The organism is Methylobacter svalbardensis (assembly GCF_037671525.1).
Taxonomy (GTDB): Bacteria; Pseudomonadota; Gammaproteobacteria; order Methylococcales; family Methylomonadaceae; genus Methylobacter_A; species Methylobacter_A svalbardensis.
This window is the reverse complement of the sequence record NZ_JAWPOH010000027.1, coordinates 1-48,551: the sequence shown is the minus strand read 5'-3', so window position 1 is coordinate 48,551 and position 48,551 is coordinate 1. Positions and strand designations below refer to the sequence as shown.

The window sequence follows — 48,551 nt, the reverse complement described above, 5'->3', positions numbered from 1 at the left end:
AATCGGATGGAGAGCCCGGCGCTAAAAGCATATGGAAAGGGTTCCAGAGAATACAAGACTGCGTGTATGGAATACAGATAGCCCGCAAGCTAGATGGACTGGTTTAGTATTTGTGTGTAAGGAGATGCCGTTAACCGCTAAACAAATCAAAAATCTTAACGCTTATTTCTATAGTCTGTCGAAGAACTAAACCGGCGCTGATCCCTAAGTATTTACACTAATTGTCCTGATGGGGGCTAATAATTTATAAAAACTAACGAGATGATGTATTGGTTCGCGCACGCCCTTGTGATGACGTTTTTTACTTGTGCATAAGTCTTTAAAAATTATTGCAATTGAGTTAAACCTTGAATGCTGACAGTTAATTTGATTGCTCTTAATCTACTACTGAAAAAGGGAAACAATAATATGAAGATGTATTTTGGGCGAGAGCATTTTTTTTATTCGGCGCTATTAGCGCTATTAAAGGGTTCATTTTTATCTGCTGTGTTTTTTTTGTAAATTGGAGTTATGCAGCGGAAACCGGCAAGCAAAATAATTCTGTGGCGCAATATAAGAAACTGCTTGCCGAACAGCAAAAAGAATTTCAACTACAACGGCAGATTATTGCTGAGCAAGGCAAAGCGCTGGAACAACTAAAATTGCGCCTTGATGCTTTAACAAATCAAGGCGTGGAGAAACAGGTGCCGGTCAAACAGGCGTCAAATAAACCTCAAATTGTCGCAGCGAATAATAAGCCGCCGTCAACATCGCCTAATCAGCTTCCATCCAAGCCTGTTGGTCAGGCGCCTCCCGAAGCAACAAAGAAACCACGGCCACCGGAAATACCCAGATTAAGCGAGACCGTGGGCGGCGTGTTAACCCGAAAAGGGAACATCGTTTTTGAACCATCCATACAATACGCCTACACCAGTAACAACCGGGTATTCCTCGATGCCTTTACCTTTCTCCCTGCCATTGCGATCGGTCTGATTGATCTTCGCGAAGTCAAGCGGCACAGTTTTATCGGCACCCTGGGAACTCGTTATGGGGTGACGGATCGTCTGGAAGTAGAGTTCAGGGTTCCTTATGTATACCGTGATGATACCCAGCGCTCAAGGCCGGTAAGTATTGGCGCGGGCGTTGATGAAACTTTCAATGCCACCGGAAATGACATCGGCGATCTTGAATTTGCCGGACGCTACCAACTTACCAACGGATCTAATGGCTGGCCGATTCTTGTTGGCAATATAGTGGCAACGGCGCCCACAGGAAAAAGCCCTTTTGATGTTGAATATGTACAAGCTCAAGGGGTTCCCGGCGCAACATTTCCGACCGAATTACCGACGGGTGCCGGATACTTCAGTTTTCAGCCCAGTCTTACCGCGCTTTACCCAACGGATCCGGCGGTTTTTTTCGGCAATCTCAGCTATAGCTACAATGCCGAAACCAGTACGAATTTCGGCAAGGTTAATCCCGGGGATACACTAGGATTAAGTTTTGGCATGGGCTTCGGCATTAATGAGCGCTCATCATACAGCTTGGGGTACTCGCACAAACATGTTTTAGAATCTGAAATTGATGGCCATGCAATTGAGGGAAGTACATTGGATATAGGGCAGCTCCTGGTGGGCTATTCATTCAAATACACACCAAGAACCACCTTCAATTTATCTTTAGGTATTGGCACGACTACCGATGCACAAGACGTTACACTTAATTTCAGGGTGCCAATGACTTTCGATTTTCTATAGCCTGAAAGACCCGCTAAGGAATGAAAATCAAATAACTCAACCCTTTGCACAACGGGCAAAGGGCGACCAACCGGTCGCCCTACGATTTATCGCGTATTCACGTTATGTAGATTTCATTCCTCAGCCGGAATAGTCATCACCCCTTCCGCCACCATCACCGCCGCGCCACCGACCCGAATGGTCAGCGTGTATTCGCCTTTATGATCCATTTCCAGGTTCAGCATACTGCGGCGGCTGTTTTGATCGCCGCGATCCACAGCAAAGGTGTACGTGCCTTTTTTCATAAAATCAAATGAACACAGATACGAGGCAAAGGCGGGCATCGCATTGCCGACCGGCGGATCTTCGTGCATGCCGATACGGGGACCGAGCAATCGGGCATTAAAATCCGAATCCGCAAACGGAGTTTTCGGGGAAAACAGCAGGATTTCCTGGGCGGCAGTTTGCGGGGCGCTCGACTGACTCCAGGCCGCGTAATTGAATTTTGCGGCTCTGACGCTTTCATATCGCCAAACGGGAACGATCAGATATGGAACACCGCAAGACACCAGGCGCGTGGCATATTTTTTATGGTCGAGTTCCGACGGCTGTATCGACAGAAAACTCGCCAACTCCTCATCGCTGGGGGTGAATCGGTCGATGATAGACGTCACTTTGCGGGTGAACTGCACAAAGCTGGGTTGACCGTTTTCAGCGGAAATATTGACCTTAACCGGGCCGGTATTTTGCTCAAACACCATCGGCGTAATCGCAGCGGTCAATTGAATATCACCGCAACTCGCCAACACGAAGGCGGCGGCAATAATGGGGTGTCCGGCAAAATCGATTTCGGTCTGCGGCGAAAAAACTCGCATCACGCGTGTGGTGATTGGTTTATCGGAATGAAATACAAATACCGTTTCCGACAGATTTAACTCCCTGGCCACCAGCTGCATTTGCTGTTGGCTTAAACCATCAGCATTAGGGAAAACAGCGATTTGCGCGCCGTTGAAAATCTGCTTGGTAAAAACATCGGCGATGTAATAATTGTATTTCATAACGCGGCTCCGCCATGCTGTGATGATGAAAGATTGACTTGAACGCTGCCGTTTTCAATGCGGATGGCATATATAGGTATTTTCACGGTTTCATCTTCCAGGCAAACGCCGGTTTGCAGGTTAAAATGTTGTTTGTATAGGGGCGATGCGACCACCGGCTGGCCGTTAATGTCACCGATTAAACCGCGCGATAACACATTGGCCTTACCGAACGGATCGTAATTGCCGACAGCATAAACCTTCGTATCGGGTTCCGGCATCCAAAAAATCGCCACCTGCTCTCCTTCAACCAGCGCGCACACACCCGAATCTGGCTGTAAGTCATCAACACTGCAAACATCTATCCACTGAAGCATTAGGCTACCTCCACCAATTTAAAATGTTTGCGTTCTTCCTCATTAGCGGGGCGGAGCTGGCCGCGTTCTTCCACAAACACCACGTTATCATCGGGTTGATCGCTGTTGACAAAATGACGGAATCGCTTTAGTTTTGACTCATTTTCAATAGTGGTTGTCCATTCACAGTGATAGGTATCAATGACGTATTGCATTTGCTGCTCCAGCTGATCACACAACCCCAGCTTGTCTTCTATCACTACCGACTTCAGGTAATCCAGTCCGCCTTCCATATTTTCCATCCATACTGCCGTGCGTTGCAGACGGTCGGCAGTACGCACATAAAAACTCAGAAAACGGTCGATATATTTAATCAGGGTTTCTTTATCCAGGCTGGTGGCGAATAAATCCGCATGACGTGGTTTCATGCCGCCGTTACCGCACACATAAAGATTCCAGCCGGTTTCTGTCGCAATAACACCGACATCTTTGCCCTGCGCTTCGGCGCATTCCCTTGTGCAACCGGACACCGCAAGTTTTAGTTTGTGCGGTGAACGCAAACCCTTGTAGCGGTTTTCCAGCTCTATCGCCAAACTCACGCTATCATCGACGCCGTAACGACACCAGGTGCTGCCGACGCAGGATTTAACGGTACGCAGGGATTTGCCGTAAGCATGGCCCGATTCAAAACCGGCGTCGATCAATTCTTTCCAGATATGCGGCAATTGATCGACCCGAGCGCCGAATAAATCGACACGCTGGCCGCCGGTGATTTTGGTGTAAAGCTGGTATTTTTTGCCAACCTGTCCCAAGGCAATCAACATGTCGGGACTGATTTCGCCGCCGGTAATGCGCGGCACAACGGAATAAGTGCCGTCTTTTTGCATGTTGGCTAAAAAAGTATCGTTGGTGTCTTGTAGCCCTAAATGATCTTTTTCCAGAATATGCTCATTCCACTGTGAAGCCAAAATATTGCCGACGGTAGGCCTGCAAATTTCACAGCCTTTACCTTTGCCGTGTTTGTGCAGCAAATCGGCAAAGGTTTTGATTTGTTCTACCCGAATCAGGTTGTGAAGATCCTGCCGGGTATAGGCAAAATGCTCGCAAAGATCGGTATTGACTTCAAAACCCTGTTTCGACAGCTCCGAATCCAAAACCGACTTAAGCAATGCCGAACAGCCCCCGCAACCGGTTGCGGCTTTGGTTTCGGCTTTTAAGGCACCCATGGTCATACAGCCGCCCTCAATCGCCGAGCAAATCGTGCCCTTGCTCACGTCATAACAGGAACAAATTTGCGCCGAAGTGGGCAACGCATCGGGCCCCAAGCCGACCGACTCGTCGGAGCGGTGCGGTAATATCAGCGCATCGGGATAAGCCGGCAGTTCAATTCCGTTCAGGCAATATTGCAATAAGGTGCCATAACCCGACGCATCGCCGACCAGCACTGCGCCGAGCAGTTGCTTTTTATCCTGACTGACCACCAGTCGTTTATAAACTTCGCTTGCACCATTTTGGTACGTGTAAACCATCGCACCCTGGGTTTTAGCATGCGCGTCACCGATACTGGCGACATCGACGCCCATCAGCTTCAGCTTGGTGCTCATGTCCGCACCGGTAAAGCTTGCTACATCGCCCGTCAAATCGGCCACCACGGTGCGCGCCATCGCATAACCCGGAGCTACCAGCCCATAAATCATGCCATTCCACAACGCACACTCGCCGATCGCATAAATGCTGTCATCGGAGGTGCGACATTGGTTATCGATGACGATGCCGCCGCGCTGACCGACTTCCAGCCCGGAAGCCCTGGCAAGATCATCACGCGGACGAATACCTGCCGAAAACAGCACGATGTCGGTTTCCAGCTCTTCGCCGTCGGCAAAACACATTTTGTTGACGCACTGCTCGCCGTCGGTAATGACGCTGGTGTTTTTTCCGGTATGCACAGTGACGCCGAGATTCTCGATCTTGTGCCGCAACATCGCACCGCCCGCATCATCAAGTTGCACTGCCATCAAGCGCGGCGCGAATTCGACCACATGGGTTTCCAAGCCTAAATCCATTAATGCCTTGGCCGCTTCAAGACCCAACAAACCGCCGCCGACCACGGTGCCGACCTTGCCGGTTTCGGCCGCAAAGGCAATCGCCTCAAGATCCTCAATGGTGCGATAAACCAGACATTGAGGCCGATCATGCCCGGGAACGGGCGGTACGAACGGATAAGAACCGGTCGCCAGCACCAGCTTGTCGTAAGCAATGCTTACACCTTTTGCCGAGGTGACGGTTTTAGCAGTCCGGTCGATGCTTGCGGCCTTGTCGCCCAAATGAAGAATGATACCATGCCGCTCAAAAAAACCGTCTTCGACTAAAGACAACTCCTGTGCCGTGGTGCCGGTGAAAAAAGACGACAAATGCACCCGGTCATAGGCCGCTCTGGGTTCTTCGCAAAAAGTGATGATTTCGTACTGTTCTTTGATGGGGCTTTCGGCCAGACTGGCCAGAAAATGCTGCCCGACCATGCCGTTGCCAATAACGACCAATGTTTGTTTTACGCTCATACTACAACTCCGATAACGATGTTTGCTATTTAGGGGTTATAGAGCAATGGCTATGCCAAAATGAACAAGTTATTGATTTTAAAGTAGCGGCAACTTGTTAAAATGAAAATCAAGCTTGTTGATGAACTAGATTGGTGCACAAAGAAAATTAATGCGAGGTAACGGTGCACCGCCATTAAGTGAAGCTGAAAATAGTTAGGGTTGAATATCGTGGGCGCGAATAAATTCGCGCCCACGATAGATTACGAAACGGAACGCTGGAGCGTCCCGAACTGCATTCCCACGCCGGAGAGATTGTGAAAGTTTTATCTAATTCAAGCTGAAAAAATGTTTTACCACAGAGAACACGGAGGACACGGAGAAAATAACAGCATTAATTCAAGGCATTAAAAACTTCGTGCTCTCCGTGTTCTTCGTGGTTATTTTCTAAATACGAATAGTTTCGCAGTCTCCGGAGCATGGGAACGATAATTGCCGTAGTGCGATACCATTATTTGCGATATTTTTTCAACCAGCCTTTCACAACAGGCAAGCCGCGTGTTAGCCACTGTTCTGTGACAAAAGCCGCTGCCGGTTTAATCTGCTTTGCCAGCAGCTTAAGATAAAACCATGTCCGATCCACAAATGATGCCTCAGTACTATCGCGCCGTTGTAAATAACGCGCACCCAAGCCATTAATAAATACCGGCTTAAACAGCCACATTTCCAGAATAGACGTGACCCACATAAACATGAATGAAACGCCCATGCCCATACCGGCAAAAATAACCAACCAGGCAAACATCGGATTAATCTTGGTCAACCACCACGACAATATATCGGCCACCAGAAACGCATAGGGCATGCCGATAGCAATACATTTATATTGAGTGGTGGTGGTCTCCGAAAAACTAAAAATCAGTCCCACAAACATAAAAATAAAACTGATACCGAACATATGCACATGGGAAACACGGGTTAGCGAGGCGAAGGTAGCGCCGGTATCCTGTTCGGATAAGGCTTTTAACGCGGCAAAGTCGGTAAAATCCGGTATCCCGGAGGCTTCCTTGTTATGACACATCACACAACGGCTCTCAATGATTTTGTCGACACCTTCATCTTTATAGGCATCAATATCCGCTCCCTCTCTAACCCATTCCATGATTTTAAAACGCTCCAGTTCCGGCGCTTTATCTTTCATCGAACCATTCAGTTTCTGCTCCAAAACCGTGCCGGAACGGTTGCCGTAATAACTGTAAACGATATCGTCAACAGACAAACCGAATTTGCCGTCCGCCATCCCATGAGTAAACAAAATCTGGATTAAGGCGAAAAAATAGCCTATGGCCACTGTACACAAATAACCGGTAAACAATACCTTGATAGGGGTATCGTGATCTTTTAGGGGAGTATATTTTGTTGTCATAATATCGATTGATAATTTGCTGTATTAAGGGTTCAAGCTAAGAACCTGATTATACGTTACCTTGATTACGTTATTGTTGTCGTTCAACAAACCATTTCCTTTTTGTCGCATTATTCAGCGGCATCCCCTCTGCCTTGCTGCCCAAGTAAACTTAAACACCCAAGGATTCAGGCAGATTTTATGCCAAAGTATCAAGTTGAGCGTAAACCGATCCACGCGACCCAAGACGCCCAGTATCGCAGAATAAAATAACTTAATTGGTGCAACGCTCTGGGAAACCGCACAGAATTGAGGCGCTACCACATCAAGTCCAGCAAACATGCCGCACCGGATAACCACTATAACCGTTTAATCTGAACAAACAAAACCGGCATCATGACAGTTTGCTAATATTGGCACATTTTTTGCTTTAGGCGTATCAAGGACTCGAGAGCGTGAAAGTATTCGATATAGAAGAAATAACCATAAAGCACATGAAGAGCATGAAGATTTAATGCATTGATTGACTTAGTCTTTTCTTCATGAACTTCATGGTTAATAGTGCTTTTATGCCGTACTCATTCATTCTTTTACAGTCTCACTCCAGTACCGCTTTCTTAAAAAAACCTATTGACATGAATCCAGAAAAAAAACTATTCCCTTATTTCCAGCCCATTGTCGGTGCCGCCAGCGGCACGATTATCGGTTATGAAGCATTAGCCCGGCAACACGATGCAAATGGCCGGGTTATTTCTGCAGGCGAATTGTTTTCTTCTCCAGATATTGCCGCCGATCAACTGATAGCATGGGACCGCATGGTTCGTCGGCTAGCGCTGGAGCAATTCAGCCAAGCGAATTTCAACGGTTATTTAACCCTCAATATCTCGGCCGCCTGGATCGACCGAATCACCGACTTTAACTCATTACCGACCCTGCTGATGCTGGACGAGTTTACTATTGACAGAAGCCGCATCATTATTGAAATAACCGAATCGAAAGGCGATCTGGACAATCTCGTTGAAATTGCCGCCATATATCGCAGGCACGGCTTGAAAATAGCAATTGATGATTTCGGTGCAGGCTTTTCCCAGCTGGAAAGAGTCATGGCCATACAACCCGACATCATCAAACTGGATATGCAGTTATTCCAGAATGCAACCCGAGGCGGCATTGCCAGCGATGTCGTGCATTTGATATCCCGTCTGGCGAAACGCACCGGTTGCCGTATCGTTTGCGAGGGCGTGGAAACTGCAGACGACTTCCATTTCGGTTTGAACTGCGGCGCCCAATATATGCAAGGCTACCTGTTTTCGCCCGCCACCGCCCAATTCAAACAACCGCTGCATTATCAACAACAAATCAGCTCACTCAGAAAAACCTTCCTGAAAAAAACCTTGGTCAAAGAAGAACGCAAGATACAGTTTATCGCCCATATTAAGGACTTGGTCGAAGTCCTGAGAAAAGCACTGGAAACCGACTTCAACCTCAATCAATTAGCAGCGCATCCATTCGAAAAAAGCGGCGTACTACGGTTCTATTTATGCGATAACGAAGGCGACCAAATCTCATCCAATTTTAATTTTGCCGATAGCAAATGGTTTGATGACGATACGCAGCTTGGCTTTAACTGGGCGTGGCGACCTTATTTTTACCAATTGCTGGCGTTGGAGTCGGCAAAGGACTGCTACCGCATTGTAACGTCGGAACGTTATCGGGATGTGAATACCGATATACTTTGCAAAACCCTGTCACTCAGACTGGACGATGAGCGTATTTTATTAATTGATATTGCTGCCGAATGGCTATGATTTTCAAATTTCCATCAACTTCGGGTATTCAATGCATGCCGAGATCGACATAGTCAACGCCTAACAACCGTAATGACTAACGAAGCAAACCCTGCGTTAAATACGCACCCCGCAGAGGTAGAGGGATTAATGGTTTTTGAAACCGGGAAACTTCAGTTAAATCTTATTCTGCCAAATATTAACCAAATCACCCTTTTAAATAGCCATGGACATCACCATCACCACCCCTGCCTTATTATTTCCGGCCATTTCAGTTTTGTTTTTGGCCTATTCCAACCGTTTCCTGGCGATTGCCAACCGGATCAGGGAACAGCATAACCTGTTTAATAAAACCCAAAGCCCGGTTGCCAAAAAACAGATCGACAGCTTAAGACTGCGCATCCGCTTTATTGTGGCGATGCAGTTGTTGGCGGTCATCGGCATTATCTGCTGCATAATCGCGATGGGGCTGATCTTTTACGGACTGCAATATTACGGCAACCTCACTTTCGGCTTCAGCATGGTTTTTATCGTGTTGTCATTGCTGGCTTCAATCAGTGAATTGCTGATTTCAACCAAAGCGCTCAATATCGAGCTGGAAGATATGGAAGCGCATTAGTTATCGATGCTTCATTAATGGTGCAAATAGGCAAAGGAATGCACAAAATTGATGCATTACGATCATGTCGGCATCCTCCCCTGCCTTTAGATAAGGGAAGAATGTCAAAGGGTTAACTGCTTTGGCGACTAATTCAAACATCCTCGATAAATGGCGTAGTTTGTGCTGGCTATTTGAAAATGAACGCCTTAAATATATTACTTATTGAAGATGAAACTGCCGATCAGTTATTGGAAAAAATACTGGTCGCCAAGGGCTATGCAGTCATAAACGCAGCAAAGCCTGAAGCAAACATACCATCCTTAGTGGCGAACAACGACACCGATGTTGTTATTTTTAATATTGACAGCCCTAAAAAATATTTTCAGGACATCCATTACCTTAACCAGAATCGTCCGCTGCCCATGATTATTTTTGCAACTGACGACACGCCCGACACCATCGATCAAATCATTAAGGCCGGAGTCAGCGCTTATGTCGTCAACGGCCTGGAAATCGGTCGTATTGACTGCATCATCAACATCGCCGTGGCGAGGTTTAAAGAACGACAACGGCTTAAAGTTGAATTGGAAAAAACAAAATCCAAGCTGGAAGAAAGAAAGCTGATAGACAGGGCAAAAGGCATTTTGATCAAAACCCGTGGTTTTACCGAAGACGACGCCTACCACACCCTAAGAAAACTGGCGATGGATCGCAATATCGCCATCGGAGAAATGGCGAAAAACGTTATTGCTATGGCTGAACTTCTCAAATAACCATCATCAGACACGGCAAATCCTGTAGAACCGGATGGTAGCATGCTGCATTGATTTAGGTAATTTCCAATAATGAATTTACCCAAACAATTGTCCACGAAAGGCACGAAAAACACAAAAACCTGCAACACGTTTATTTTGACTGCTTTTTTCGTGATTTTCGTGGAACCTTTTCCTACCGATCAGGTTCTTAAAAAGATGTTCTTTCTCGCCACAGCTGTCATGCTTATCAAGGATATTTGTTTAGCCGACCGCTAGCGCTGGCAGCGTTCAAGGAGTTTGTGACGCGAATTTGACAGCTATCAGAAACAGGGTGAATTTGGCATGCTAAATCCGGTAGAACGGGCTTCGATGTGTCGGGTTACGCTGTCGCTAATCCGACCCTGGCTTTCCAGGCATTATAATCCAACCCTAGTTTAGCCTAACCCGAAATCTATCCATGTATTGAAACATAGGGTTGCAAACCCCGTCCCGCTTGAGAACGGCATAACCGCACTCGATAAACAGCGGTCGAATCAGGCGAGGACGAGTGATTGTAGGCTTTCGTGAGAATCCTCACTGACTGACTTTAAGCACTGACGGGCGCAACTTACACAACGGCCGCAATCAACGCCCACCCCCAAATCACGGCGTAAGTCCTTGAGTGTTTTTGCTCCGTTTCTGGCGGCTTGATGAATCTCACGATCTGTCACTGCCTGACAAACACATATATACATGAAACAGCTCTCCTATAAATGCAATAGCACATAATTACTGAGAACCATTCTCATTTAGTTTTTAGTATCTGTCAAGCCCCATTAAGCACTAAAAACGCGACCTGGGCCGAAACTGTTCGACGGTGTCAATCGTGCATATGCGCTTGTAAATAATTAGGCAAACTGACATCCTTTATTAAAGTTTGCTGGGTTTCCAGCCAATCGATGGCTAGTTCGCAGTGCTCCAGCAACTCTTCCAGTAGATCGCGACTGACGTAATCCTGCATTCCCTCACATAAAGCCACGGCTTTTATCAACAGTGGCCGCTGAATATTTTTTTCGTATTCCAGATCGCCGTTTAAGCATTCAATGACATTTTCGCCGATCAACAGCTTTCCAAGGTTCTGCAGATTGGGGAGACCTTCCAGAAATAGGATGCGCTCGATTATCTCATCGGCTTCCTTCATGACGCGGATCGATTGTTTGTACTGGTAATCGTTAAGTTTTTCCAGTCCCCAGTGACGAAACATGCGGGCATGAAGGAAATACTGGTTGATCGAAGTTAATTCGTTTTTGAGTATTTTGTTGAGAATTTCAATGATTTTCTTGTCGCCTTTCATGTCGGTATCCTTTTTAGCTTAAATGCCCGGTTTCATTTGACTTTGCTGGTAGTTTTCCAGACCCACAAGGTTGATCAGCTTTAATTGCTGCTCCAGCCAGTAGGCATGGTCCATTTCCGTATCTTCCAGTTGCGCGGTCAACATGTCGCGTGTCACATAATCCTGGGCTTTTTCACAGGCGGCAATGCCTTTTTTCAGCTCTCCGACCACATGATATTCGACTTCCAGATCGGCTTTCAGCATCTCCGGCACCGCGCGGCCTACCGTTAAGGCCTCGCGTTTGGACAAGTTGGGCGTGCCTTCCAGAAACAGAATACGCTGAATCAAGGCTCGGGCATGCAGTCGCTCATGCTCGGATTCGTGCAGACTTTTTTCTGCGAGATGGTTCAAGCCGAAATCGGCGTACATCTCGCCATGGATTAGGTACTGATCGGATGCACTCAGTTCTCCGGCAAGCAAACCGTTAAGAATTTCCAGAATCTTCTTGTCGTCTTTCATAATGACCTCTTTAAAGTGAGTCGAACGTGGGCTTATCGATAGTCTGCGGCGAGTTGGCAAGCATTCCCGATGATTTTATACCGCCTGCTCCAATCGTCAAATTAATCTCGCCAAATTTGTTTAAAAACATGGCCGCCATAAAATAGGCTTATATGAGCGGCTAATGAATTTATTGCACCCATTTGAGAGAAATGTAAGAGCCGGCTAGAATAAAAAAGTAACCACCGCTTTCAGCTTTCCACCGTCTATAACCGGCATTGCCAGCATCGAATTCAAACGTCCTTCTACAACAGCGCCATCTGAATTATTTCGGATAGCAGGGACCCCGGTCAACCATACCCTGCCCAAGAGTCCCTCGCCTTTGCGCACTGAGATGGTTTCAAATATTTCGGCCAGCTCGTCATTTTGCTTGCTGTATCCCGACTGGCAGACCAAACGCCGCCCCTTTTCATCCGGCACCCATATCTGTAACCGTTGGGCAATTGGCGTCGCTTTGGCCGACAGAAAGGTCATGATATAAATCCGATTGGCAACCACCGAAACCGGGATACCCAGCGCCGTGGTTATCCCGGCTTCTCCGGCATCCGCACTTCGGATAAAAGCAGACGCAAGTCCCATGTCTTCAATAAGCACAGGCATGCCTGTTGCCCATACCTGTCCAGGCAAACCGGAACCTCTGGTGAATTTGATGTTTCTGGATATACGTCCAAAATCATCCAGCGTACCGTAATAGCCGTCAATAACAGCCAGCTCGGCATTTCTTTCCAGACTGTTACTCCACACTTCTATGGCGCCGGCATGGTGCTGATCGTCCCCACACAAAAAAACCACCACGGCCATTAGAAACTCGCCTGAGAAAACAGGCAGGGCAATACCGCAGGTTAAACCAGCTTTTTTAGCCGATTGTGTCCGCTTGAAATAAGAATGATCGAATTCGGTTAACACCAAAGGATGACCGGCGGCCCACGCTTTGCCGGGCAAACCTTCGTCATAAGCGAAGGATTCCTTTTCGCTGGCGACGCGAAACTCATTCAAGGAGCCATACAGTCCGGCACTAAATTCCAAGCGGGTACGGTCTTTTGTCGGTATCCAGATTTCCGTTACCTTAATAAATGTTTTCATATCGAACCGTTTTCTTTACAGCGGCGGATTATCCATAGCTGATCGATATTCCTCGTATTTCTCAATACTATTGGGATGGGGCATTTAGACATAATCAAGACACCTGAGAGTTAATAGCAATTATCCAAGTAGTAGCAGATTTCATGCCGAAGCCTATAGACAACTACGGCGACTGAAACTACCGTCCCATGCAGAGCATAAATAAGGATTCACCCCTTTGAGCTTACTCGTTCCCACACGCCGCGCTCATCGTTATACACAAGTATCTGCAGGGCCTATCTGACTCGTCATTCCGACAGATGTCGGAATGACGAGTCAGATAGATGCAAAAGCGTGGAGATATCCGGTGCCTCTAAATAACGGGCGAATGAATTGGTGCAAGTTAACCAGCGAACGCACAAAATTAATGCGTCTTTTCAGAAATCCGAACAATTTTATTTCAAAAATACACCTGATGATTATCCTTAACTTCTCAACCAAGCTGATAAAAAACCCACCTGACAACTTTAGCAGCTCAAGTACATCAAAATAATAAATCATTTAAGATCATCCAGATAGAACATCTAGCAAGCCAAATTAATTCACACATAAATTATAAGCTATTGATTTTAATATAAATGAAACTCAACAACCCTGCAAACCTTGGCACAACGCTTGCTGTTAATACCATGAAAGCTCCAATGGCGGGGCGTTAACAGTTTTGGTTCAACGGCGAACCCTATCGACAAAGGCGTCTAACAGACTGAATGTATCGAACATTCATGCTGAAGACGTCTTTTTTTTGCCTGGCTTAAGGAATTGAAAAACCTAACAATGAATCATCCGATCTTAACTAGGCTAACGCGCTGTAGAGGTGATATTGCCTATTCGAAGCAATTTTCTTTGCCCCGCCGAGCCCTATATTGAGTCGGAGTATTTTTTACTTAACAATTCCAATCATAAAATAAAAATAGGTGTGCATCATGCTAAATAAGATGAAAAATTCTGGTCTGTTAACCATCAAAATGCGTTTTTCGATGATTCTGGGTATTTTAGTCATCGGTTTTTTGATGTTCGGTATCGCAACATTCAAGGCCATGAATACCGTTACTATTAACGGTCCGATTTATCAACGTATTGTTCAGGGCAAAGATATTATTGCCGATGTCTTGCCGCCACCTGAATATATCATCGAATCCTATCTGGTGGCGCTACAATTGACCCAAACCACCGACCCCGCTGAAATCGGCGCTTTGGTGACGCGTTTTCAAACGCTGAAAACGGAACACGAATCCCGTCATCAATATTGGTTAGATCAGTCGTTGAACCGGGAACTCCAGGTTTCCTTGCTGGATCGCTCTTACCAGATGGCGCAAGCCTTTTACAATGAAGCCATCCAACGGTTTCTACCGAGTATCCAGGTCGGCGACCGCAACGGTTCAATGACCAGTCTTGTGCAAATGCGCCACGCTTACGAACAGCATCGCGCTGCCATTAATGAAGTCGTGAGGCTTGCAACCGCCCGCAATGCGGAAGATGAGTCACAGGCACAAAGTACCATACACGAGTACAAAATCGTCTTGGCCGGCATTTTCATCTTCAGCATTGCCATGGCAATAGGATTGACCGTACTGTTCAGTCGCGGTATTTTACGCTCACTCAAAACCGTCCAACAGATAGCGGCAGCCATTGCCGCCGGTAACCTGTATTCCAGCATCGACATTCATCAACAAGATGAGATCGGGGTGCTATTACGCTCCATGAAAGCCATACAGGACCCCATCAACACCTTCGTTACCGATCTGGACGTTATGGCACAACAGCATGCACAAGGCTGGGTCAAAGAGCAGCTCGACGTCTCAAAATTTTCCGGCATCTACGGCAAGATGGCGCATGAAGTTAATGAGTTGATTCAATCGCGCATTGCTATCAATAGGAGGCTAATCGGTATCGTCAGTCAGTATGCCAAAGGTGACTTTTCTATAGACATGAATGTGCTGCCGGGCGAGACCATTGTCATTACTGACATTATGAACCATGCCAAAAAGACTTTTCTTGACGTTAACAATGAAATCAAAATGCTCGCAGAAGCCGGTGCGAAAGGCGATTTTTCAAGGCGTAGCGATGCGGATAGATTTGAGTTCATGTTCAAGGGGATTTTGACTAATCTCAATAACCTGATGGAAACCTGCGATGTCGGCTTCAACGATGTATTACGTGTTGCTAACGCACTGGCTCAAGGTGATCTGACCCGAACCATCGACAAGGACTATCCCGGCACTTTTGGTGAAGCGATTGTCGGCATGAATAGTATTGTTGAAAACCTCAAAAGCCTGGTAGGAGACATCAAAAGCTCCACCGACAGCATTGATACTGCGTCTAAAGAAATCGCCGCCGGTAACAACAATTTGTCTTATCGCACCGAAGAGCAAGCCGCCAGCCTGGAACAGACCGCCGCCAGTATGGAAGAGCTGACCTCCGCCGTACGGCATAATGCCCAAAATGCCCGACATGCCAACCGGCTCGCCGTTGACACATCCGACATCGCGGGCAAAGGTGTTGAAGTGGTCGGTCAAGTCATCATGACGATGGATAAGATAAACGAATCTTCACGCAAAATCGGGGACATTATCTCTGTGATCGACGACATCGCTTTCCAGACCAACATACTTGCGCTCAATGCCGCGGTGGAAGCCGCCCGTGCCGGTGAACAAGGTCGGGGCTTTGCCGTGGTCGCCGTGGAAGTGCGCAATCTTGCGCAACGCGCCGCGGCGGCGGCCGGAGAAATTAAAAATCTGATTAATGATTCTGTCGACAAAGTCTCGGGAGGCAGTAAGCTGGTTGCCCAGGCAGGACTGACCATGGAAGAAATCGTCGCCTCCGTTCGTGGCGTTACCGACATGATGGCCGAAATCACCGCCGCCTCCGCAGAACAAAGTTCCGGCATCGAACAGGTCAATCAAGCTATCGCCCAGATGGACGATGTCACTCAACAAAATGCCGCCTTGGTAGAACAAGCCGCAGCGGCAGCGGAATCTCTGGAAGAACAGACGCAAAATCTGGTGGTCAGAGTAAACAGCTTTAAAATGGACGGCAACTCACGTAATACGGACAATTCTCCCGTACGAATGAAAACAACACCGGCAAGCACCGGTGCCGGTACAAACTTACCGTTCAGTCAAAAATTACAGTTGCAACTTGCCGGTAATGATCAATGGGAAGAGTTTTAATCTTTACTCGGGCATACCGAGCGTGCCTTAGCTCCCAAGGCGCGCTCGGCATGCCCTACAGCAAATATTCTTGGGCCGGAAACAACAAAACAGAACGACTCGGCAGTTAAACCGGCCTTTTTAACCGACTTTGTCCGCTTAAAATAATCCTGGCAAAGCAGGTTTTATGCAGGATTGCAGAAAGAAGGCAAAACCGCTGCACTGTATCTGTATTCAACGGCAATCACACGACATGACCCATCAAAAGAACTCAAATTGGTGCATCACACGAGGAAATTGCACGGATTCGATGCGTTGCCTGCACAAGCCCGACTATCAATACCATTCTAATATAAACCATAACAAACTGTATTTATTGAATAATATCTACAAGAATAACTGAATGGCAATTTTGGCATAACGTTTGCTTTTAACAGGATAAGGACTCCAATGGCGGAGTACTAAAAAAATCTTGGTTCAACGGCGAACCATATTGACAAAGGCGTCTAACCGGACTGAATGCATCGGACATTCTGTTTGGCGACGTTTTTTTTTGCCCGATTTTTTTCAGCTTAATGAGGTCATCATGAAACAAACCCGGATAATTACTATTAAGAAACTGGCTGCGGCATTAACCGCCGCATCCCTATTAACCTTTACCTTAAGTGCCGATGCGGCTGAAAAACTGGAAAAAGACAGCTTAAAGCTCGGCTTCATCAAACTGACCGATATGGCGCCTTTAGCGGTTGCTTTGGAAAAAGGCTATTTCGAAGATGAAGGTCTTTCCGTACAAGTGGAAGCGCAGGCCAACTGGAAAGTGTTGCTGGATCGGGTGATAGGCGGCGAACTGGATGGCGCGCATATGCTGGCAGGTCAGCCCATTGGTGCAACCATCGGCTTTGGTACCAAAGCCGATATTATTACTGCGTTTAGCATGGATTTAAACGGTAATGCGATTACCGTATCCAACGATGTCTGGCAGCAAATGAAGCCGCATATTCCGATCAAAGACGGCAAACCGGTACATCCTATTAAAGCCGACGCCCTGAAACCTGTCGTTGAAAAATATAAAAGCGCAGGCAAGCCTTTCAATATGGGCATGGTATTTCCGGTCTCAACACATAATTATGAATTGCGTTACTGGCTGGCGGCCGGCGGTATTAAACCCGGTTTTTATGCTCCCCCTCAAGATACATCCGGCCAGCTTGATGCTGACGCGCTGTTGTCGGTAACGCCTCCTCCGCAAATGCCTTCCACTATGGACTCGGGCACGATTGTCGGCTACTGCGTCGGCGAACCGTGGAATCAGCAAGCGGTATTCAAAGGCATCGGCGTGCCGGTCATCAGCGATTACGAAATCTGGAAAAACAACCCTGAAAAGGTTTTTGGCGTCAGCAAAGAGTGGGCCGACAAAAACCCCAATACCCATAAAGCGGTCATCAAAGCCCTGATTCGCGCCGCGATGTGGCTGGATGCGGATAACAACAAAAATCGTCCTGAAGCGGTCGAAATGTTGTCGCAATCACAGTATGTCGGCGCTGATTACGAGGTGATTGCCAACAGCATGACCGGCACCTTTGAATATGAAAAAGGCGACAAGCGCGATTTGCCCGATTTCAACGTGTTCTTCCGGCATAACGCGACTTATCCCTACTACAGCGATGCGATTTGGTATTTGACCCAAATGCGCCGCTGGGGGCAAATCAACGAACAAAAATCGGATGCCTGGTTTATGGAAACTGCCAAACAGGTTTATCGCCCGGATATTTATAGGGCTGCGGCCAAGGCGCTGATTGCAGACGGCAAGGCCAAAGCCAGTGATTTTCCTGCCGACACTGAAACCGGCTTTAAAGCGCCGACCGATGATTTTATTGACGGCATTGTTTATGACGGCAGCAAGCCGAATGATTATCTGACCAAATTTCCTATCGGCCTTAAGGGCAAGCAAAAAGTAGTCGGCGGCAAGGTGGTCGAGTAGTTGATATTTGCAGCATTGACATCGTTCCCACGCTACGGCGTGGGAACCAGTCCGATTTATGTGTGGGTGTCTATCAACAGTGGACGTTAACTGAGTGCAAGGACGCGCCTTTTTTACCTTTCGCCTTTAACCTTTTGCCTGTTTTTTTACCTTTCACCTGTTTTTTAAAGGTACCTATTATGCATAACCGACTGATCAAATTTTTAAACATAACCGGACTCACCTGGTTTGTTCCTCTGGCAAAAATAGCGGCCGGAGAGAATCCCTCGCTGCAAATCCGCCAACTGTGGCTGATCATGAGCGTGCCGATACTCGCTTTTATACTCTTCCTGGGGCTTTGGAGCTTCTCCGCATCCAAGGTTAACACCAGTCTGGGCACTATTCCCGGCCCGGTCGCGGTGTGGCACGAAGCAGGCGGATTGCTTGACGACCATTATGCCGAACGGACTAAAGAAGCCGAGTATTACCAACGTCAGCAAGCCCGCAACGAACAAAAACACGCTGAAGATCCGGCCGCTGAAATCAAGGTCCGTCCCTATAACGGCCAGGCTACCTATCTGGATAAGATTTATACCAGCCTGTACACGGTGTTTGCAGGCTTTGCCATTGCCACCCTGATCGCCGTACCGCTAGGTCTGTTCTGCGGCATGAGTCCGGTGTTTAACACCGCGATCAATCCGCTGGTGCAGATTTTCAAGCCGGTATCGCCGTTGGCTTGGCTGCCGATTGTCACCTTGGTAGTCAGTGCCATGTATGCGGGCGGCGATGGCTCCTGGTTTGAAAAATCGTTCCTGACTTCCGCAATTACCGTCACGCTGTGTTCGCTGTGGCCGACGCTGATCAACACCGCCGTCGGCGTGTCATCGATAGACAAGGACCTGATCAATGTCGGCAAAGTATTGCGACTTAACTGGAGCACCCAAATCAGGAAAATCATTTTGCCGTCCGCGTTGCCTTACATTTTCACCGGCATGCGTTTGTCCTTGGGCGTGGGCTGGATGGTGTTAATCGCTGCGGAAATGCTGGCGCAAAATCCGGGGTTGGGTAAATTCGTCTGGGATGAATTCCAGAACGGCAGTTCCAACTCCTTAGGGAGAATTATGGTCGCGGTGTTTACGATCGGACTGATCGGCTTTGCGTTGGACCGCATCATGCAGTCACTACAAAACCTGTTCTCTTTCGGTAGAACGCTTTAATTATTTATCCACGAAAAGCACGAAAGACACGAAAAATACTGATGTGGGGGCGACGCAAGGCGCCCAGGCAGTAACAATCGGCGACTAAAGTCGCCCCCACAATCATGACCTCACTTTCGTGGACAACTGCTTTTTCTATGCCTAACCAGGAGCCGAGATGTCCGTCTTGAACCTCAACATTGTCAATAAACACATGCAAAATAACCCGCCTGCGCCATCGAATGACGCCTACCAGCCTTTACTCGAATTAAAGGCGGTGTGCAAAAGCTATGGCGCGGCATCCATACTCAACAATATCAACCTGAGCATTAAAGCAGGCGAATTCGTTGCCATAGTCGGTTTTTCCGGCAGCGGCAAAACCACGCTGATTTCAACGATTGCCGGGTTGATTCAGGCCGACAGCGGCGAGGTGCTAAAACAAGGTCTGCCGATTACCTCGCCGGGACCGGACCGCGGCGTGGTGTTCCAAAACTATTCGCTGATGCCGTGGCTGACGGTGTTTGAAAACGTGGCGCTGGCGGTCGATCAGATATTCAAACACTGGCCTGCCGAACAACGCCGTGCGCATACCGAAAAATACGTCAGGATGGTTAATCTCGGCGCGGCGATGGCTAAAAAACCCGCCGAGCTGTCCGGCGGCATGCGCCAACGGGTCAATGTCGCCCGAGCCTTGGCCGCCAGTCCCGATATTTTGTTGCTGGACGAACCGCTCAGCGCGCTGGATGCGTTGACGCGCGGTAACTTGCAGGATGAGATTTTGCAAATCTGGGAACAGGAAAAGAAGACCGTCATCCTGATTACCAACGATGTCGATGAGGCCATCTATATGGCGGATCGGGTTATCCCGCTTAATCCCGGTCCCGATGCGACCTTCGGCCCGGATTTTCCTATCAATATCGAGCGCCCCAGGAACCGGACTGCATTAAACCATAACCCCGAGTTTAAACGCTTACGCGCCGAAATAACCCGTTATTTAATGGACATCGGCATCGCAAAAAACCAGGATATGGCCCAAGATAAAATCGTCCTGCCCAAAATCAAACCTAACACCGACAATGACTGGAATCGTGCTTATTCGGCCTTTGCCGCGCCTGCTCCCGGCAGGCTTGCGGCATACACACCATCCCTGGCGATAAAACCCACACAGGATGAGGTAGCTCGCCCGCGTTATCTGGAGTTTTCAAAGCTGTGTAAAATTTACCCGACACCCGACGGCAACAGTTCGGTTAAGGTCGTGGACGGTTTCGACCTGAAGATGAAAAAAGGCGAATTCATCTCGATCATCGGTCATTCCGGCTGCGGTAAATCCACGGTGTTATCGATGACCGCCGGTTTAAACAGCATCTCCGAAGGCGTTATTATCCTGGACAACAAGGAGATTGACAGCGCAGGCCCCGATCGCGGTGTAGTGTTTCAGGCGCCCAGCCTGTTCCCCTGGCTGACTGCATTCGAAAACGTGATGTTGGGCGTCGATAAGGTCTATCCCCATGCCTCCAAATCGGAACGCGATGACATCGTCGGCTATTACCTGACCCGCGTCGGCTTGAGCGATTCGCTGCGCAAAAAAGCCGCCGACATGTCCAACGGCATGCGCCAGCGCGTCGGCATCGCCCGCGCCTTCGCCTTATCGCCCAAACTGCTGTTGCTGGACGAGCCGTTCGGCATGCTGGATTCGTTGACCCGCTGGGAATTGCAGGAAGTGTTGATGGAAGTCTGGGAAAGAACCCAGGTCACCGCCATTGTGGTCACCCATGATGTCGACGAGGCCATACTGCTGGCAGACCGGGTGGTAATGATGACCAACGGCCCGCACGCCAAAATCGGCAAAATAGAAAACATCGATTTGCCCAGGCCGCGCAACCGTAAAGCGTTGCTGGAACATCCCGATTACTACAAATACCGGGAGAGCATCTTAAACTTTCTGACCGAGTGCGACCATAGTCATTAGGTTCTACAAAAAGCATAAAAACAGTCAATGCGTAGGATGTGCTGAGGTACGAAGTGCATCAATCGCGAACGATGCGCTTCACTTTGTTCAGCACATCCTACGTATTGCATAACATCAAACATTAAACACAAAAGGAGGCTTTATGCCGCTGAAAAAAACAAAACTTCCCGTATCGTTGCTGGCGCTAGTCGTAAGCGGTTCAGCCGTAGCCGGTGTTACCCAGGATGTTGAAGACGCGCTCAATTTTTATCATTACGGTAAAAACGGCGCGGTCAAGATTGACTTGAATTACCGTTACGAAAATGTCGATCAAGACCAAGGCCCGCAAAAAACCGCCAATGCCAACACCGCACGCCTGCGGGCAGGTTTGCTGTCACCGACCTTTCACGGCCTGCAAGGCTATGCCGAATACGAAGGCAATCTGGCCATGCAGGAGGATTTCAACAGTACGCGCAACGGCAATACCGCTTACTCAACGGTTGCCGATCCTGAGAAAAGCGAACTCAATCAATTATGGCTCAGCTATGCCGGTATTCCCGATACACTGATTAAAGGCGGCCGGCAACGCATCAAGCTCGACGACGACCGCTTTATCGGCAACGTCGGCTGGCGGCAGATGGAAACCACCTTCGACTCGGTGCTGATCACCCACAGCAATCAACAGCTGTTCGGCCTGACCGTTAACGCAGGCTATATCGGCAACGTCAATACATTTACCTCCACGACCGAAAACATCGAAGCCCCGATTCTGAACATCAGTTATAAAGTCGGCGATTACGGCAACCTGGTCGGTTACGGCTACTGGCTGGATTATACCGAGCGCGAAAATTATGAAAAATCCAGCCAAACCTATGGCTTGCGTATGACCAACTATCAAAAACCGGGAGACACTCTAAAGCTGAGTGATAACTACGGTGTGGTCTATACCGCCGAATGGGGACATCAGGAAGATTACGGACACGGCGCGACCCACTATGACGCGAGCCGCATCAACCTGATGGGCGGCGTTACCGCCTATAACTTCACTTTCCAAGGGGCAGTTGAACAACTTGACGGCAAAGGGCTCAATAAAACTTTTGATACGCCGCTAGGCACCAACCATGCGTTCCAGGGCTGGGCGGACTTATTCCTGGTTACGCCTAGAGACGGTATCCGCGACGTATCCGGCGCAGTGCATACCGTACTGGATCGCGGCAGCGTGATATTAACCGGTGTTTACCATGATTTCACCGATGACACCGGCAGCCTTCATTACGGCAAGGAATGGGATTTCCAGGCCACCAAAAAATTCGGCAAGCATTATTCCCTGCTGGCCAAATACGCTTATTACGATGCCGATCAATTCGGCACCGATACCCAAAAAATCTGGTTGCAGGGGAATATCAGTTTTTAAGCCCTTGCGCCGCACCATAATGATGCAACCAGCATTATTATGGTGCTTCTTAGTCACTAAGCATTAGCCTCTTGTTTCCATTTTATACCGCTACGTGGCCCAAATAACCCGGTATTAAACGGTCTTTGCCGGTGTGGCATGCAACCTGCATTTCCCCGAGTAAATCTTTAATAACTGGGAATCAACCATGTCATCTTCACACCTTAACCTGCTGTCCTTCTCGGGGAAAACCAAAATTCTCCATATGAGCTGGATGGCTTTTTTTATCAGCTTTGTGGTGTGGTTTAACCACGCGCCGTTAATGATGGTGATCGCTAAAACGCTGGGTATGAGCAACTCGGAAATAAAAACCATCCTGATTTTAAATGTCGCCTTGACCATTCCGGCGCGGATTGTGATCGGCATTCTGGTTGATAAATTCGGCCCTAAACGGACTTATTCAACACTGCTGGCGACGGGCAGTATTCCCTGTTTTATGTTCGCTTTTGCCACCAGTTTTGAGCAACTGGCCCTGGCCCGTTTCTTGTTAGGCTTTATCGGCGCCGGTTTTGTGATCGGTATCCGCATGGTCGGCGAATGGTTTCCGGCCAAACAAGTGGGCATTGCCGAAGGAATTTACGGCGGTTGGGGAAATTTCGGTTCAGCCGCTGCGGCCGGAACCTTGCCTGCTCTCGCCTTGATCTATGGCGGCGACGAAGGCTGGCGCTATGCGATTGCAACCACCGGCGCTATGTCCCTGATCTATTCGGTCATCTATTTTTTCAGTGTCTCCGATACCCCCAAAGGCTCGACTTATTTTAAGCCTAAAAAAGCCGGGGCGATGGAAGTGACCAGCATCCGGGACTTGTTCTTCTATGTTCTGATGAACATTCCTTTGTACGCCACCTTAAGCCTGTTAACCTGGAAACTATCGCCAACAGGCGCTAACCTGTTATCGAACGTCGCCGCCATTGGCATTTATATCGGCATTTGGGTTTTATTCCTCTATAACGTCTATAAAATTATCCACGTCAATGAGGAGCATCTGCAACAACCGGTCGATGAAATTCATAAATACAAATTCAAGCAGGTTGCCATTCTGAATTTGGCGTATTTCATTACCTTCGGCTCGGAACTGGCGGTAGTTTCGATGTTGCCGCTGTTTTTCTTTGAAACCTTCCATGAATCGCAAGGCATCAGCATGGTGCAAGCCGGTTTACTGGGCGGGAGTTTTGCCTTTATCAATCTGGTTGCGCGGCCGCTTGGCGGCTGGGTTAGCGACAAATTCGGCCGTAAACTGTCGTTAAGTATTTTTGTTTTGGGTCTGTCGGCGGGCTATTTTTGCATGTCGCTGATTGATCCGGAATGGTCTATTGCGTTGGCGGTATTGGTCACCATGGCCTGCTCTTGCTTTGTATCAGCCGGCTGCGGTGCCGTCTATGCGATAGTTCCGTTGATAAAACGGCGGATGACCGGACAGATTGCCGGCATGGTCGGCGCTTACGGCAATGTCGGCGGCGTACTGTTTTTGACTATATTATCGTTTGTTACCCCGGCGGCATTTTTTACAGTCATCGCGGTCGTGGCATTATCCGTGTTGGTCGCCGTACAGTTTATCGATGAACCCAAAGGACACATGGCCGAAGTTCAGGAAGACGGCACCGTGGAAATGATTGAGTTGAATTAATAAATCAGGCAAAAGGCGAAGGACGAAGGGCAAAAATAGCTTGCACCTAAGTTTAAAGGGTATTTCAATTTTTCGCCTTTCGCCTTTCGCCTTTCGCCTTTCGCCTTTCGCCTTAAACATACACCATGCCAACACTCAAAGTCAGCATCGGCTCTGCCAGCGATAAAGGCATCAAGCCGGATAATGAGGATTTTTTCGGTTCCTTAATACCGGAAGGCCCGCAGCTTATCCATAAAGGCATAGCCGTTGCGATCGCCGACGGCATGAGCGGCAGCGACGCCGGAAAACAGGCCAGCCACTGCTGTGTGATCGGCTTTTTAAGCGATTATTACAGCACCCCGGACTCGTGGTCGGTCAAACTTGCCGGGCAGAAAATTCTTTCCGCGACCAATTCCTGGCTATACAGTCAGGGACAAGTCCGCTATGAATCGACCAAAGGCATGGTCAGCACGCTCAGTATCATCGTCCTGAAATCGACCACGGCGCATATTTTCCATATCGGCGATTCTCGCATTTATCGCTTGCGCCAAGGTAATTTTGAGCAGATAACCCGCGATCACCGCATCTGGGTTAAAGAAAAGAATTATCTTAACCGGGCTATGGGCATAGAGCCGCGCCTGGAAGTCGATTACCAGTCGCGTCCTGTGGAAAAAGGCGATCTGTTTTTGCTGACGACTGACGGCATACACGATTTTATCGATGAAAAAATCCTGAAAAAACTCGTCCAAGAGTCTGCGGATTTAACGCTGGTTGCCGAAAAAGTCATGCAACAGGCCGCAGCCAATCACAGCGACGACAATCTGACCTGCCAGCTGCTCAGAATCGATGAACTGCCCGAAGCCAACGAAGACGAGATTATTCGCCGCCACACCAACCTGCCCTTCCCGCCGCCGCTGGAACCCGGCATGGTCATCGACGGCTACCGGATTGAGGCCGAATTGCATGCCAGCAAACGCACCCAGATTTATCGGGCATTCGACACCCAAACCCACACTCAGGTTATTTTAAAAACCCCGTCCATCCTTTATGATGACGACACCCATTACATCGAGCATTTTCTGCATGAAGAATGGGCGGGGAAACGCATTCATCACGACAATGTGCTGAAAGTTCTGAGCGCCGATCGGGAAAAAAGCTGCATTTATTACGTCACCGAATTTCTTGAAGGTCCGACGCTTAGGCAATGGATTACCGACCATCCGAAGCCTGACATTAAAGCAGCCAGAAGAATTGTCGAGCAGATTGCTAAAGGTCTGCGCGCTTTTCATCGCATGGAAATGCTGCATCAGGATTTGAAGCCTGAAAACATCATGTTCGATAAAAACGGCGTCGTTAAAATCATCGATTTCGGTTCGGTTAAAATCGCCGGCATCGCAGAAATCACCCCGCTGGATCACAGCGAGACCGACAATATACTCGGCACCTTAAATTACGCCGCGCCCGAATATCATCTGGGGCAGCGGGGCACGGTAAAATCCGAGCTGTTTTCGCTGGCGGTGATCACTTACGAGATGCTGAACAACGCCCTGCCCTTCGGCCAGGATATGCCTGAAAAACCCGACAAAATGAATCTGGCAAAACTGCACTATGTGCCCAGTTTTCATCACAACGCGATGGTTCCTCTCTGGATTGACGGCGCCTTAGAAAAAGCGACCGCAATAAGCCCGCAATTTCGCTATGACGATTTATCGGAGTTTCTGTTTGACCTGTCCACACCCAATCCGAAGTTCCTGAGCGCCAAGGAAGCCATCCCTTTGATTCAGCGCAATCCGTTATTATTCTGGAAAGGCTTATCGGCAATCCTGCTGCTCACTAATCTGGTTTTGCTGTATTTGTTGACCTAGATCCATCGTCCACGGACAGCACGATAACACTGTAGGAGCGGGCCGTGCCCGCGATAGGAGGCCGCGATTACCCTCGTTCCCACGCTCCAGCGTGGGAACGCATATGGAAGTATGACGACATACAGAGTCAGTATGGATTCCCACGCGGGAGCGTGGGAACCAGAGATGTGGATAATAATTTCACAGTCTCTCCAGCTTGAGAACCCGCATAATCATCACAACAGCGCCTTGATCTCCGGCACACAAGAGCCGCAGTTGGTTCCGGCTTTAAGGCATCGACCTACTTCCTGATGGGTTTTAAGTCCTTTTTCCCTGATTGCCTGTTGGATGGTTTTTTCGCCGACATTGAAGCAGGCGCAAACGATAGTGCCGACATCGGCGACACCTAAGGGCGGCTTGCCGGTCAATAAGGCCATGCGTTCCGCTATTTCCAATTCTTTTTTTGCGAATAGGGAGAGCAACCAGTTGCGTTCCGGCAACGCAGACTCGACGGCGATAAAAACCACGCTTTCCAGCTGATTGTTGACGATACGTGCGGCCCGGTAATTGCCCCGAGCGGCATCTTGATATTCCTGCCACTGGATTGTTTCGCCGGCGCTGTCGCAGAGGTTCTGTTGCGCCCATGCCTGCCAGTTTTCGGGCAAGGCCATCCCGGCCAGTTCATAGCGGTAAACCTGTTCGCCTTTCATTTTTACCCAATAGTCCGGATCGCTGATGCTTAACTCGCGCCGGGACAGGATAAAACCTTGCCAGGCAGGTTGATAAGCCTTGATGCGCACCGGCGTGTGCTTGCTTTCCGGTTGCTTGGAAATCGGATCGACCGCAGCATTGACTAACGCACCCATGCGTCCGCGACTGGCGTATTGTTCGGTCCAGTGCATCGGCACAAAGATGCTGCCTGGCTGTTGACTGTCGGTAATCTGTACCCGCGCAATCATTGAACCCCAACGGCTTTCAATGATGGCCAAATTGGGTATATCAGCAGGCTGTTGTGGGCGCGAATTTAAGTAGTGCGCATCAGCAGGATGCACTTCGACAAATGGCTCGGGCTTGTGCTGATTAAGTTGCGCCGCAATAGCGGTGCGGGTCATGGTATGCCACTGGTCGCGCAAACGGCCGGTATTTAAAATCAGCGGGTAATCCTGATCCGGCGGATTGACCGGCGGGCGTGGCGTAACCGCAATAAACCGGGCTTTGCCCGATTCGGTATAAAACCGCCCGTCCTCGAACAATCTTGCCCTGCCTTGCGGATAGGCCTGATTAACCGGCCACTGGATCGGCTGCAAACTGTCGTAATCGTGCCGGGTAATGTCCGCAAATGCCGATATGTCAAAGTCACGTTGGCCGTTATTTTCAAAGCCTGACAACGCCGCGTGTTCGCGAAAAATCTCCACCGGACTTTGATAATGGAATGCCTGTTCAAAACCCATGCGCCTTGCGACTTGGGTGACGATCCACCAATCCGGTTTGGCGCTGCCGGCAGGTTTAAATAACGCCCGTTGCCGTGAAATGCGCCGCTCGGAATTGGTGACCATGCCGTCTTTTTCGCTCCAGCCTTGCGCGGGTAACAGCACATGCGCCAAAGCGGTGGTATCGGTATCGTTGATGCAATCGGACACTGCCACAAACTCGCAACGCTGCAAGGCCAGTTTGACTTTATTCGCATTGGGCAGACTGACCACCGGGTTGGTACCCATAATCCACACGGCTTTGATTTTGCCGTCGTAAATGGCGTCAAATAATTCCACGGCCGGATAACCCGGCTGTTTGGCAATGTTTGCCGTATTCCAGAACCGTGCGACCCGATCTATGTCGTCGGCATTGGAAAAATCCATATGCGCGGCCAATTGATTCGACAAGCCGCCGACTTCGCGCCCGCCCATCGCATTGGGTTGTCCGGTCAGCGAGAATGGCCCGCAACCCGGTTTGCCTATGCTGCCCGTTGCCAAATGGCAATTGATAATCGCGTTGACCTTGTCGGTTCCGGATGCCGATTGATTGATGCCCTGGCTGTATAAGCTCATCACTTTTTTATGCCCGGCAAACCAGTCATAAAAACACTGCAGGTCGTCTTTATCTAAGCCGCAAAAATCGGCAAGCTGTTCACTATCGATACCGGCTACATCCAACGCTTCGGCAAAGCCTTCGGTATGCGCTTTTATATAAGCCGAATCCAGCGCGTTTTGTTCGCTTAAAAAATGCAGCAGGCCGTTAAACAAGGCGGCGTCACTGCCGCTCGCCAGCGGCAAATGCAAATCGGCGATGTCGCAACTGGCGGTGCGGCGCGGGTCGATCACCACGATTTTTAACGCCGGATTGGCTTCCTTGGCTGCGCGTATCCGTTGGAAACTGACCGGATGACACCAGGCGGCATTGGAGCCGATCAGCACGATCATCTCAGCGTGTTCAAAATCTTCGTAACAGCCCGGCACGGTATCGGAACCGAAGGCGCGTTTATGCCCGGCCACCGACGACGACATGCACAAGCGGCTGTTGGTATCCATATTGCCGCTGCCGATAAAGCCTTTCATCAGCTTGTTGGCGACGTAATAATCTTCGGTCAACAATTGCCCGGAGCCGTAAATCGCCACCGCGTCGGCGCCATATTTTTCGATAGCGCGGATAAAGGAGTCGGCGACCAGATCCAATGCTTCGGTCCAGCTGGTTTCTCGCCCGTAGACTTTCGGCTGCAACAGTCGGCCTTTGAGTTCAACCGTCTCGCCGAGCGCCGAACCTTTGGAGCATAGCCGCCCGAAATTGGCCGGATGCGTAGTGTCGCCGCTGATTTTAAGGCGATGATGCGCTTCATCGACTTTGGCGCTAATGCCGCAGCCCACGCCGCAGTAAGGGCAAGTGGTTTGTATGGGTTTATTCATTAAATCTAAAAATACTCAATAATTAGAAAATAGAAAACGGATGACACTGATTTAAACGGGTTCAAACGGATTTTTTATCCGTGTTCCATTGAAAACCGGCATCTGCTAAGGAACATGCATAAATTAATTTAAGCAATTACCACGAAGAGCATGAAGGACATGAAGACTTAAATCCTTCATGCATTTCATGTTCTTCATGGTTTAAAAATAAAACTGGCTCAAGTTATTTCATGCACGTTCCTAAGTAACTGCATAAGCTTTACCGAAAATCAACATATCTCTTATGTCGGAAATATTGTCTTCCTGCTCCAGCAATTCCTGATACCAGCTGCCATCGGCCGTATCACCGTACAGCACCGCGCCAATCAGCTTATTGGCCTTAATGACCAGTTTCTTGTAAATGCCTATAGCGGGATCGGTAAAATGGATGCATTCACAGTTTACATCACCTTGAAAATCGCCGACCGAAAACAGGTTGATACCGGTGACTTTAAGCTTGGTCGCGGTCGGCAAGGTAATATATTCAGCCACGCCATGCGCACTGAGATGATTGGCACAGACTTTGGCCTGCTCAAACAGCGGGGCGACCAGGCCGAAGGTAGCGCCGCGATGCTGGATACATTCGCCTACCGCGTAAATGCTGGGATCGTAACTTTGCAAGGTATCGTTAACGACGATGCCGCGCTCGCAATAAATCCCCGCTTCCTGAGCCAGCGCCATGTTGGGGCGTACGCCGATGGCCATAATAAACAGGTCGCATTCGAGTTGACTGCCATCATCAAAACAAACAGAGGTGATATGACCATTTTCATCGCCCGACAATTGCTTAAGTTTGGCGGCCATCTTAAATTTCAGGCCGCGTTGCTCCAGTTCCGTTTGCAGCATTTTTGCTGCGGGTCTGTCCATTTGCCGGTTCAGCAAGATTTCATGATTATGGATCACGGTCACATCCATGCCTCTTAAAACCAAACCGTTGGCGGCTTCCAGGCCTAACAACCCGCCGCCCAAGACCACGGCTTTTTTATGGCTACGACTGTAGCTAAGCATTTTGTTGACATCGACAATGTCCCGAAAGCTGATTACGCCCTCCAGATCATTGCCGGCGATCTCCGCTATAACGGCTTTGGAACCGGTAGCGATTAACAGCCGGTCATAGCCGGCAAATGTGCCGTCTTGCGCATAGACTTTTTTGTTTTTCCGGTCTATCCGCGTCACGGCTTTGGCTTCGCCCGCATAGAGCGTTATGCCGTTGTCGAGGTACCACTGACGGTTATTAATCACAATATCCTCAATGGTTTTTTCGCCGCACAGCACCGAGGACAGCATGATGCGGTTGTAGTTGCCGTAAGGCTCGGCACCGAACACGGTGATGGCGTATTTATCCGGCGCGGCGGTCAGCAGTTCCTCTACGGTACGCATACCCGCCATGCCGTTGCCGATCACGACCAAGCGTTGTTTCATCGGGTGTTCCTTATGATTGAATGCTATTTTCAATTCACAAGCAATCCGTATGCCGTAAACCGACTTGGGTGTTTTCCTGAATCTAAATCCTAAAAATACAAATTTAATGCGCTAAAATGGTGCATAATTAAATTGCTGGCGCACTTAATTGGACAGTAATATAAAAAGACAGACGAAAGGCAAAAGGCGAAAGACGAAAAGGGAAAAAAACTTTTGCCCTTAGCCCTTGGCCTTTCGCCTTTCGCCTTTTTCCGGCCCACAAATTGCTATGAAAACGATAACGCTCTTACTTTAAACAATCTTAAGCAAACCATGTATAAACGTATATTGGATCACCTTAATACCGCCATCCTGTTATTTGATCGCGCCCTAACGCTCACTTACATCAATTCTGCCGGCGAGATTTTGCTTGCCGACAGCTCGCGCCACTTGGTAGGCCTCGGCGCTTATGAGTTGTTCAAGTCTTCCGATCCCGCGTTGCTGGTCAATTTGCAGCAATGCCTGACCATGGCGGAACCGCTGATGGACCGCGAGCTTATCCTGGATCGTATGACCCACAGCCTCACCATTAATTTGAGCTTAACGCCGTTATTGAAAAATGAGCGGGTCAACGAGATTCTGGTCGAATTGCAACAAGTGGATAATCATCTGCGCATATCCAAGGAAGAACACTTATTAACCCAGCAGAACACCGCCAGATTGCTGGTCAGAGGCTTGGCGCATGAAATCAAAAACCCGTTGGGCGGTTTACGCGGCGCGGCACAATTGCTGGATCTGGAGTTACACGACCCGGAACTCAAGGAATACACCCAAATTATCATCGCCGAATCCGACCGTCTGCAAGGCTTGATGGATAAAATGCTCGGCCCCAACAAACTACCCAATAAAAAGGCCATCAATATTCACGAAGTGCTGGAGCGGGTCAGACAGTTGGTTCAAGCAGAATCCAGCCGCAGCCTCACCATTAAATCCGACTACGACCCCAGTATTCCCGACATCCTGGCCGATAAAGACCAACTGATCCAGGCTATCTTGAATATCGCCAAGAACGCCGTTCAGGCGTTAAATGGCGAAGGCGGCATTATCCTCAGAACCCGGATTCACCGGCAAGTGAACATCGGTCGCAAGCGCTACAAATTGGCGGTCAAATGCGACATTATCGATAACGGACCGGGCATCGACATCGACATGATGAACCAGATATTTTACCCGATGATTACCGGACGCGCCGACGGCACAGGGCTGGGATTATCCATAGCCCAAGCCTTGATCAATCAGCATAACGGTTTAATTGAATGCAATAGCGAACCCGGAAACACGGTGTTTTCAATCTTCTTACCGATTATCACCCAAGGGGAATCAGAAAATGACTAAAGCCGAAACTGTCTGGATCATCGATGACGACAAATCGATACGCTGGGTCGTGGAAAAAGCCCTGCAAAAAGCGGACATTATCACCCGCAGTTTTTCCGGTGCGGCCGATTTGCTGAGCGCCTTGCAGGACTATCTGCCCGATGCGCTGATTACCGATATTCGTATGCCCGGCATGGACGGGCTGGAACTTTTGGACAAGATTCAACTGAGTCACCCGAATCTGCCGGTTATTGTGATGACCGCGCATTCCGATCTGGAAAGCGCAGTCTCGGCATTCCATGGCGGTGCGTTTGAATACCTGCCCAAACCCTTCGATATTAAGGAAGTCGTCGATCTCGCCCATAGAGCCTGTATTCATAGCCGGCAACAGCAAATCTCGGATTCCCCGACGTATGCGGCAGAAGAAACCACGCCGGAAATCATCGGCGAAGCGCCGTCGATGCAGGAGGTATTCCGCGCTATCGGCAGACTGGCCAGATCGCATATCACCGTACTGATCAACGGCGAATCGGGAACCGGCAAGGAACTGGTCGCCAAAGCCCTGCATCGCCACAGCCCCAGAGCAGGCAATCCGTTTATTGCGCTGAACATGGCCGCCATCCCCAAAGACCTGATGGAATCGGAACTGTTTGGTCATGAAAAAGGGGCTTTCACCGGCGCGCAATCACGCCGCGCCGGCCGCTTTGAGCAGGCCGATCGCGGCACCTTGTTTCTTGATGAAATCGGCGACATGCCCGCCGAACTGCAAACCCGTTTATTACGGGTGCTGGCTGATGGCGAGTTCTACCCGGTCGGGTCATACGCCTCCGTTAAAGTCGATGTGCGCATTATTGCTGCCACCCACCAGGACCTTGAAATACTGGTAGACCAGGGCCGCTTCAGGGAAGACTTGTTCCATCGCTTAAACGTGATCCGCATCCACATACCGCCGCTGCGGGAGCGCAAACAGGACATCCCCTTACTGCTGCGCCACTTTTTAAATCAGGCGGCGCTCGAACTGAATACCGAAATTAAAGTGTTAAAACCTGAAGTGGAGGCTTTTTTAAGCACGCTGGACTGGCCGGGCAATGTCAGGCAACTGGAGAACAGTTGTCGTTGGCTGACGGTGATGGCCTCGGGGCGGGAAATTCATCTGCACGACCTGCCGCCCGAGTTGCTAGGTACCCCAGCAGAAAAAAACGCTGCCGAAAACGGCTGGGAAACCTTACTCAGAAACTGGATAGACCAGCAGCTATTGCGCGGAAACGAGGCCGAAATCGCCAAACAAATCATCCCCGCTGTCGAGACCATTTTGATTCAAGCGGCTTTAAACTTTACCCACGGAAAACGCCACGAAGCGGCTATTTTATTGGGCTATGGCAGGAACACCTTGACCCGGAAGATTCAGGAAATGGGGATAGAATTGTAGACCTATGTCTTGTTTCGTTGTGTGCCATTATTCCTTCACAGAAGGGATATTGATTACTTACTAAGACACTGCGACAATATGTCACATTCCAATGTTTATCATTTATCGCTAATATACACATAACTCTTGAGATGTAAATTTCCTCCTCGGAATTCAGAGTTTTATATCCTTCTCTAATGCGGCCTAATCAGCCGCATTTTTTTTGCCTACAAGGCAGTGATTGCTCCCGGCAATCATTCTGCATTTCCTCCATCCATGGAGGTCAGATGCAGGCAAGGAGCGTGAGCTTTGCCTGCTGTCAGGTAAATCGAAGTTGAAATTCATTAACTCTGCGACATTCTGACACGCGGCAATTTGCCACATTCCATTACCTAACATTTGCCACTAAAATATATACAACTCTTGAGATGCAAACTTCCTCCTCGGAATTCAGAGTTTTATATCCTTCTCTAATGCGGCCTAATCAGCCGCATTTTTTTTGCCTGCAAGGCAGCGATTGCTCCCGGCAATCATTCTGCATTTCCTCCATCCATGGAGGTCAGATGTAGGCAAGGCATTTAAATAAGGTGGTTGGTGTCATAATGAGTCGGTGATCCAGGAAAAACTAGCCTAACTTGAAACCGACAAAGAAGCCGCCAACCCCGCTGGCGCCCTTGCTGGTAATGCTGGTCAGGCGATCAACCAGAAACCCACCGGAGCTTTTTGCAGCTTCCGTCGCCGCACTGGCGGCATGTTGCAGCTTTTCATCGGTTATATCGATAACATCGTAATGCTCCGCGATAAACAACAGCACGATTGTCGCTCCTCCCAGAAATAATGCCGTACGCAACATTTTTTTGGCGAAATAACCAACCGCCAGTCCGATAACAAACGGCGCGCCGACACTACCAATTAAAAAAGTCGAGGAAAAAATGTCGCTAGAAGAAGATGCTGCTTCGACTGGATGGATGTTCATGGTTCTGGGTTTCCGCTGTTGTGTTTATTGAAATAGCACGTAGGAATTAGTTCTTACTGGGCGATAAAAATAATCGATTATTTATGTTTTTCATTTTATCACTAAACTCGATCGCGCCAGAAAACAAAGCTATACTGACAACACATGCAGAATAACTTGATCTGTTAGAGTCAAAAACCGGTTATCATTGAAACCATATCAATTAAAACGTTTTATAAGCGTACAATATTTTTAATCCTTATCACAAAAGTCCCAGTCAAATATTCAGGTTGGACGAGAGCATTATGTATTCAGTTGAAGTTTTTCCATGGAATAAAAATTTCGAGGTCGGAGTGCCGCTGATCGATGAGCAACACCAAAAGTTGGTCGAGCTGTTAAATGTGCTGGCCGGCCATCTGGCTTATCAATCCGACATCCCCACCTTGAACAATGTTTTCAATGACTTGGCAGAATACGCTATTTACCATTTTCAGGCAGAAGAACGCGTATGGCATGAGTTCTTCCCTGAAGATGCCTGGGAAACAAAACATAAGGACGATCACAGGAGATTTCTGACGACAGTAAACAGAATAATGTCTGAAAAAACCGTCCGACCGTTAGATCAAGTGATTGAGGAAATCCTCACCTTTCTGACCCAATGGCTGGCCTTTCATATTCTGGATACCGACATGCGCATGGCCAAGGTCGTGCTGGCGGTGCAATCGGGCATACCGCTAAATCAGGCTAAAGAGCAAGCCGACCATGAAATGAGCGGGGCGATGAAGGTGCTGATCGAGACCATGCTTTCGATGTTCGATGCGCTCTCTTCACGCACCATGCAGCTGGCGAAAGAGGTGATTGAACGCCAGAAAGCCGAGCAGGTAAGCCAGGACGCTCTTGAGCGCCTCCAAAAAATCGCCAGTCAGGTGCCGGGACTGGTCTTCCAGTTTCAGTTATTTCCCGATGGCAGATCCTGCATTCCTTACGCCAATGAGGCCATTCGCACTCTCTATCGGGTTAGCCCGGAGGAAGTCAGTCTGGATGCCACCAAGATACTGACTGCCTTGCATCCGGATGACCTGGAGAACTTCAAGACGTCCATTCGGGTATCGGCGCAGGACTTAACGCCATGGTGTCAGGAATACCGTTTGAAGTTTGACGGTACTACCATCTGCTGGCTATATGGCAATGCGCTACCTCAGCGGCAGACGGATGACTCCGTGCTTTGGCACGGCTTCATTACCGACATCACCCGGCACAAGCAAAGTGAAGTAGATCTTCGCATCGCCGCCACCGCTTTTGAATTGCAGGATGCCATGCTGGTCACCGATGCAAACAATGTCATCCTCAAAGTCAACCAGGCATTTACTCGAATCACCGGTTACAGCTCCAAGGAGGCGATCGGAAAAAGTCCGAATTTGCTCAGTTCGGGACAGTATGACAGGACTTTTTATGCCGCAATGTGGGAGAGCATCAATCGCACCGACGCATGGCAAGGTGAAATATGGAATCGACGCAAAAACGGCGAGATATACCCTCAATGGCTTATTATCACGGCAGTAAAGGAATCCGATGAACAGAGTGAACAGATCAATCATTATGTTGCCTCCTTCTCCGATATAACCTCACGCAAGGCCGCCGAAGAGGAGATCAGGCAACTGGCCTTTTATGATCCGCTTACCCAACTGCCTAATCGTCGGCTGTTGCAAGAGCGGCTTAAACACAGCATCGAAGTTGACCGACGTGATGGCAAGCGGCTGGCATTACTGATCCTTGATCTGGATCGCTTTAAAGCAGTCAACGACAGCTTGGGACATTTTGCAGGCGACGAGTTACTGCAACAGGTCGCCGTGCGCATCTCGGCAAGGTTGCGTAGCGTAGACATAGTAGCGCGTCTGGGAGGCGATGAATTTGTCGTATTGCTGGAAGACATTAGCCATACAGAAGATGCTGCACGGGTGGCGGCAGAAATCATCCTCGTTTTAAGCAAACCGTTTCAACTCGCTCAGAGCAACGAGGTACTGATTGGCGTCAGCATCGGCATCAGCCTGTATCCGGAACACGGTACCGGCTATGAAATACTGATGGATCACGCTGATACCGCGTTGTATCAAGCCAAAGATCAAGGCCGCGGCTGCTACTCTTATTTTTCCGCAGACCAGACATTCGCAGCTCGTGAACGCATTGCCCTGGAAACACGACTGCGTCGGGCGATCGAACAAGAGGAACTGCGTGTTTTTTACCAGCCGCAGGTGAATATTGCCAGCGGCCGCATCGTCGGTGCCGAGGCCTTGGTACGCTGGCAAGACCCGACAGAAGGATTGATTCCACCGCTACATTTTATCCCTGTCGCCGAAGAAACGGGACTGATTCTGAAAATTGGCGCCTGGGTGTTGCGAGAGACCTGCCGGCAAGGCCGTCTTTGGCTGGATGCAGGTTTACCGCCGCTAACATTGGCCGTAAACGTTTCCCCCCAGCAATTCCGTCGCGGCAACATTAGCGCCTTGGTTGCTACTTGCTTAAAAGAAACAGGATTTCCAGCCGAGTGCCTGGAATTGGAAATGACTGAAAGTGGACTGATGGAGAATCAGGATCATGTTATGGATCTTCTGGGCTCGCTACGCGCGCAAGGCATCCGTCTTGCCATCGATGACTTTGGCACCGGTTTTTCATCGCTGGCTTGTCTGAAGCACTTTCCGCTGGATGTGCTGAAAATCGACAAAAGTTTTATCGACGATATTCCCCACCTGCAAGACGACATGGAAATTGCCACCACTATTATTGCAATGGGGCATATTCTGGGCTTTAAAGTTCTGGCGGAAGGCGTGGAAACTGCGGCACAACTGGATTTCTTGCGGGAACAACATTGCGATTCGTATCAAGGTTACATCAACAGCCCCCCCGTACCGGCAGAAGCGTTTGTTGAGCTGTTACGCAATCAAGGAAATTGAAACTTGCCGCGCATCACGCTCAGCTGTAGGCCGGAATAAGCCGGTTCGAGCCTACGCAAGGACTGGCGTCTCACGTCAGGCTATCCTGCCTGACGCCCTTCGGGTAAATGCAAATCTGTTCCAGACAGATTTGTCCGGCGCTCCACTTATTCCGGCTACGATTGATAGATAACTTGCGGCTTGCCTTCAGACTCAACCAGTTCGCCGATAGTAAAAACTGTTTCGCCCAACCGGGTAAGCATCTCAAGCGTCACCTGCTCATCTTCGGCGGCCACACAAACTATCATGCCGATACCGCAATTAAAGGTGATCAACATGTCCGTTTGCGATACCTTACCTTTTTCCTGCAACCATTTGAAAATACCAGGAAATTCCCATGAAGCAAGGTCGATATGGGCGTTAGTCCCCACGGGAAGCACACGCGGCAGATTCTCGGTTAAACCGCCGCCGGTAATATGAGCAAGCGCATGTACCGGTACCTTATCCAGCAACGCCAACAACGACTTCACATAGATCCGGGTGGGTTCCAGTAAGGCAGAGCCTAAAGATTGAGCCTCGAAGGTATCCGTTAACGCACTATGACTGTGGGCAATGATTTTACGGATTAATGAATAGCCGTTGGAATGCGGTCCGGATGAGGCAATGCCAATCAACTTATCGCCGACGTTGACTTTGCTGCCGTCGAGCACCTTGCTTTTTTCCACGATGCCGACGCAAAAACCCGCCAGATCATACTCGCCATCCGTATACATACCCGGCATTTCTGCGGTTTCGCCGCCAACCAGCGCTGCGCCTGAGAGTTCACAGCCTTTGCCTATGCCTTCTACGACCGATGCAGCGGTATCGACATCCAGTTTACCGGTAGCGAAATAATCCAGGAAAAACAAAGGCTCTGCACCCTGAACAATAATATCATTGACGCACATCGCAACCAGATCAATACCGATGGTGTTATGAATACCCAATTCATTGGCCAGTTTTAACTTGGTGCCTACGCCATCGGTGCCGGAAACCAGAATCGGATGTTGATAACGATCCAACGGCAGTTCAAACATAGAACCGAAACCGCCCAAACCAGCCAGAACTCCCGCTGTCCGTGTTCTGGCGGCAATAGGCTTGATGCGTTCGACCAAGGCATTACCGGCCTCAATGTCAACGCCGGCACTTTTATAATTCAAGCTTTCTTGATTTTGTTCGCTCAATGTTGTGTTCTCTTGCTAAAATTTAAACTACCGATATTGTACAAGACATCGTCGGTTTTGTCTGAAGGATATGGATATGCGTGGATTTTATCTATCAGATACTTCCATAACGTTTGTACGAACGTTGCGGCAAATCGAAAACTAATTAACGCGATTCCTTAAGTACCCAGGAATCAATCGAAATCACCCATAGCAACACCAAGTCTTTTTTGAGGAGTAGATATGAAAGTAACAACAACATTTAGCCCCATACTATTGATTGCAGCGGCATTATTTACCAGCACAGTTTGCGCCTATGATCCCGGCGAGACCGAAATAGCTTGCAAAAAGCCTCAATTTAGAGACTTTAGTCTTCCTGTCTATAGTGAACCCGAGAAAACCGAGGTTCCGCCGGAATCAGCATTTTCCTTTACGCTCTCGCCTTGGACCGATCCAAACACTATAAAATTGACGGCTAAAAAACAAAATATCGACTTTAGCGTTGAAAGCAACAGCAGTTTTCACCGCATTAACGCAAAATTGCCCGCCGCTTTCACCGGTAACTTTGTCAGGATCAATAGCAGCGCCAAGGCGGTATTGGGCTGTTCCGAGAAGATTGGCTGGCTGATCAAAGTTGCCGATAAATGACAGAGGTTCAAGGCGAAAAAATCCAAACTACCACACGGCCGCCCTTGCACCTTAGACCTGTTTTTTAATAAAGCACCTTATCGCTCTTTTCAGCCCAAATGTTAAAAGGCTGCATCGCATTCGGCAGGTTTAAATGCAGCATGGCGATGCGGCGCTGATGCGGCAAAACAGAAATCTCATCGTAAATGAAGCTGTCGTCAAAGTTGGCGGCAGCGGCATCATGCCGGCTACAGGCAAAATAGACTTTTGCAAGCCTCGCCCAATAGATTGCACCCAGGCACATCGGACAGGGTTCGCAGCTGGAATAAAGGATGCAACCCTGCAACTGAAAGTCATTCAGTTTTTTACACGCCAGGCGTATCGCCATCACTTCGGCATGAGCGGTAGGGTCAATAGTGCTGGTGACCTTGTTGCCGCTGGCAGCAATCAGCTGCCCATCTTTTACGATAAGCGCACCATAAGGGCCGCCCTGCCCTGACCTGGCATTATCTACTGCCAGGTCAACAGCTTGCTGCAAAAATTCCTTATGCATCTATAAACCTAAGGGATTGTTGGGGTCTACGCCATCCATAAAAGGCAGGCCTCGTTCTTGATGGGTGAGTTGATATATTTTTCCCAACCAGTTGTTGAATACCGCTTTTGCCGTATCGCTCCAGGTATTGTCAATATGCTCCAGAATCAGGTCTTCCGGGAATTCTTCCAGCCTCTGCCCGTTCTGCTTGGCTGATCTGACCTGCTGCTCATAATCGACTAAAATCTGCTGGACGATCTCATTAAAATAATTTTCGGGGAACGGCGGATAGTCGTTTATTTCGGCGCGATAAAAGCGCAGGACTTCACGCTTGTATTCTTTCAATAGGCTAACGTCATCATATTCAGGATGTCCCTGAAAAAACACGATACGAAAACCGTCCGGGCTAACGGCAAGGTGCACACCCGCTTCTTTGCTGGCCGCAAGAACTTTGAGTCCGTGTTGTTCCATATCGCTTTGGAATATTTCATTAAACCGGGAATGCGGCACATCAAACCGGGTATTGATCTCGGCAACCAACGGATGGCTGCGGTCGATTAGCTTGTGTGAAAATACCCCCCAGCGTTTGGCCGGTAAGCGGGTGCGCTCGATACCGTAACAGTATTGAATGAGCGCATGGGTGGCAAGGCAGGAGCAGAGAATCGAAGTGACATTGTCCTTGGCCCAGAAAAAAACCTCGTTCAACGGTTCCCAGAATTCTTCTTCGGGTAATCGGGCATGGGTGACATTAGCACCGCTGATGATCAGCGCATCGAGGCCGTCCCGTTTGATTTGCTCAAAGGATTCGTAATACTTGGCAATATGGGCTTTTGCTTCCGGACTTCTTTGCAGTCCTTCAATGGTAAAAGGATGCACATGAAATTGAACAATTTGATTGCACGCCCCCACCAGTCGGAAAAACTGTCTTTCTGTCGCTTCCAGCGCCGCATCGGGCATCATATTGAGCAGTCCGACATGCATTTCCCGTATATCCTGATTACTGGCGCGCTCAGGATCTAATATTTCCTCCCCTTCTTCACGAAGGCGTTGGAATGTGGGTAAATCAGTATAGGCAACTAAAGGCATAAGCGGACTCCATCCATATCATTGCTGTGAACCCAGCGCATCGGCGATAAGCCGGATAAAATCATCCTCACTTTTAACGGTGGCGACATCATTCGCATCGATAGTATAGCCGTATTGATCGGCAATAGCCTGATAACGGGGCAGTCGGGATTTAAATAATTCAGGAAAAACCCAGGAGACAAAATCATCCGGCGGCATATCATCGGTGGAAGCGTAATTTTTAAGGCGCATGAATTCGGCAAGCTTTTCATCAAGAAACGCTTCCCGATAATAAAGCGGCTTGGGATCGGATTTAGCGCGTTCAATAATGGTTTGTTCCAACGCCGGAGGTATTTTGATGTAAACAATCAGCGTGTTTTGTGCCAGCGTTTCCAGCACTTCCTGGCTATCCAGCTCACTGACGCTGCCCCCGGCGTCATTGACAAAATGCTTATAACCGTAAATATCTTCGGCTTTATTAATAAAATCCGGCACATCATTCATCGCGGCAATTTCAGCCAGATGATGCAGCTTTTGGCGGCGCTTGAATTCCTGCAAAGATAATCCGCCCAAATCGGCATTGCCGAGCTTGCCGAGAAAGCTGGAGACAGGAGCCAGATTATCGACGGTTATTTTATTGCTGATATGAATGGAGTCGGAAAGCAGCAACTCGCGCAGAAAAGGAACACGCATAGCCTGACGTTTAATATTGTCCAGAATAGGCTCTTCCAGATATTTTGTGCCTATCCGGTAGTCACCGGAATAGTGGAACCATTTGGCTTTGGGTAGTTTATTGGCCAGCGTGGTTTTACCCGCACCGGACATTGCCAGTAGGGTAATGCGTTTCGATTTCCAGTCCAGAAATTCCTGCGGACTCATTTTCATGTAATGGTTTCCTAATTAATCCAGATAATCTTCGATGTCTACGTCTTCAGGATTTGGCTTGTGTTTGTCGGTATCGGTATAGCCCAGATCATCGGTTTCAATGTCGTCAAAAGGCGCGCTCCAGTCTTCGGGATCCTCGATATAATCAAAAGTTGAGTTATACCAGCTGTCATGATCATATTCGCCGATATCGCCGTTAAGGTATTGAACTTCGATAGAGTCATCGCTTTCTTCAATGGCGACGACTTTAAACTTCAGGTTGTTCTCTACATCTTTGTACCAACTACCGATGATGGGGTCTGTTATTGTTGTCATGATTATTCCTCAATGCTCATAAAATATTTCGATGCAAAATATCTAAAGGTAAGTAATATTACTAGGAAGGCTAAATAAAACACAACGGTATTTTGCACGGTTCGGGATAAATTCAGTTCAAGGCCTTTTATATTGAAGTTAACGTTAAAGCCTGTTATGACCCTGCTGATTAGCCGTATTCGTGCGCCATATTTATAAAGCCATGTTTATAAAGAAAGGGCCGCTATGTTGCAAGAGTTCGGCGCGCCTGGATACTAGCTGATACGAAAAACTGCCGGGCAAAACACCGACCCAACCAGACACCTTGTTTCATCGTAGCCAATAATCCACTAATAACCCAAGGAATACGACTAGACCAAACCAGTTATTGTTCAAAAACGCCTTAAAGCAAAGCGTTTTTTCCCGGTGAAAAATCAGTTTTTGCTGATAAACCGACAAGCCTGCCGCCAGTAAAAGACCGCCATAATAAGGCCAGTTTGCGTCTATCATTTGCCCGACGGTCATCAGCAAGCCGAGTATGACGAGCTGCAATCCCCCCATGATTTCCCGGTCATAAGCGCCGAACAGTATGGCGGTCGATTTAACGCCTATTTTTAAATCATCCTCCTTATCGACCATTGCATACATGGTATCGTAAACCAAGGCCCATAACACCACAGCCAAATACATCACCCAGGCCACCGGCGGAATGCTGTTTAGCTGTGCCGAAAAAGCCATCGGCACCGCCCAACCAAACGCGATACCCAAATAGGCCTGAGGCAGCTGGGTATAGCGCTTCATAAACGGATAGCTGGCGGCCAAAAATGCGGCGACAAACGACAGCAGGATGGTGTAGCTATTCAGCAATAACACCAACCCGAACGCGCACAAACACAACGCCACAAAAACCAGCAGCGCTTCCTTGGGCTTTACCTTGCCTGCGGCGATAGGCCGATGTTGGGTGCGCTGCACATGCGGGTCAAAGTCGCGGTCGGCGTAATCGTTAATCACGCAACCGGCAGCACGCATCAGCACGACGCCCAGACAAATAACCGTCAAAACCAACACATCGGGCTTGCCGTCGCTGGCAACCCACAGCGCCCACAATGCCGGCCACAATAAAATCAGGATGCCGATAGGCTTGTCAAATCGCGCTAATATCCAATATTGCCTGAGTCTGTCTATTGCTCTGTCCATAATTAGGGTTGTTGCCTTTTCAAGGCCTGTATTTTGTTAAAAATGCTATTATAGCTTTTTTATTTTAATGAGCGGGCGAACCACATGAGCGTAAAGATTTATCACAATCCGCGTTGCAGCAAATCCCGGCAAACCTTGCAATTGTTACAACAGCAAGGCATAGCACCGGAGATTATCGAGTATCTTAAAACGCCTCCCAGCGTTCAGGAGCTGGACGACATCCTGCAAAAGCTGGACATGGAGCCGCGAAAATTGATACGCAAAACTGAAGCCGCCTATAAGGCCAACGGCCTGGACGATGCTTCACTGGATCGGCAGGCGCTGATAACAGCCATGGTGGACCATCCTATTCTCATTGAACGGCCCATTGTTGTTGCCAACGGCAAGGCGGCGCTGGGTCGTCCGCCCGAAGCCGTACTCGCCATCCTTTAATTGCCCTGCTTATGACAAAGATCCTGGTGTTATATTTCTCCCGCAATGGCGCTACCGCCGACATGGCTAATCATATCGCTCGAGGCGTTGAATCCGTTGACGGCGTTGAAGCGGTACTCAGAACCGTCCCCGATGTTTCAGCTGTCTCTGAAAAAACCGCAACCAGCATCCCCGCCCACGGCGCGCTTTACGCGACCCTTGACGATTTAAAATCCTGCGATGGTCTGGCGCTGGGCAGTCCAACCCATTTCGGCAATATGGCCGCGCCACTAAAATATTTTATCGATAGCACGACCGAAATCTGGTTTTCAGGCGCACTATCCGGCAAACCCGGCGGCGTATTCACCTCAACCGGCAGCCTGCACGGCGGCCAGGAAAGCACCTTGTTATCGATGATGTTGCCGCTCTTGCATCACGGCATGTTGCTGCTGGGCTTGCCCTATACCGAACATGCGTTGCGTGAAACCACCAGCGGCGGCACACCCTACGGCCCTAGCCATGTATCGACCGATCACATCGGCTTGAGCGCTCACGAAAAAACCCTGTGCAGAGCGCTCGGTGCTCGGCTGGCTAAAACCGCGCTTCAACTGAAACAATCGTCATGACCATAAAACCGATTTACTACTACATCATCGCCCTGACCGGTTTTTTCGGGCTGTTCGCATTGCTAATGCTGTGGAATACCGTGCTCGTACCTTCCACCCGCTTGCCGGTAGCCTTGGTTTTACTGGTCGCCGTTACGCCGTTATTGCTGCCCATGCGCGGCTTGCTGAATCGCAATCCCAGAAGTTGCGCGTGGGCGGCCTACATCAGCCTGATTTATTTTCTCCACGGTACTGCCGAAGCCTACGTTAATCCTGATGAACGGCTGTATGCATCGCTTGAAATCCTGCTGAGTTTGATGCTTTTTTTCGGCAGCACATTTTATATACGCTTTGCGGGAAAACAGAACTGACCATGGCGCAGCAACTGCCTTTGCATTTTGAGTTCAGAGCGAATCAAACGTTTGAGGATTTTTTTCCCGGCGCCAATCAGGAAATCGTCACTCACTTACAACAGTGTGTTGCGGGCCTGGGTGAGCAGCAAATTTTCCTCTGGGGCAAATCGGGACTGGGCAAAAGCCACTTACTGCAAGCCTGTTGTCACCAAGCGCAGCGTCACAAGCTCAGCTCGTTCTATTTTGATTTAGCGAATGCTGGGCTGCCTGATCCGGCCATGCTGAGCGGACTGGATAACTATGATGTCGTTTGTTTCGACAATATCGAAGCCATCGCCGGCAACGCAGCCTGGGAGCGGGCTTTTTTTAATTTCTTTAATCAGCACCGTGATCGCGGCCACAAACTGATCGTCTCGGCATCTTCCGCGCCCAATGCGATTGCTATCCAATTGCCCGATCTTAAAACCCGTCTTAATTGGGGGCTGACCTTGAAAATACAGCCCTTGACCGATAGCGACCGGGTGGCGGCATTGATCTTTAAAGCCGATCACATGGGCTTTGAAATCGCCCCGCAAGCCGGGCGTTTTCTGCTGACGCATTACGACAGAGATTTAACCTCTTTATGGGCTTTACTGGAAAAACTGGACAGGGCATCATTGGCCGCCAAACGTAAATTAACTATTCCTTTTTTAAAACAGATTCTGGACGAAGAAAGCCGTGATTAAAGTGCTGGTTATTGGAGCAGGAGCTATCGGCGCCTTTTACGGCGCGCTGCTGGCAAAGGCCGGTGCCGAGGTTTCGGTAGTTTGCCGCTCCGATTATGCCCAGGTCAAACAACACGGTTTTATCATCGACAGTCACCCGCTCGGCCGCTGGCATTTTACCCCGGCACAGGTGTTAAAAAACGCCGCCGATTTTGAAGGAACTGCGGACTATATTTTACTCTGCACCAAAGTCATTCCGACGGTGGATCGGGTCGCGCTGCTACGCCCGTATGTTGCTGAAAACATGGCGATAGTCTTTATCCAGAATGGCGTGGACATCGAACAGGAACTGCTGACCGCCTTTCCCGACAATGAAATCGTCAGCGGTCTGGCGTTTATTTGCTGCAACCGGGTCGGTCCCGGCGAGATATTGCATTTGGCCTATGGCCGTCTGGCTTTAGGCAATCTGCCGAACGGCATCAGCCCTAAAACCGCGCAGTTGTGCGAACTTTTCAGGCAATCCGGCATAGACTGCAACGCGACCGAAAACATTGTTACCGGGCGCTGGCAAAAATGCGTCTGGAACGCGCCGTTTAACCCGTTATCGGTATTATCGGGAGGCTTGCCGACGCTGGACATTCTGCAAACCCAGGAGTCTTTCGTACGCAGCATCATGCAGGAGGTTTGCGACATTGCGGCGGCATCCGGGCATCGGTTGCCCGATAATATTGTTAACATCAACATCGAACATACCTACGCGATGCCGCCTTATAAAACCAGCATGTTGCTGGATTATGAAAACGGCCAACCGATGGAAACCGAAGCCATCCTTGGCAACGCGTTGCGCGCCGCGCAACGGCTAGGCGTAGCCGTCCCCCATCTGGAATCGGTCTATGCGTTGATGAAACTCAGGGAATTGATGCTCAACGATTAGAAAAACCAATTATCCACGAAAGCCAAAAGTAGGCGCCTCTAGGCGACACGAAAAGCACGAAAAATCTAAAGAGATACCAAGTTTGTAGCTCGTTACCAAAAGGGCAAATAGCTGTGCAATACAGCATGTTAATTTATTTCGTGTCTTTCGAGCTTTTCGTGGACAAATTTACTGAGCGACTATTTCCCGTAAAAAATATAATCTGCCGTATAGGCAGCCCGCTTTTCACTACCCAGATGATTAGAATTACATCCCGAGACAGGCGGCAGACCACCGTCGGTATTGACCCGATTAATAAAGCTCACATCCGAAAACAAGCCGTCACCCTGATGCGAGATTACCTCGACCAGTAACCAGGAAATAGCTTTGCCCGGTGCCATATCGATTTTATTGACTACCCGGCCGACGACGCGACTGCCTTCTTTATATTCCCAGAGCGGTCCAGCGCTGTGATTGCCGACCAGCTTACCTTCCTCATCGAATAACTTGGCATCGGGTGCCAGCATTGTCCAGGCATACTCGCCTTGCTTCAGTGCGCATTGATAAATCTGATCACCCTTGGCATGCACGGTTAAAAGAGGACTATAGCCTTGCGGCACCTTAATCTGCTCGGGTATGACAGTCTCGGCATAAGCCGCGCCTTGTAACATCACCGATAAAATGACTATCTTTTTAATCATAGCGTTCACCATGGCAGTGGCGTTCCGTCATACTTGACGAAACTGCCTGATTGATCCAATGAAAAGTTCTCTATCAAAGCGCGCATTCCGCTAATGCTTTCTTCGGCATTAATTAACCCATTAGGCCCGCCCATATCGGTTTTGACCCAACCGGGATGGAAAATCAGCACACCGACAGACTGATCTTTAAGCTCTATCGCCAGGCTCTTCATCGCCGCATTCAACGCCGCCTTGCTGGAACGATACAGAATACTGCCGCCACCGGTATTATCCGCAATACTGCCCATCAAGCTGCTGATCGCAACAACCAATTTTTTATCGCTACGCTTGATTTGCGGTAAAAATGCTTCAGCCATTTTTACCGGGGCTTGGGTATTAACCACCAGCGATTTAATCCATGCCTGATAATCAAGCTGACCAAAACCGCCGCTCTGCATGTCCCCATAGATACCCGCATTGTTAATCAACACATCGATGCAACGGTCTGACAATTTTTGCGACAACGCATCAATTTGTTCAAATTCTGAAACATCCAGCTGTTCCAGCTGAATATCAGGGTGGCGACTGGCGAGATTATTTAAATCAAATGCATCATCAGGGTTACGCGAACAGGCGATGACGTTCCAGCCGTCAGCCGCATATTGGCGGCAAAACTCCAGACCCAAGCCGCGATTAGCGCCGGTAATTAACACTGTAGCCATTTTATTTCTCCCATAAAAAAACCTCCTGCATCGACAGATGCAGGAGGCTTTATACTACTTCAAAATTAAGCTGAAAAGTTTTTTGCAGCAAAATCCCAGTTAACTAATGCCCAAAATGCTTCCAGATAAGCCGGACGTGCATTGCGGTAATCGATGTAATAGGCGTGCTCCCAAACATCGCAAGTCAACAAAGGCGTTTGACCGGTGGTTAACGGACAGCCTGCATTGCTGGTACTAACCAGAGCCAAACTGCCGTCGGTATTTTTTACCAGCCAGGCCCAGCCTGAACCGAATGTCGTCACTGCGCATTTGGTGAATTCTTCTTTAAACTTTGCAAATGAACCGAAAGTTGCGTTGATCGCATCGCCTAAAGCGCCGGTAGGTTCGCCGCCCGCATTGGGTGCCAAGCTGTTCCAGTAGAAGGTATGATTCCAGACTTGCGCCGCATTATTGAAAATACCGCCGGAAGACTTTTTGATGATTTCTTCCAGCGACAATCCTTCAAATTCGGTTCCCGGAACCAGATTATTCAGGTTTGTTACATAAGTTTGATGATGCTTACCATAATGATATTCTAAAGTTTCTTCAGAAATTTTGGGCGCTAATGCATCTTTAGCATAAGGCAAAGCAGGAAGTTCGAAAGCCATGGGATTCTCCTAAATAAAGTTGCTGTAAGGTGTTGCATGCAAACAGCTGGCACAAAAACAAATACCAAGTGTTTTAATAAACAATTACTTTAGCACTGCTTGTCGATTAAATAAAGCAATAGCACAAGTAAAAAGGTGTCAAACTGTTAAAATTACTTGTGAATAATCCCCAAGAATCAACGGGAATTAAAAAGATACCTAAAATTCTAATACTAAGGCATTCAGCTGATAGCAGGCTCTCCCTGATAGGCATAGCTATCTACACAAGTCACATTAGGAAATCCTGAGCTGTTTCTTGCAAAGCGGCAAGCTCCTCATGGGAGTAACAATCCAACACCTCCTGCATAGAAAGGAATATCCATAATCCTGCCAACA

General features: G+C 48.8%; 40 protein-coding genes. 20 read left to right on the top strand and 20 right to left on the bottom strand.

The genetic code is table 11. The features are described from left to right. The first annotated feature begins 542 nt into the window (after nucleotides 1–542). Nucleotides 543–1,733: a transporter family protein gene (locus RW114_RS11830; protein WP_340122961.1), complete on the top strand. Its 1,191-nt coding sequence runs from the start codon at nucleotides 543–545 to the stop codon at nucleotides 1,731–1,733. Nucleotides 1,734–1,846: 113 nt separating this feature from the next. Here the strand turns inward: RW114_RS11830 and RW114_RS11825 are convergent, their stop codons facing one another. The 4 genes from RW114_RS11825 to RW114_RS11810 form a co-directional block, all read right to left on the bottom strand. Further along, nucleotides 1,847–2,770, bottom strand: a complete 924-nt coding sequence (locus RW114_RS11825; protein ID WP_340122960.1) for a PhzF family phenazine biosynthesis protein — start codon at nucleotides 2,768–2,770, stop codon at nucleotides 1,847–1,849. Beyond that, nucleotides 2,767–3,126, bottom strand: a complete 360-nt coding sequence (gene nirD, locus RW114_RS11820; protein WP_340122959.1) for a nitrite reductase small subunit NirD — start codon at nucleotides 3,124–3,126, stop codon at nucleotides 2,767–2,769. Before nirD ends, RW114_RS11825 begins: the two co-directional genes overlap by 4 nt. Then, complete coding sequence (nirB, locus tag RW114_RS11815; protein WP_340122958.1) at nucleotides 3,126–5,663, bottom strand: nitrite reductase large subunit NirB; 2,538 nt, start codon at nucleotides 5,661–5,663, stop codon at nucleotides 3,126–3,128. The genes nirD and nirB overlap by 1 nt, the downstream gene beginning before the upstream one ends. A 490-nt stretch (nucleotides 5,664–6,153) precedes the next feature. Next, nucleotides 6,154–7,068 carry a hypothetical protein gene (locus RW114_RS11810; RefSeq protein WP_340122957.1) on the bottom strand — a complete coding sequence of 305 codons (915 nt, stop codon included), beginning with the start codon at nucleotides 7,066–7,068 and terminating at the stop codon, nucleotides 6,154–6,156. A 614-nt stretch (nucleotides 7,069–7,682) separates the two neighbouring features. Here RW114_RS11810 and RW114_RS11805 point away from each other — a divergent pair. From RW114_RS11805 to RW114_RS11795, 3 genes are all read left to right on the top strand, one after another. Next, nucleotides 7,683–8,855, top strand: coding sequence for an EAL domain-containing protein (locus RW114_RS11805; protein ID WP_340122956.1), 1,173 nt, complete (start codon nucleotides 7,683–7,685; stop codon nucleotides 8,853–8,855). Between the two features lie 205 nt (nucleotides 8,856–9,060). Continuing rightward, on the top strand, nucleotides 9,061–9,453 hold the full coding sequence (locus tag RW114_RS11800) for a DUF2721 domain-containing protein (RefSeq protein WP_340122955.1): 393 nt from the start codon (nucleotides 9,061–9,063) through the stop codon (nucleotides 9,451–9,453). Between the two features lie 179 nt (nucleotides 9,454–9,632). Then, nucleotides 9,633–10,208 carry an ANTAR domain-containing response regulator gene (locus tag RW114_RS11795; RefSeq protein ID WP_340122954.1) on the top strand — a complete coding sequence of 192 codons (576 nt, stop codon included), beginning with the start codon at nucleotides 9,633–9,635 and terminating at the stop codon, nucleotides 10,206–10,208. A gap of 515 nt (nucleotides 10,209–10,723) precedes the next feature. Here the strand turns inward: RW114_RS11795 and RW114_RS11790 are convergent. From RW114_RS11790 to RW114_RS11775, 4 genes are all read right to left on the bottom strand, one after another. Continuing rightward, nucleotides 10,724–10,924 carry a (2Fe-2S)-binding protein gene (locus RW114_RS11790; protein ID WP_340122953.1) on the bottom strand — a complete coding sequence of 67 codons (201 nt, stop codon included), beginning with the start codon at nucleotides 10,922–10,924 and terminating at the stop codon, nucleotides 10,724–10,726. A 125-nt stretch (nucleotides 10,925–11,049) separates the two neighbouring features. Then, nucleotides 11,050–11,523: a bacterioferritin gene (gene bfr, locus RW114_RS11785; RefSeq protein ID WP_340122952.1), complete on the bottom strand. Its 474-nt coding sequence runs from the start codon at nucleotides 11,521–11,523 to the stop codon at nucleotides 11,050–11,052. Nucleotides 11,524–11,541: 18 nt separating this feature from the next. Next, a complete protein-coding gene (bfr, locus tag RW114_RS11780) occupies nucleotides 11,542–12,021 on the bottom strand; it encodes a bacterioferritin (RefSeq protein ID WP_340122951.1) in 480 nt (159 codons plus the stop codon). A gap of 204 nt (nucleotides 12,022–12,225) precedes the next feature. Beyond that, nucleotides 12,226–13,143, bottom strand: coding sequence for a GAF domain-containing protein (locus RW114_RS11775; protein WP_340122950.1), 918 nt, complete (start codon nucleotides 13,141–13,143; stop codon nucleotides 12,226–12,228). Nucleotides 13,144–14,105: 962 nt separating this feature from the next. On the opposite strand from RW114_RS11775, the gene RW114_RS11770 reads away from it, so the two are divergent. From RW114_RS11770 to RW114_RS11740, 7 genes are all read left to right on the top strand, one after another. Next, entirely contained in the window at nucleotides 14,106–16,352 is a 2,247-nt protein-coding gene (locus RW114_RS11770; protein ID WP_340122949.1) for a methyl-accepting chemotaxis protein, read from the top strand. 565 nt (nucleotides 16,353–16,917) lie between these two features. Next, entirely contained in the window at nucleotides 16,918–18,309 is a 1,392-nt protein-coding gene (locus tag RW114_RS11765) for a CmpA/NrtA family ABC transporter substrate-binding protein (protein ID WP_340122948.1), read from the top strand. 179 nt (nucleotides 18,310–18,488) lie between these two features. After that, complete coding sequence (locus RW114_RS11760; RefSeq protein WP_340122947.1) at nucleotides 18,489–19,505, top strand: ABC transporter permease; 1,017 nt, start codon at nucleotides 18,489–18,491, stop codon at nucleotides 19,503–19,505. Between the two features lie 157 nt (nucleotides 19,506–19,662). After that, nucleotides 19,663–21,453, top strand: a complete 1,791-nt coding sequence (locus RW114_RS11755) for an ABC transporter ATP-binding protein (RefSeq protein WP_340122946.1) — start codon at nucleotides 19,663–19,665, stop codon at nucleotides 21,451–21,453. A 142-nt stretch (nucleotides 21,454–21,595) separates the two neighbouring features. After that, the gene (locus RW114_RS11750) at nucleotides 21,596–22,846 is read left to right on the top strand and encodes an alginate export family protein (protein WP_340122945.1); all 1,251 of its coding nucleotides are present in this window, start codon (nucleotides 21,596–21,598) and stop codon (nucleotides 22,844–22,846) included. 187 nt (nucleotides 22,847–23,033) lie between these two features. Further along, entirely contained in the window at nucleotides 23,034–24,512 is a 1,479-nt protein-coding gene (locus RW114_RS11745; protein ID WP_340122944.1) for a NarK family nitrate/nitrite MFS transporter, read from the top strand. Nucleotides 24,513–24,637: 125 nt separating this feature from the next. Continuing rightward, nucleotides 24,638–26,356, top strand: coding sequence for a bifunctional protein-serine/threonine kinase/phosphatase (locus tag RW114_RS11740; RefSeq protein WP_340122943.1), 1,719 nt, complete (start codon nucleotides 24,638–24,640; stop codon nucleotides 26,354–26,356). 215 nt (nucleotides 26,357–26,571) lie between these two features. On the opposite strand, the gene RW114_RS11735 is transcribed toward RW114_RS11740, so the two are convergent. Together RW114_RS11735 and RW114_RS11730 are read right to left on the bottom strand one after the other, a co-directional pair. Beyond that, the gene (locus tag RW114_RS11735) at nucleotides 26,572–29,232 is read right to left on the bottom strand and encodes a molybdopterin-dependent oxidoreductase (RefSeq protein WP_340122942.1); all 2,661 of its coding nucleotides are present in this window, start codon (nucleotides 29,230–29,232) and stop codon (nucleotides 26,572–26,574) included. A 240-nt stretch (nucleotides 29,233–29,472) separates the two neighbouring features. Beyond that, nucleotides 29,473–30,693 (bottom strand): NAD(P)/FAD-dependent oxidoreductase, encoded by a 1,221-nt coding sequence (locus tag RW114_RS11730; RefSeq protein WP_340122941.1) that lies wholly within the window; start codon nucleotides 30,691–30,693, stop codon nucleotides 29,473–29,475. 312 nt (nucleotides 30,694–31,005) lie between these two features. On the opposite strand from RW114_RS11730, the gene glnL reads away from it, so the two are divergent. Together glnL and ntrC are read left to right on the top strand one after the other, a co-directional pair. After that, nucleotides 31,006–32,067: a nitrogen regulation protein NR(II) gene (glnL, locus tag RW114_RS11725; RefSeq protein WP_340122940.1), complete on the top strand. Its 1,062-nt coding sequence runs from the start codon at nucleotides 31,006–31,008 to the stop codon at nucleotides 32,065–32,067. Then, on the top strand, nucleotides 32,060–33,475 hold the full coding sequence (gene ntrC / locus RW114_RS11720; protein ID WP_340122939.1) for a nitrogen regulation protein NR(I): 1,416 nt from the start codon (nucleotides 32,060–32,062) through the stop codon (nucleotides 33,473–33,475). The genes glnL and ntrC overlap by 8 nt, the downstream gene beginning before the upstream one ends. A 604-nt stretch (nucleotides 33,476–34,079) precedes the next feature. Here the strand turns inward: ntrC and RW114_RS11715 are convergent. Next, nucleotides 34,080–34,430, bottom strand: coding sequence for an FUN14 domain-containing protein (locus RW114_RS11715; protein WP_340122938.1), 351 nt, complete (start codon nucleotides 34,428–34,430; stop codon nucleotides 34,080–34,082). Nucleotides 34,431–34,714: 284 nt separating this feature from the next. Between RW114_RS11715 and RW114_RS11710 the strand changes: the two genes are divergently transcribed. Next, nucleotides 34,715–37,360 carry a bacteriohemerythrin gene (locus tag RW114_RS11710; RefSeq protein ID WP_340122937.1) on the top strand — a complete coding sequence of 882 codons (2,646 nt, stop codon included), beginning with the start codon at nucleotides 34,715–34,717 and terminating at the stop codon, nucleotides 37,358–37,360. Between the two features lie 155 nt (nucleotides 37,361–37,515). On the opposite strand, the gene purM is transcribed toward RW114_RS11710, so the two are convergent. Continuing rightward, complete coding sequence (gene purM, locus RW114_RS11705; protein ID WP_340122936.1) at nucleotides 37,516–38,562, bottom strand: phosphoribosylformylglycinamidine cyclo-ligase; 1,047 nt, start codon at nucleotides 38,560–38,562, stop codon at nucleotides 37,516–37,518. 222 nt (nucleotides 38,563–38,784) lie between these two features. Between purM and RW114_RS11700 the strand changes: the two genes are divergently transcribed. Then, the gene (locus RW114_RS11700) at nucleotides 38,785–39,189 is read left to right on the top strand and encodes a hypothetical protein (protein ID WP_340122935.1); all 405 of its coding nucleotides are present in this window, start codon (nucleotides 38,785–38,787) and stop codon (nucleotides 39,187–39,189) included. Nucleotides 39,190–39,253: 64 nt separating this feature from the next. On the opposite strand, the gene RW114_RS11695 is transcribed toward RW114_RS11700, so the two are convergent. From RW114_RS11695 to ubiA, 5 genes are all read right to left on the bottom strand, one after another. Beyond that, nucleotides 39,254–39,721, bottom strand: coding sequence for a nucleoside deaminase (locus tag RW114_RS11695; protein WP_340122934.1), 468 nt, complete (start codon nucleotides 39,719–39,721; stop codon nucleotides 39,254–39,256). Then, entirely contained in the window at nucleotides 39,722–40,786 is a 1,065-nt protein-coding gene (metA, locus tag RW114_RS11690; protein WP_340122933.1) for a homoserine O-succinyltransferase MetA, read from the bottom strand. It lies immediately after the preceding gene. An 18-nt stretch (nucleotides 40,787–40,804) separates the two neighbouring features. Next, nucleotides 40,805–41,650, bottom strand: coding sequence for an ATPase (locus RW114_RS11685; protein ID WP_340122932.1), 846 nt, complete (start codon nucleotides 41,648–41,650; stop codon nucleotides 40,805–40,807). A 15-nt stretch (nucleotides 41,651–41,665) separates the two neighbouring features. After that, nucleotides 41,666–41,965 carry a DUF6763 family protein gene (locus RW114_RS11680; protein ID WP_340122931.1) on the bottom strand — a complete coding sequence of 100 codons (300 nt, stop codon included), beginning with the start codon at nucleotides 41,963–41,965 and terminating at the stop codon, nucleotides 41,666–41,668. A 309-nt stretch (nucleotides 41,966–42,274) separates the two neighbouring features. Continuing rightward, entirely contained in the window at nucleotides 42,275–43,141 is an 867-nt protein-coding gene (gene ubiA / locus RW114_RS11675) for a 4-hydroxybenzoate octaprenyltransferase (RefSeq protein ID WP_340122930.1), read from the bottom strand. A gap of 84 nt (nucleotides 43,142–43,225) precedes the next feature. On the opposite strand from ubiA, the gene arsC reads away from it, so the two are divergent. Genes arsC through RW114_RS11650 form a run of 5 tightly spaced genes read left to right on the top strand, consistent with a single transcriptional unit; the run spans nucleotide 43,226 to nucleotide 46,148 of the window. Next, nucleotides 43,226–43,573, top strand: a complete 348-nt coding sequence (gene arsC, locus RW114_RS11670; protein ID WP_340122929.1) for an arsenate reductase (glutaredoxin) — start codon at nucleotides 43,226–43,228, stop codon at nucleotides 43,571–43,573. 11 nt (nucleotides 43,574–43,584) lie between these two features. After that, on the top strand, nucleotides 43,585–44,178 hold the full coding sequence (gene wrbA, locus RW114_RS11665; RefSeq protein WP_340122928.1) for an NAD(P)H:quinone oxidoreductase: 594 nt from the start codon (nucleotides 43,585–43,587) through the stop codon (nucleotides 44,176–44,178). Next, nucleotides 44,175–44,528, top strand: coding sequence for a DUF2069 domain-containing protein (locus tag RW114_RS11660; RefSeq protein ID WP_340122927.1), 354 nt, complete (start codon nucleotides 44,175–44,177; stop codon nucleotides 44,526–44,528). Before wrbA ends, RW114_RS11660 begins: the two co-directional genes overlap by 4 nt. A 2-nt stretch (nucleotides 44,529–44,530) precedes the next feature. Next, complete coding sequence (hda, locus tag RW114_RS11655; protein ID WP_340122926.1) at nucleotides 44,531–45,235, top strand: DnaA regulatory inactivator Hda; 705 nt, start codon at nucleotides 44,531–44,533, stop codon at nucleotides 45,233–45,235. Beyond that, nucleotides 45,228–46,148 (top strand): ketopantoate reductase family protein, encoded by a 921-nt coding sequence (locus tag RW114_RS11650; protein ID WP_340122925.1) that lies wholly within the window; start codon nucleotides 45,228–45,230, stop codon nucleotides 46,146–46,148. The genes hda and RW114_RS11650 overlap by 8 nt, the downstream gene beginning before the upstream one ends. A gap of 179 nt (nucleotides 46,149–46,327) precedes the next feature. Here the strand turns inward: RW114_RS11650 and RW114_RS11645 are convergent, their stop codons facing one another. The 3 genes from RW114_RS11645 to sodB all read right to left on the bottom strand — a co-directional run bounded on the left by RW114_RS11645 (nucleotide 46,328) and on the right by sodB (nucleotide 48,176). Beyond that, nucleotides 46,328–46,828, bottom strand: coding sequence for a DUF3455 domain-containing protein (locus RW114_RS11645; protein ID WP_340122924.1), 501 nt, complete (start codon nucleotides 46,826–46,828; stop codon nucleotides 46,328–46,330). A 5-nt stretch (nucleotides 46,829–46,833) separates the two neighbouring features. After that, the gene (locus tag RW114_RS11640) at nucleotides 46,834–47,529 is read right to left on the bottom strand and encodes an SDR family oxidoreductase (RefSeq protein ID WP_340122923.1); all 696 of its coding nucleotides are present in this window, start codon (nucleotides 47,527–47,529) and stop codon (nucleotides 46,834–46,836) included. Between the two features lie 65 nt (nucleotides 47,530–47,594). Beyond that, nucleotides 47,595–48,176 carry a superoxide dismutase [Fe] gene (gene sodB, locus RW114_RS11635; RefSeq protein WP_340122922.1) on the bottom strand — a complete coding sequence of 194 codons (582 nt, stop codon included), beginning with the start codon at nucleotides 48,174–48,176 and terminating at the stop codon, nucleotides 47,595–47,597. Nucleotides 48,177–48,551: the final 375 nt, after the last annotated feature.

Excerpts from the sequence above, each read along its gene's own strand:
- RW114_RS11825 (WP_340122960.1), bottom strand. The coding sequence starts at position 2,770 with ATGAAATACAATTATTACATCGCCGATGTTTTTACCAAGCAGATTTTC.
- nirD (WP_340122959.1), bottom strand. The coding sequence starts at position 3,126 with ATGCTTCAGTGGATAGATGTTTGCAGTGTTGATGACTTACAGCCAGAT.
- nirB (WP_340122958.1), bottom strand. The coding sequence starts at position 5,663 with ATGAGCGTAAAACAAACATTGGTCGTTATTGGCAACGGCATGGTCGGG.
- RW114_RS11810 (WP_340122957.1), bottom strand. The coding sequence starts at position 7,068 with ATGACAACAAAATATACTCCCCTAAAAGATCACGATACCCCTATCAAG.
- RW114_RS11805 (WP_340122956.1), top strand. The coding sequence starts at position 7,683 with ATGAATCCAGAAAAAAAACTATTCCCTTATTTCCAGCCCATTGTCGGT.
- RW114_RS11800 (WP_340122955.1), top strand. The coding sequence starts at position 9,061 with ATGGACATCACCATCACCACCCCTGCCTTATTATTTCCGGCCATTTCA.
- RW114_RS11795 (WP_340122954.1), top strand. The coding sequence starts at position 9,633 with ATGAACGCCTTAAATATATTACTTATTGAAGATGAAACTGCCGATCAG.
- RW114_RS11790 (WP_340122953.1), bottom strand. The coding sequence starts at position 10,924 with ATGTATATATGTGTTTGTCAGGCAGTGACAGATCGTGAGATTCATCAA.
- bfr (WP_340122952.1), bottom strand. The coding sequence starts at position 11,523 with ATGAAAGGCGACAAGAAAATCATTGAAATTCTCAACAAAATACTCAAA.
- bfr (WP_340122951.1), bottom strand. The coding sequence starts at position 12,021 with ATGAAAGACGACAAGAAGATTCTGGAAATTCTTAACGGTTTGCTTGCC.
- RW114_RS11775 (WP_340122950.1), bottom strand. The coding sequence starts at position 13,143 with ATGAAAACATTTATTAAGGTAACGGAAATCTGGATACCGACAAAAGAC.
- RW114_RS11770 (WP_340122949.1), top strand. The coding sequence starts at position 14,106 with ATGCTAAATAAGATGAAAAATTCTGGTCTGTTAACCATCAAAATGCGT.
- RW114_RS11765 (WP_340122948.1), top strand. The coding sequence starts at position 16,918 with ATGAAACAAACCCGGATAATTACTATTAAGAAACTGGCTGCGGCATTA.
- RW114_RS11760 (WP_340122947.1), top strand. The coding sequence starts at position 18,489 with ATGCATAACCGACTGATCAAATTTTTAAACATAACCGGACTCACCTGG.
- RW114_RS11755 (WP_340122946.1), top strand. The coding sequence starts at position 19,663 with ATGTCCGTCTTGAACCTCAACATTGTCAATAAACACATGCAAAATAAC.
- RW114_RS11750 (WP_340122945.1), top strand. The coding sequence starts at position 21,596 with ATGCCGCTGAAAAAAACAAAACTTCCCGTATCGTTGCTGGCGCTAGTC.
- RW114_RS11745 (WP_340122944.1), top strand. The coding sequence starts at position 23,034 with ATGTCATCTTCACACCTTAACCTGCTGTCCTTCTCGGGGAAAACCAAA.
- RW114_RS11740 (WP_340122943.1), top strand. The coding sequence starts at position 24,638 with ATGCCAACACTCAAAGTCAGCATCGGCTCTGCCAGCGATAAAGGCATC.
- RW114_RS11735 (WP_340122942.1), bottom strand. The coding sequence starts at position 29,232 with ATGAATAAACCCATACAAACCACTTGCCCTTACTGCGGCGTGGGCTGC.
- RW114_RS11730 (WP_340122941.1), bottom strand. The coding sequence starts at position 30,693 with ATGAAACAACGCTTGGTCGTGATCGGCAACGGCATGGCGGGTATGCGT.
- glnL (WP_340122940.1), top strand. The coding sequence starts at position 31,006 with ATGTATAAACGTATATTGGATCACCTTAATACCGCCATCCTGTTATTT.
- ntrC (WP_340122939.1), top strand. The coding sequence starts at position 32,060 with ATGACTAAAGCCGAAACTGTCTGGATCATCGATGACGACAAATCGATA.
- RW114_RS11715 (WP_340122938.1), bottom strand. The coding sequence starts at position 34,430 with ATGAACATCCATCCAGTCGAAGCAGCATCTTCTTCTAGCGACATTTTT.
- RW114_RS11710 (WP_340122937.1), top strand. The coding sequence starts at position 34,715 with ATGTATTCAGTTGAAGTTTTTCCATGGAATAAAAATTTCGAGGTCGGA.
- RW114_RS11700 (WP_340122935.1), top strand. The coding sequence starts at position 38,785 with ATGAAAGTAACAACAACATTTAGCCCCATACTATTGATTGCAGCGGCA.
- RW114_RS11695 (WP_340122934.1), bottom strand. The coding sequence starts at position 39,721 with ATGCATAAGGAATTTTTGCAGCAAGCTGTTGACCTGGCAGTAGATAAT.
- metA (WP_340122933.1), bottom strand. The coding sequence starts at position 40,786 with ATGCCTTTAGTTGCCTATACTGATTTACCCACATTCCAACGCCTTCGT.
- RW114_RS11685 (WP_340122932.1), bottom strand. The coding sequence starts at position 41,650 with ATGAAAATGAGTCCGCAGGAATTTCTGGACTGGAAATCGAAACGCATT.
- RW114_RS11680 (WP_340122931.1), bottom strand. The coding sequence starts at position 41,965 with ATGACAACAATAACAGACCCCATCATCGGTAGTTGGTACAAAGATGTA.
- ubiA (WP_340122930.1), bottom strand. The coding sequence starts at position 43,141 with ATGGACAGAGCAATAGACAGACTCAGGCAATATTGGATATTAGCGCGA.
- arsC (WP_340122929.1), top strand. The coding sequence starts at position 43,226 with ATGAGCGTAAAGATTTATCACAATCCGCGTTGCAGCAAATCCCGGCAA.
- wrbA (WP_340122928.1), top strand. The coding sequence starts at position 43,585 with ATGACAAAGATCCTGGTGTTATATTTCTCCCGCAATGGCGCTACCGCC.
- RW114_RS11660 (WP_340122927.1), top strand. The coding sequence starts at position 44,175 with ATGACCATAAAACCGATTTACTACTACATCATCGCCCTGACCGGTTTT.
- hda (WP_340122926.1), top strand. The coding sequence starts at position 44,531 with ATGGCGCAGCAACTGCCTTTGCATTTTGAGTTCAGAGCGAATCAAACG.
- RW114_RS11645 (WP_340122924.1), bottom strand. The coding sequence starts at position 46,828 with ATGATTAAAAAGATAGTCATTTTATCGGTGATGTTACAAGGCGCGGCT.
- RW114_RS11640 (WP_340122923.1), bottom strand. The coding sequence starts at position 47,529 with ATGGCTACAGTGTTAATTACCGGCGCTAATCGCGGCTTGGGTCTGGAG.
- sodB (WP_340122922.1), bottom strand. The coding sequence starts at position 48,176 with ATGGCTTTCGAACTTCCTGCTTTGCCTTATGCTAAAGATGCATTAGCG.